Genomic DNA, 57,671 nt, shown 5'->3' with positions numbered 1-57,671 from the left:
CCGGCATGCCGCACACCATAAACAGCTTCTCCATTGATTTTGATCCAGTCGCCAATTTCTTTCGCCAGTTTGTCCTCGCCCGGATGCATACGCCCATTTCCATCGGGGCCAAAATTCAACACGAAATTCCCGTTCATCGATACACAATTCATCAACATATCGATCAAATCGTCAGATGTCTTCGTATAAATGCCAGACCAGTCCTTCATATAGCCCCAGCCATTAGGTGGAATCGTCATGACACAATCCCAATCGCGTCCTTCCAACCATTCAAACTCCTTCGGCATTTTCCGTTCCCATCCCTGTTCATAATCCCCCAGCATATCACCATTCGAATCGAAATGTCTTTTTCCAAATTCATCATTGCGGAAACGGCTACCGATGATTAATCCGGGATGTTTCTCGCGAAGTTCCTTTTCCAGTTTATAGGTAAATTCATAGGACTGAATCCAGGATTGATCCCAGGTACCGTCAAACCAAAATCCTTTTATCTGTGGATAGTTCTGAAGAAGCTCCAATAATTGATTACGTGTATATTCCAAAAACTTATTGAATTTAGCTTTCTCCTCCGGTGTGGATGGCACCTTGGACATATAGTTGGAATTATTCCATTCCATGATTGAAAAATACAAAAATACATCGATGCCCTCAGCTGTATATGCATCCACAACCGCTTTGACAACGTCTTTTTTATAAGGGCTCTTCTTGATAGTATAATCCGTGTATTTTGAAGGCCATAAGGCGAACCCATCGTGATGTTTAGTAGTAAAAATCAAATACTTAGCCCCCATATCTTTGGCTTGCTTAGCCCACTGCTTCGCATCAAATTCTTTGGGATTAAATTGCTTGTATAAATTATCATAGGTGTTTTTCCAGTCCTTTGGAGCCGTAGTACCGCTCCAAGTACGAATCCATTCCGAAGCAGCGGCCCCCTTCCGAGCACTTACCCCCTCCCACTCATTTCCGGGGATCGCATAAAGACCCCAGTGGATAAACTGGCCTAAACCATAGCTACGAAAACGTTCCATCGCTTCATCTGTCCGATGCGCAGGCGTTAAAGGCCCGTATTTTACCTCAATTCTTTGTTCGACTTTTTTACGCGGCCCTGTCCATTGCGCAGAAGCAGTTTTCCCAGCCAATAGCGTACTACCGAGCAGCAAGGTCGCCATCAATCTATTATAGCTTATCATATTTTTCTAATTGTTTATTTCAACGATTCTTATATATTTCTAACTTATTCAGGAGACAATATCCTCAAACAGCAACCCGTGAAAGTCTACATTATGCGCTAAGTTAGTCAGCATTATCGATATACTGTTTCTGTGTTTTCTTCATAACAACCGGTTCAGGATGACTGTCCTGAAATGGATCAAAGTAATAAATCCCCTGTTCCCGGTACAAGGCTAGATGTTTCTTTAACAGCGTGGCGAATTGTTCAAAATTACGCTGCTTTCCCGATGTCCAGGCCGCCTCCGCCAATGCCGCAATTCTTGGAAAGACGAGATAATCTAATCGGTTTATATCCGTCACTGTTTCTGTCCAAAGATTACCTTGGATACCAAGTATCTGTTTTCTTCGGTCACCTAGGCTGTCTAATTGTTCTCCCGCAAAATTATAAACGTCTTGAATGTGATTAAACCCTTTGCCCCACTTTCTTCCGTAGCGATGATTTTCCTGCTGCACAAAATCAAAATATAAAGGCAGGCGGGGTGTAAGAATAGCCTGATAACCCTTTTCCAAAATTTTGTTGAGCTGCGCTGGCTTGTCGTGACGCCACCACATCATAACAGTCCTGTCTTTGGCCAGCTTTGCTTCTACCATCTCATCCCAAACAATAACTTTTCCATTTATCCGAGCGACAGAATCTGCCATCCGCCGAATAAAATATTCCTCGACCTCCTTATTGGATTTTAACCCTTCAGTCTTTTTTAAATCCTGAACCTGGCGATCGTTATTCCAGGCATCACTGCCGAAAGCGACCTCGTCACCTCCCAAATGCACATAAGTCGATGGAAAAAGTACTTTTACTTCGCGCAAGACATGAGTTAGAAATGAATATGTTGTATTTTTTGCTGGGTGAAAAGTAAAATCAGGATGTTTCTCATTTCCCCCGCCGGATAAAAACGGGTAGGCACGATTTGCTGCAGTCGCATGTCCCGGCATGTCAATCTCGGGGATAACCTCAATATTACGTTCGTCAGCGTAAGCTATAATCTCACTGATATCATTTTGTGTATAGTATTGTACGCTGGCATAAGGATCAAGGTAATTACCGATACCACCAATTTGAGTCAGCCAAGGATAACGTTGTATGCTTAAACGCCAAGCAGGCTCGTCCGTCAGATGCCAATGAAATTTGTTCAGTTTATAAAATGCCATCCAATCTAACAATGACTTTACTTTTTCCTTCCCAAAAAAGTGTCTCGACTCGTCTAACATAAAACCACGCCATGCAAACTGTGCTTTATCTTTAATATCAACAGCATCTAGCTCACGCTGATCTCCTCTTTGTACTGCAACAGACAACAATTGATCTAAACTTGCAATTCCATTAACAAGTCCCGATTTACCTGATGCATATATTCGAATTCGCATAGGGTCTATCTGCAGGCGGTAAGCTTCTCGTTCAAGTGTTTCATCCAAGGCGATCACAATTTGGGCATCTTCGTCTCTTGTCGCAACATAGGCCGAAATTCCAAAATGCCCAAGCAGAAGCTTCTTTAAATACAATAATGTGGGGTCAAAAAGAGGATCAGCGACAATCCCTATATTTCGGCCGAGGTTAAGTTTACCCGTTCGTACCTCGTAGTGCTGCGGACGAGGGATAATAGCTACCTGTGCCTCCGCAAACTGTATCAGCAAGAATAACAAAAGAAATATCCCTGTTAATCTACCTTTCATACGTTCTATAGTTGTCTTTCTATTCATTAGATAAATCTATTCTTGTAAAGTACTTGTCTCTGAATACGTTCAATCGCACATTTTTCAGTCCCGGTTTATGCTATAATTGGTCTACAATAGCAAGTGCAAGCTGTAAAATGAAAACGAAAACCCATGCAATGAACTATTTATATCCGTTTTGTCTGCATTTTTCCTGCAATACAATGGTAAAGAATTTATTATTTATTACTGTAGTCCAGGTATAGTCAATCGTTTGCGCAAATCTCGAAAACGTTGTAGTGAATAGACACAACAAATCTAATAACGAAACAATCATATTTAAAATAGATATTTTTATCACTTATAATTAAAAAAAGGATATAGTATTCGTTCTCCCGAAGATCGTCCAATTAGCCATTGTCGTTTTGTTAGCTATATTTGAAGACATAAATACAATATCCTAAGTTAAAACCGTATGATAAAAAAGATATTTTATCCCCTGATCTTGATTGGAATACTACTATTGAACGTACAAGCGCGAACCGTAGTTCCATTTAATACCAGCTGGACTTTCAAAAAAGGCCCCTTTTCTACATCATCATTAGATTATAACCAACTGTTTGAAGGGAAATGGCAGCTAGTCAATTTACCCCACACCTGGAATGCTAACGATATGCAGACCAAAGAGATTAAGCCCGGAAGTTTAGGAAAAAATGAGCGCTTTTATACTGGCGATGCTTATTATCGTAAATCATTTGTACCCGAAACAGCTTGGAAAGGAAAACGCATTTTTATTCGATTTGAAGGTGTCAATACCAATACCGAAGTTTATGTAAATAATCAGCCTTTATCAGCCAAAGAAGGGAAAAATGACCTTACCTACGATAATACCCAGCGCAATGGAAGCTATAATTTCGTAGGCCGGCACCAGGGAGGCTACTCAGCCTTTGTTTTTGAATTGACCAGTATGCTCCAATTCGGAAAAGAAAACGAAATTTTAGTCAAGGTAAACAATGAGGCCACCCCGCAAGTCATTCCTGTTAACCATACTCTTTTTCCCATGTATGGCGGCATTTATAGACCCGTGGAGCTTATTGTAACAGATGACATCAATATTGCGGTGAATGATTTTGCATCCAAAGGAATCTATATCACGCAAAAAAATGTATCCAAGAAAACAGCCGACGTCGCTGTAAAAATAAAAATAGACAACAAGTCCGGAAAGAAACAACCAATCGAAGTGCTGACAACGGTTTTCGAAAAAGACGGATCGATTAAAGCCAAGCAAAGCACACAGTACACATTGCTACCTCAGGGCCGTCAGATCGTTACCCAACAGATCTCAGTCAAAAATCCACATTTATGGCAGGGTTTAGATGATCCATATCTCTATAGAGTGGTTACACAGATCAAAAAGAACAACCAGCTAGTTGATGAGGTGACAGCACCGCTTGGTCTCCGAAAATTTGAGCTGCGCACAGGAGAAGGTTTCTTTCTGAATGATATCAAATACCCCTTACACGGTGTCTGCCGCCATCAGGACCGCCTCGGAAAAGGATCCGCACTGAGCTATGCAGACCACGACGAGGATCTCGCCATTATCAAAGAAATGGGCGCAACATCGATCCGATTGGCACACTATCAGCAATCGGAATACTTCTATTCAAAATGCGATAGTATGGGATTAGTGATCTGGGCCGAAATTCCATTTGTTAATCGCGTAACGACATTCGAAGAGAATAATGCGCAACAGCAATTGAAAGAATTGATCCGACAAAACTTTAATCATCCTTCAATTTATATTTGGGGGATGCACAATGAGGTATATACACCTTCAGCCTATACGATTGATCTGACAACCAAATTAAATGATCTTGCCAAATCTGAAGACCCCGATCGCTATACCGTTTCTGTCAGCGGTTATAATGTCATCGACCATCCGGTCAACAACAATGCAGACGTACAAGGCATTAACCATTACTTCGGCTGGTATAATGGTGAACTGGAAGACAAATCAACCAAAGAGGATGATGTCGCCTCTTGGGCAAAACGTATCAGTGAAGAATTCAAAGATTACCGGATTATCTTTTCGGAATATGGTGCTGAAGCTATTCCCGAAGACCAAGCAGAAGAAGTTGGTAATTTTGGCAATCAATGGAGCAACCCTGCGTTTTTCCCCGAAGAATATGCTACCAAATTTCATGAGGTCCATTGGGGTGTAATCGCTAAAAATCCGATTTTCTTGGGTTCCTATGTATGGAATACCTTTGATTTTGCCACGCCAATTACCGGTCTAAATGTCAATCCTAGAAATTATAAAGGCCTGGTTTCCTTTGACCGTAAATTGAAAAAAGATGGTTTTTATTGGTATAAAGCTAACTGGAGCAAAGAGCCTGTATTGTATATTACACAACGACGTATGGTCAATAGAGGGAATGAAATCACTGCTGTTACAGTTTATTCCAATAGAGGTGAACCAACATTGACGGTTAACGGTCAACTCATCAAAGGTGCAAAAATTGGTCAGACCAATGTACATTACATCTTTGAAAACGTGAAGCTAAAACTGGGTAAAAATACGGTGGAGGCGAAAATCAGCCAAAAAGAGGGCAAAGTATTAAGCGACACTATTGAATGGAACTATGATCCCACATATAAACAGGGGCCATCAGGACCAACAAAATCGAAAACAGAGCATGTAGGTCTGTAGTTGACCGACAAAAGCCAGGTGTTTACCGAGATTGTTTCGAGATTGGCCTAATGAGCGTCGCCAGTGCGCTATTTCCGGCCTATCTTTGAATCATCAAATAAGAAATAAAAAATTTAAAAAAATAAACATCATGGCAACTAAAACAACTTTCAGCATCAACAGTAAAACAATTACTAAAGTTTTTCAAGATCTTTTCGATTCTTTCAAAAGCTCCCGTTTAAAAGTTTCATCCAAGAATGGACAAGAATACTTAAATATCTCTTTGTTATTAGCTGTAATCATCGGAATTGTTTTTCCGGTAGCTTTCATTGCACTGATTATAGTAAGCCTGGTTGCACCTATTGAAATTGCAATCCTTCAAGAAGTGAAAGAAGAGGATACAAATCCAAAGATGATTGAGCTCAAATAAGCAAAAAATAAAAGACAATAAAATGTATAACAAGGGGGATGGTCCACATGGACCATCCCCCTTTTATGTATAGGCCAAAAGAAATACCTTATTTCGTTTCTATCTTATCAAATGGTCTAATAGGAGACAAATTAAAGGTAAAATTCCCTTTTGAATCCACGCCACCTGCACCTCTGACACGGGCTTTGATCTCGTATTTCGATTTCGGATTATAATTTGTTATTGTAAAATTGTAATAAAAGGGTTTAATCTTATTAGTACCTCTAAATTTATCCGCTAGCGCATGGTGTCCATCCTCCGCAATGACATGTCCATCCTGCAGTAATTGTACAGCATCAATCTCCAGAAAATTCTTACCTTCTACAAAGAAAAATCCAGCTTGTGCCCTTCCGTTATCGTAAATCTTCTTCGTCACATCAAAACTCAACAAACTATACTCTTCCTTGATATCCTGGGGTCCCCAGGATCCCGATATATATCCTCCCGGACGGTAATAATCAATACGCATGGAATCCAGTCTTGGAAGATTCGCCTCCAGCCGATGACTGAATGCTGTATAATCTTTCGCTGATTTGGACGACCATCCAATTTCGGCTACGGCAAGTAATCTCGGAAAATTCTGTACGTTCAGATCTTTAATATCCTGCGCCAAAGCAGTCCACATATTTCCCTGTACACCGAGAACAAGCTGCTCCTCGGCCGGACTAAGTCCCGCAGAAGGGTCAAATTCATACACTCTTTTCAGCGAATTTATTTGAGGATAGGCCAGATCAGTCATTGTCCCATCGTTACGATCAGCCTGGGTAATATCAAAATAGAGATGAGAGGCAGGGGTAGCTACCGCTTTAAACCCATCTTTAGTTGCCTCCTTGATCGCTTCCTCACCTAGCCAACTCATAATCGCTGTACTTTTTGGCAAATTTTCAGCATCGGCTAAGATATCGTTCCATCCTATCGGCTTCTTACCTTTCTGAACAATGATTGCAGAAACACGCTGTACAAAATAGCTTTGCAGCGCTTTGACATCCTTGATATGATGCTGTGTCATAAAATCTTGCACATGGGCTTCTTTTTCCCATAGGTCATGACGCACCTCGTCCCCTCCAAAATGGATGTAACTACCCGGGAAGAGATTGGCAATTTCGGTGAATACGTTATCCAAGAATTCATAGGTAAACTCTTTTGTTGGATCCAATGTATTGGGCGTAAATTGATTTCCCCAATACCCCCAAGATGACACAAAAGGAAAAATATGATTGGGATATGAATTTTTGTTGACCCCCAGTTCAGGATAGGCCAATATAGTTGGCCAGGAGTGTCCCGGAACATCGATCTCCGGTACGATGGTAATATTACGTTCCCGCGCATACTGAACGACCTCCTTGATCTGCTCCTGTGTATAAAATCCACTGCGTTCTGTTGGTTGCTTTTCTGTCCGGTGAAAGACTGTCGCATTTTCCAGTGTCAATTTCGGATACTTCTTTATTTCAATACGCCAGCCCTGGTCATCCGTTAAATGCCAGTGGAAAGTATTCATTTTGTATAATGCCATAACATCCAAATACTTTTTTACCGTATTGACATCAAAGAATGTCCGGCTTACATCTTTCATATAACCTCGCCAATGGTAGCGGGGATAATCTTTAATTTTTACTGCTGGAATATTCCAGTTTATATCTTTTGTTGGATTACTAGCCTCAAAAGCCGTAGGCAGAAGTTGCCGCAGTGATTGTGCCGCATTGAAAAGTCCCTGTGGAGTTTTCGCTGTCATCACCACTCCTCGATTGGAAACTTCAAGCTGATAGCCTTCATCATTGGGGATGAGCAGTTTATGGTCCAATCTAAATTCAATGCTATTACTCGCCTGCTTCTTCACTTCCAGGGGATAATGCGTTGCCTTTCTCAACTGATCAACAAACAAAGACACATCTTTCAGATCGCAATTTTTAAAGCTTAATGCCGTACGTCCATTTAATTGGAACTGCCCTGTTCCCAAACTGACTTCCTGAGGTTTCGGGATAATATCAATGCCGGACTGTGCCTGGAGTCCCTGTGCAAAGAGAAGAGACAAAGCTGCCGAAAAAAAGATTTTTTTCATTAAAATTTAAGTTTTTATTTCTAAATAAATGGACCTAAAAAAGACCATTAAAGGTTTATCTATGCAAAATAAAAAATAAAATAGGATCCTTCGATAGCAACTTTCAATCAAACGATTGTGTAAGATTTTCAAAAAGTAGCTCATTGTCTACATGACAACCAAGCGGATATCGTTTTTTAGTCTTAAATTTGATTTCTAGACAAAACAAATTGGCTACAGTTAACTTATTGGGGTGAAAGAGCAATAACGTGAAAAACAGTAAAAAACTATTTATTATCAGGACAGTTTTAATTGCATTCCTGATTCTTTCCTTGGTTTATATCGGTTCGATATTTACCTATCAATATATTGAATATCAAAAGACTGAAGCCCGTTTAAATAAAGCGTACAATTCTAAGAACCAATTAACTAATCTTTTTTACGAACTTTTCTCGTCCTACAATGCTGCTGGAAATGCTTTCCGATCCTATACAGTTGACTTCAGTGCAGAAAACCTAAAAAATTATAGCAATAGTTTAGATACCTTAAGGTTTTATATTGACTCATTATCCACGTTATCTTCCCAAAAAGGACTTACTTTCTCTACAAATACTTCCTTAGAACAAAATATCTCTCTTTCAGACGAGTTTGCCCACATTAAACAATCTGTTGACAACATGATTTTTCTGGCCAAAGACTCGCTTTCACTCTTAACCAAAACGAATAGAAGCATTCGCCCAGGGATTAATCGGATATTGGCAGATTCTGTTGTCAATAAAATATTACGAGATACAGCACTCAATGTAAGTAAGAAGGATACCATTGTCCGAAAAAAAGAAAAACTCTTCACCCGCATTTTCAAAGCCAAGAACGATACCTTGGTCGCAGATAAGCTGGAACAGAATTTCAACGTGAATCAGATTAAGGCTATACATAGCCAGATCCAAAGTTTGATCGAACAGAACGAAGTATTTCACCAACAAGATTTTAGTAAGATCCGTCGTTCATTTGCTGAGCTCCAAAAAAAGGAAAGACAGCTTCTACAGTCTAACTATACCCTATTCAGTACAATCAGTACATCCTTGCTTCGTATTAAGAGCCATGAAGATGAGACACTGCGAGCAGCTGAAATACAAGACTTTAAACTCTACAGGGAAAACTCTTCTATTTTCGGAAAACAGGTTATCGCCTCGATTATTCTCATGATTATTATGGTGACACTCCTGTTGTCTTATCATTACAATACGCTCGTATATGAGCGCAAACTTACAGCTGTCAGGGATTATGCATTGCAAACAGCGAAGGAGAAGGCCAGCATATTAGCCAATGTGAGCCATGATGTACGCACACCCGTCAATTCTTTGGTCAGTGTTATCGACATGCTGAAGAACAATGCAGCAAATAATCGCATCAACCCCGCACTATTAGACTCCATTACACAAGATATTCATGTGATCAATGATACGGTCGAAGATATTCTGAATCTCGGTAAGCTAGAGTCAGGTACGCTAGAAATTAAGGCTGAGTATTTTTCGCCAACCCAATTGTTCTTGAACATCATTAAAATGCAACAGGCTCATGCAGACAAAAAAGGGTTAAAACTCATCAGTTCCATTGACATCGATGCAGACATCTTAATTAAAAGTGGAACGTATCGTATACGCCAGATTGTTTCTAATCTCCTGAGCAATGCGATTAAATATACAGATAAAGGACAAATAGAGGTAAAGGCCTTTATCAGCAGAGATCAGGGATCCCAGTTACATGTATTGGTCAACGATACAGGAAAAGGTATTTCGGCAAAAGACCAAGAACATATTTTCGAACAGTATTATATGACCGATCAGAAATCCAAGAATAGTTTTGGATTGGGATTGCATATTTCAAAGCTCATGGCTGAACAACTAAATGGAACGTTAAGCGTTCGCAGTCAGCAAGGCAATGGATCAACATTTACATTAATTGTTCCATTCAACGAAGAAAAGAAAAACAAGAAACAGATCACAAGCCTGGGCCAACTTTCAAAAGAGCTACGCATTGTCGTTATTGATGATAATCCAATCAATAATCTATTCGTTAAACAAGCATTGCAACATTTCGAAGATGTGAAAATCTATCAGGATTCATCAGCAGCGATCGCTTATCTAAAAGAAAATAGAACGGATATTATTATCACCGATCTAAAAATGTATGGTCCTACAGGCTGGGATATTCTGAATACGGTTAAAGACAACAATATGGTACAACGATGGAATAGTAAAGTCATTGCACTGACGTCGGACGAATCCCAAGTAACAATGCAAGCTCCGGAAGGGCAGTTACATCGCTTTGATGGGGTTATGGTTAAACCATTTAATTTAAATACATTCCTACAGATTGTCTAACAAAAGTATTGAGTAGGCAATAGACAGTTCATTATCTAGGAGTTGCGAAGTAGTTTTGATTTATAATAATCAAATTCTGCTTGTGTAATAGCTCCATTATCCAACAACTGTTTAAATTTGGTCAATTCATCGGCAATATTTGATCCTGTGTTACTTTTATCAATTTGATTTGTACGACTATTGGTTTGGTTTATATAATTTTGTCGAAACTGTGCTTCTTGATATTCGATAACACGTTGCATTGAATATTTCTTTTTCGAGAAAAGAGCTACAAAAAAACCTATAATCGGGCTTCCTACCAATGAAATTGCAAAAACTGGCCAAAAGCCTATTTCCCTATTCTTTCCAATTAAGCCAATTAAAGCAGAGCCCCCAACCCAAAATAATATCATTAATTCCATTTTCTAAGTTTCAATTTCACAAAATAATTTCCTTAAAAATAATAAATAATTACTAAGTCACTTCATCAGGTCCACAAAACTATTTAATTTAAGATTATACAACACACTGATATACCTATAAAGAGAGGCTTTCTCCCATCTTTAAGCTACTGTTATAGAAATCTGGGTAGGTATAACCTAGAAATTACGATTAACGACTGCAAGGCTTATTGATATCCAGCTATACGATACTGGTAAAAGGCTATTTGGTTTACAATAAACGGTGGCTATTTAAGGTTTGCCGCCATACTGGTTAATATTCCGGATAGGCCACCGAGCGCGATCCGTTTAACAAGGACTCATCCTGCAGCTTGCGGCTATAAATAAGGGAGCATTTGGGTTAAGGGCTAATGGTGATGCACCATACCACTGTGGGACAGTGACAGCTGCAGGGTAGCGACGGTTGCGGAACAGCTGCCGATGGACCGGGCTCACCGAAGGCCATGTGCTGTGATAACCAATAGGCGGAGGATATACAATAGCTTGTACATGGAATTACGGAAGTACTTAAACGAAAGAAGCCCTTGACTGTTTCCAGCAAGGGCTTCCGTGTAAAAAAAGGCACCGACCTACTCTCCCACCTGTTACGGCAATACCATCGGCTCTGGCGGGCTTGACTGCTCTGTTCGGAATGGGAAGAGGTAGACACCGCCGATATAGGCACCTAAAAATCTTTATTGGCTGTTTTTTGATCTTTTCTGATCTTATACCTGCCAAATGACATATATACTGAAAGAGTTACGTTTCTTTTTGTTATTCTTGTTCGTTTCTTAAAAATTAAAGAGGAAGACAACAGTGTCTGTCTGCTTGAGAAAGCTTCGGGCTATTAGTACCACTTGGCTTTGGTCTCTCAACCTTTACACCTATGGCCTATCAACGTAGTCATCTTCTACGACCCTATAAGGAAGTCTCATCTCGTGGCTAGTTTCGCACTTAGATGCTTTCAGCGCTTATCTATTCCAGACGTAGCTACCCTGCCGTACACCTGGCGGCATAACAGGTTCACCAGAGGTCTGTCCAACCCGGTCCTCTCGTACTAAGGTCAGATCCACTCAAACTTCCAACGCCCACAACAGATAGGGACCGAACTGTCTCGCGACGTTCTGAACCCAGCTCGCGTGCCACTTTAATGGGCGAACAGCCCAACCCTTGGGACCTTCTCCAGCCCCAGGATGTGACGAGCCGACATCGAGGTGCCAAACCTCCCCGTCGATATGAGCTCTTGGGGGAGATCAGCCTGTTATCCCCAGCGTACCTTTTATCCTTTGAGCGATGGCCCTTCCATACAGAACCACCGGATCACTATGTCCGTCTTTCGACCCTGTTCGACTTGTCGGTCTCACAGTCAAGCAAGCTTATGCCATTGCACTCCACGTACGGTTACCAAGCGTACTGAGCTTACCTTTGAAAGCCTCCGTTACCTTTTTGGAGGCGACCACCCCAGTCAAACTACCCACCAAACAATGTCCTCCCCATAAGGGAGTTAGAAACCGAATACAGAAAGGGCGGTATTTCAAGGTTGATTCCATGACTCCTGGCGAAGCCACTTCAACATCTCCCGCCTATCCTACACATCCTGTACCCAATCTCAATGTTAAGCTATAGTGAAGGTGCATGGGGTCTTTCCGTCCCGTTGCGGGTAATCGGCGTCTTCACCGATACCACAATTTCACCGAGCTCATGGCTGAGACAGCGCCCAGATCGTTACACCATTCGTGCAGGTCGGAACTTACCCGACAAGGAATTTCGCTACCTTAGGACCGTTATAGTTACGGCCGCCGTTTACTGGGGCTTCGATTCAATGCTTCTCTTGCGATGACATCCCCTCTTAACCTTCCAGCACCGGGCAGGTGTCAGGCCTTATACTTCATCTTGCGATTTTGCAAAGCCATATGTTTTTGTTAAACAGTCGCCTGGGCCTTTTCACTGCGGCTGCTCTTCTCAGAGACAGCGCCCCTTCTCCCGAAGTTACAGGGCCATTTTGCCGAGTTCCTTAGCCATGACTCACTCGAGCACCTTAGGATTCTCTCCTCGACCACCTGTGTCGGTTTGCGGTACGGGTCTTCATAACCTGAAGCTTAGCGGGTTTTCTTGGAAGTCTGTTTACCTGCTCTATCAGCGCCACCGAAGCTTTGCTGTACTATTGGGGTTCAGCTAGAGTTGCGGATTTGCCTACAACTCCAATACCTACGCCTTTCAACGAACTATTCCGTCAGTTCGCGGCAGTGTCACTACTCCGTCACCACATCGCAGTTATGAAGAGTACTGGAATATTAACCAGTTGTCCATCGGCTTGCCCCCTTCGGGTGCGCCTTAGGTCCCGACTGACCCTGATCCGATTAACGTTGATCAGGAAACCTTGGTCTTTCGGTGGGCGGGTTTCTCACCCGCCTTATCGTTACTTATGCCTACATTTGCTTTTCCATAACCTCCACAGTTCATTGCCAAACTGCTTCCCCGGCGATGGAATGCTCCCCTACCAGATGCATATATTTCAATGCAAATCCATAGCTTCGGTACCGTTCTTGATGCCCGTTTATTATCCACGCCCGGCCGCTCGACTAGTGAGCTGTTACGCACTCTTTAAATGAATGGCTGCTTCCAAGCCAACATCCTAGCTGTCTGGGCAACCGGACCTCGTTAGTTCAACTTAGAACGAATTTGGGGACCTTAGCTGATGGTCTGGGTTCTTTCCCTCTCGGCCTTGGACCTTAGCACCCAAAGCCTCACTGCCGGCTATATTTGATAGCATTCGGAGTTCGTCTGGATTTGGTAGGATTTGACTCCCCCGCACCCAATCGGTAGCTCTACCTCTATCAAACTCTACGCCGACGCTGTTCCTAAAAACATTTCGGGGAGTACGAGCTATTTCCCAGTTTGATTGGCCTTTCACCCCTACCCTCAGGTCATCCGGAAACTTTTCAACGTTTATCGGTTCGGTCCTCCATTACATGTTACTGCAACTTCAACCTGCCCAAGGGTAGATCACAAGGTTTCGCGTCTACCTCATCTGACTATGCGCCCTATTAAGACTCGCTTTCGCTTCGGCTGCGTCCCTGAAGGACTTAACCTTGCCAGACAAGAGTAACTCGTAGGCTCATTATGCAAAAGGCACGCTGTCACAGAATCTCTCTGCTCCAACCGCTTGTAAGCACACGGTTTCAGGTTCTTTTCACTCCCCTGTTCGGGGTTCTTTTCACCTTTCCCTCACGGTACTGGTTCACTATCGGTCTCTCAGGAGTATTTAGCCTTACCAGATGGTGCTGGTGGATTCCCACAGGATTTCTCCGGTCCCGCGGTACTCAGGATACCACTATGTCAACATTCTTTACCTGTACGGGGCTCTCACCCTTATCGCGCAGTTTCCCACCTGCTTCCAGTTCATAGCGCTGTACAATCTCGTGGTCCTACAACCCCGGCCATGCCGTAACATGATCGGTTTGGGCTCTTTCCCGTTCGCTCGCCACTACTTGGGAAATCATTGTTATTTTCTTCTCCTACGCCTACTTAGATGTTTCAGTTCAGCGCGTTCGCGTTTTATACGACTATTCTTCAAATAGTCAGGTTGCCCCATTCGGAAATCTCTGGATCAAGTCGCATTTGCCAATCCCCAAAGCTTATCGCAGCTTATCACGTCCTTCTTCGCCTCTGAGAGCCTAGGCATCCCCCGTGTGCCCTTATTTACTTTCTTCACCGGCATAGCCTTTTGCTACTATGCGGCTGCTTTTGATATATATACCCGTATGCTACGCAAAGATTCGTTCGGCCTTGACCGAGGGTCTCCTCTTTACATCAAACACATACACGTATTGTCTCTACTGTTGTCTTCTCTTGTAATTTTTTTTCTCTTTCAATATGTCAAAGAACTCTTTTTCCGGTTTTTATTCTGGAGCATCTGTCGATGTTCCTTCCGGAGATGTGGAGAATAACGGATTCGAACCGTTGACCCCCTGCGTGCAAGGCAGGTGCTCTAGCCAGCTGAGCTAATTCCCCGTACTTTTCGTAGTCCCGAGCAGATTTGAACTGCTGACCCCTACATTATCAGTGTAGTGCTCTAACCAACTGAGCTACGGGACTAGCTTATCTTGTTCATCTCTTTCTCTCGGTCCTGCTCCTTTCGGGGCGGGCACTTTCTTCTGATGTTTTCTTCTTGTCAATCATATGTAACGTGACGAGCACCGATCTTCGATACTCTAGAAAGGAGGTATTCCAGCCGCACCTTCCGGTACGGCTACCTTGTTACGACTTAGCCCCAATTATCGGTTTTACCCTAACACGCTCCTCGCGGTAACATGCTTTAGGTACCCCCAACTTTCATGGCTTGACGGGCGGTGTGTACAAGGCCCGGGAACGTATTCACCGCGTCATTGCTGATACGCGATTACTAGCGAATCCAACTTCATGGGGTCGAGTTGCAGACCCCAATCCGAACTGTGAATGGCTTTTAGAGATTAGCATCATATTGCTATGTAGCTGCCCGCTGTACCATCCATTGTAGCACGTGTGTAGCCCCGGACGTAAGGGCCATGATGACTTGACGTCGTCCCCACCTTCCTCTCTGTTTGCACAGGCAGTCTGTTTAGAGTCCCCACCTTAAATGCTGGCAACTAAACATAGGGGTTGCGCTCGTTGCGGGACTTAACCCAACACCTCACGGCACGAGCTGACGACAGCCATGCAGCACCTAGTTTCGTGTCCCGAAGGACGAGTGCGTCTCTGCACTCTTCACTAACTTTCAAGCCCGGGTAAGGTTCCTCGCGTATCATCGAATTAAACCACATGCTCCTCCGCTTGTGCGGGCCCCCGTCAATTCCTTTGAGTTTCACCCTTGCGGGCGTACTCCCCAGGTGGATAACTTAACGCTTTCGCTGGGACGCTGGCTGTCTATCGCCAACATCGAGTTATCATCGTTTAGGGCGTGGACTACCAGGGTATCTAATCCTGTTCGATCCCCACGCTTTCGTGCATCAGCGTCAATACCAGCTTAGTGAGCTGCCTTCGCAATCGGAGTTCTAAGACATATCTATGCATTTCACCGCTACTTGTCTTATTCCGCCCACTTCAAATGGATTCAAGCCCATCAGTATCAAAGGCACTGCGATGGTTGAGCCACCGTATTTCACCCCTGACTTAATAGGCCGCCTACGCACCCTTTAAACCCAATAAATCCGGATAACGCTCGGATCCTCCGTATTACCGCGGCTGCTGGCACGGAGTTAGCCGATCCTTATTCTTCCAGTACATTCAGCTATCTACACGTAGATAGGTTTATTCCTGGACAAAAGCAGTTTACAACCCATAGGGCAGTCATCCTGCACGCGGCATGGCTGGTTCAGGCTTCCGCCCATTGACCAATATTCCTTACTGCTGCCTCCCGTAGGAGTCTGGTCCGTGTCTCAGTACCAGTGTGGGGGATTCTCCTCTCAGAGCCCCTAGACATCGTCGCCTTGGTAAGCCGTTACCCTACCAACTAGCTAATGTCACGCGAGCCCATCTCTATCCTATAAATATTTAATCAACTGAACATGCGAACTGTTGATGTTATGCGGTGTTAATCTCTCTTTCGAGAGGCTATCCCCCTGATAGAGGTAGGTTGCTCACGCGTTACGCACCCGTGCGCCACTCTCACCAATGGTAGCAAGCTACCACCGGATCCCGTCCGACTTGCATGTATTAGGCCTGCCGCTAGCGTTCATCCTGAGCCAGGATCAAACTCTCCATTGTAAAATGAAGTTTTTGATTCCAACTATTTACATAATCAGAATTCTTTTTTTATATCTCTGATCTTGGATCGAATTGAACTAATTCTTGAATTTGTTCATGACTTTCGACTTTCGTCTGTCTACTCGTCACGCTTACATGATTGTGTTTTCTTAAAGAACTTTTGCCGCTTCAACTTCCGTATCCGCTATATTCCGATAGGCATTGCGCCTCTCTTTATCTTTTTTTGTTTCCCCTCCGTTTCCGTTGGGACTGCAAAGGTAGAAATCTTTTCTGAACTTCCAAAAACTTTTTCAAGTTTTTTTTTCTTTTCTCTTTTTCGATTTCCGCGCTCAACTCTCGTTAAACCCTTCTTTTTTCATGATTCCTTCTTTCGAAGTAACCGTGCCTCCCTTGCGGAGTGGTGCAAAGATAGGGAGTTTAAATACAAACTTCCAAGCCTTTTGTTCTTATTATTTTCATTTTCCCCTTAACTGCCTGTAACGGTGCGAGATTCTTTTTGGTTTTTGGTAGCGGCAGGTGCAGCAGCTGGCAAATAACGGCTGATCCTGCACCACAAATGGAAACAGAGAAGCTCCAGGCACCGGGAAAGGAGCTCACCGGGGATTTCAGCACCGGCTGCAGGGGCAAACATAAGCAGCAGAGACTGGGAACGAGCGGATATTGGTAGGACCATAAAATTATGCCGCCGGAAAGATGGTCACGGAAAGACACCGCAACGCTGGATATAACAAGCGGACGGGATAGCGGGAACGAAACCAATAATAGGTAGACGAGAACGGCAGCACAATGCACACCGGATAAATTGCGCAGCCCATGGACAAGAGCGAATATTGGTAGCGCCGGAATACCTCCTTTTATAGCTACACTTTCTTACCTTTTTACTTAGGTTTAGTTTAGGTTTTAGCTAGGTTTTGTTTAGGTTTAGTATAGGTCAAAGCTAAACTAAACCTAGCTTAATACTAAGCTAACTATAGACAAAAGCTAAACTAAGGAATAAGAAGCCCTCAACTCTTCTTTATTTACTGGGGAAGGGTTCCACTCGGGGATAACGCTCTTGCTGCTGCGCAGGGCCTGCGGGAACCTCTGGTTCCCCTCCCCGCCGGCTTCGTGCTATGCTCGGAGCAGATTTACACCGTGACCGTGCTGAGCCCGTGTTGCGTCCGACCCGGACATGGAATCAGGATACGCTCAAGATGGGCACACCCTGCCCGTAGGGCAAACCTAAGACCCAGCTAGGCCCTATGTAAACCCAATCCGGACCTTTTCAGAGTCGATTCAAAGTAGATTCAGGATTGAATCAAGGTCGGACACCAGCCCTAGAAATACCAAAAATCAGCCGAAAAAAGCCGAACACTCGGACTCGCATAAGTTAAGTGAGCCGAAAAGTGACACTCTCTTCATTCAAGAAGAATATGATCTCTTTTTATTTTTACACAATCGATTGATTTCTCCAACACTATTTTTTATAATCAATTAATTACTTATTTTAACCTAACCAATTAACTTAAAGAAATATGAGGGCCATCATTCTCTTATTAGCCATGCTGTCGATTTTGAGCAAAATAGACGTTAAAGGCCAAAATCTAATTTATGCAAAAGGTATTCCAACTGAAAAAATCAGGATAATTCCCGAAACAACACAAGGCGGAACTGTTTCTGAATTATTAAGTGATTTAGAATACATTCCACTAAAAGGAACCAAGAATCAGCTTTTAAGCGATGTTGTTGAAATGAACTGCAACGCAGAGCGTATAGGAGTAGTAAATTTAAAAGGTGAATTTTACCTCTATGATATCCGCGGCAATCTGTTGAAAATTATAAATAGTGTAATCGGTCAAAAAGAAGAAAAAGAAAAATGGGCTATGCTCTTCCGCAATATTCAATTTAATGAGCATGGATTCGAGCTATCACATGGGTACATCAAGGCTCGCTATGACCTCAATGGGAATTTTATTGACACTATCAGTAACCGAAATAATAAATGGGATTATGCGACGCCAATTGGCACTAAAAAGTGGACATATTATTCTCCTCGTTTAAATGACCCTAAAATTAAAATAATCGATGCCTTAAAACTCGGAGATAGCGTTATTGTAAAATATGAAAAACTAGATTCTGTATTGATTTCTTATGGTGTACATCAAGCATTAAGTCCAAACATCAACAATAAAGCCTATGCAAGCTTTGATTATACAACCAAATTATTCGAATTGGATAGCAGCGGAGTTTCAAAAATCTATCAATTTGTCTTTCCATTAAAGAATACAGTCAACCTAGATGAACTCCGAAAGGTAAAAGATTTTACAAATTACATGCATTATTACAATACTCATCGGGAGGAAATCCGGACATTGGACAAAGTGATCGATTATAAAAATTATCTTATTATGGAGCTTAAAAAATCTGATAGTTTTTGGATAGCCCTAAATATGTCCAATAAAAGTATAATCGGACTAACAAATATTCTCCCTGACAAAAGTAACGACTATCTCAAATTTATGAGTGGCGATCTTTTACACAGCAATGGCGAATACCTCTTCTCATTCCTTTCACCAAGTGATATCCGTATTGCCATTAGTAAATCAAAAGAAGAATTCCATCCCATCAGCGAACAGCTCAAAGCCTTAGAGAAATCCAACAACCCTGTACTTGTCCGATTCAAACTTAAATGAGATCCATGACCAAAGCCTATTTTCACACCTTATTATTACTTCCCTTTCTCATCGTATTAAACATATCAAGTTTTGCTCAAACCAAAATCGAAGGGATTGCTATTGATACAGCACATAACAATGTCCTACGGTCAGCTACCGTATCCGTTTATGAGAAAGGCAACAAATCCGTCGACAAGGTTACACTGACCGATACCTATGGAAAATTTACAATTAACGATCTAGGCATCAATAAAACCTACTTATTGGAATTACGCTATCAGGGTTTTAAGAAAGCGTTGCGAGAATTTATTCTAAAGAAAGATGAATCCAAAAATTTCGGAAAAATCCACATGGATTTTGTGGAGAACGAACTGGAGGAAGTAGAAGTACTCCCCCCTGTCCGAATGAACGGAGATACCTTGGAATTTAATGCCGATGCATTTAAACTAGATAGCAATGCCGTGGTAGAAGATCTACTGCGTAAACTCCCTGGCATTGTGGTGTGGGGAGACGGCAGTTTGACCTACAATGGAAAAGAGATTCCAAATATACTGGTCAATGGTAAGGAATTTTTCGGATCCAGCAAAGCGATCGTATTACAGAATCTAGCCAAAGATGCCGTCCAGAAGCTACAGATCTACGATAAGCGTGATGAAAAGGAAAAGAAAGAAAACCCGCTTAATGTAGCGCTTGAGATGAATGTGACATTAAAAAAGGGCAAAGAAAAAATGTACTTCGGTAGCTTGGCCTACGGCATCGGTACCACCAAACGTTACCAACAACATGCGAACTTTAACTTATCAACCGATAAATCACAATATACACTCGCCTATTCTGGTAATAACAGCAATAAATACCTTCAAAGCTCGGATCAATTATTAAAAAATACCAGTTTTAAAGGTGTCGGTATCAACGCAGATTTCGATTCAGATTTTTTAAGTGTAGGAATCAATAATCAGCATGTACTTAGTGGCCGGTATCAGTATGATATTGTGGGAACCAACCAAGTCAGCCGAAAACACGTGCTGACAAGCAATGTACTGAGCCGTTGGGACAATATTGTCAATAAAGACCATTCAACGACTTCTTTTCTTTCAGATGAAAGTGGTATTAATAATCAGCGTACGAATGATAACGAAAGCCACAACAAAAGGAGAACCCTCTTAGCCGGCCTAAATTATACCAATACCGGTGGAAAAGTCGGCAATCGAGTGACGAATCTAACAGCAAATGCAGATTTTGAACACAGCTCCAACTTAGATAATTCGGTCATCTTCAATGAATATAATTACACCAACGAACAGGCACAAAATACAGTTCGAAATAATGGCGAATACCGCAAAAATAAATTATCCTATAATACCAATATAGATCTATATGATGTCAATTCAAGTCCTACGATGAGTGTGCGTACCACGAACAAAAATTCATTTGGCGAGCTCCTGACCTATACATTGAAATGGAGCGGATCAGCCTCCGAAACACAACAATTCAATGAAATGCGGAGTACCTATACAAATGCTGATAAACAGGAACTAAATAGACGAGATCATCGGACCTACGACAAATTTCTCAAAGAATTTAGCCAAAACATAAACCTCAGTGTCCGATATCTTGACTGGACCCTTGCAAATAATCTCAGTTTCTATCATACAACTACCAATGACAATGTGGTAAATTTAGTATCCGACCAACCACAGGTCAACCTTGATCTAAGCCACTTGAGCAGGTTTAACCGACTTCAATACGAGCCAAACATCGAAAAATCCTTTCGTCTAAAAAATCACTATCTACAAGGAAGAAGTAGCTCCTTTATGAGTCTGACATTAGGAGCCGGGCTACGTCTCTATAAAGCAGAGAATCGCTCAACATTGGACTATCGAAACCTGGAACAAACTTTCACGACATTTTTGCCGCAGGTTCGGCTAAACCGATATTATAATAAAAGCGGCCAATACTACACAAACAACTCCCTAACTGCAAGTTATGACGAAGAATATCCCAGCCTGGACCAGCTTAGACCTATTTATGATAACAGCAATGTCGCTTACCGCTTTTTTGGCGCAACACAGCTTAAAAAGACAAAGCGTGCCAGAGTAGCCTTTATGACCAGCTTTAACGAACAACGTCAAAATGGCTATTCGGGTAATATCAGCCTGAGTTATACGCAATATAGACAAGGATTGACAGACAGTATTTTATTTAAAGATGGGCAACAACAAAGATATCTTGTTCAAATTGCCACTCCCATGCCCCTATTGGCTGTTAATGGCTATTTAAATAAAAATTATCCGCTCAACAAAACACAAACATTGAATTTTCAATTCGATGTTGGCCTCAACTGGGGAAATAAAATTCAATTTATCGATGCAATAAAACAAGAAATGGGTACAAATAGCCAAAATATCAGCTTAAAAAGCTATTACACCATTCTGGATCGTTATCAAATTGGCTGGATCAATGGCTGGAACCGTTATGCGCGGCACAATAAACTATCCGAAAAAAACAATGACTATATATCCAATTATTGGACTTCGGGAATAAGTATGAGTTATTCATTGTCAAAACGCTGGCAGCTAAATAGCAACGGTACAAGCCGGCTATCGTCCGCTACCAATTATAAAGATCATGCATTCATTTGGAACATGAATACGACCTATCGTTTATTGCCGGGAAATAATCTAGAACTAAAATTATCCGCCTATGATTTACTCAAAGAAAATAAAGGATTGTATATCAATAACGGACTGACCGAATTTACACAGGGCTATCGCAATAATTTAACACAATACTTTATGTTGTCTTTACCTTATTTCCCTCGAAAATTTGGCTTCAAATAAAATGTAATAGGAATATTAAGTAGACTAAGCATTTTAAGCTAAAAATAGCGCTGCGAGATCATGAGCGCTATTTCTAAAACAATAAGTTGATGAAGAAACTGTTTATTGGTTTTATTTAAGGTGGGATCAAGTCAATCGTCATAAATTCCCTCATGGAAACTCAACGACATAAGTCCGATTATCACGCCAGGTATTGTAGGTACTTTTCCCTACTTGATTAATCAGGTAGCCAAATCCGCGATTAGGACCGTTGGATAAGCTGTTGTTGCAAATATGTTTGAGTCTTACTCCGGGTTTTACCGGGACTTCTACAGCACTTTCGATCCGGATCGGATTGACTAGAACATCATATATTCCAAATGCATAGGCCTCATGCTGCTGTACCGCATCGGCGACCTTGTAAGCCGCAAATCCATCGCGTGTCCCATTTTCGCTCCGATATGCGGCCTGATTCGGCGCATCATAGGGACTTTCGCATTGAAAAAAATAGGTGCGTCCATAATTACCTGTCCAATAGGTTTGATATTCTTGAAAATGTTCATTGAACAAGGCATACATAGTCATATAGTCTCCATTGACCACCAACCCATTGCGTGTCGTATTAATATCCCAGCCAACACTGCCCTTTACACCGTGATCGGCACGCCATATCCAAAAGTGGTCGCCGATCACATCATTGCTATTGATAATAACCGATTGGTCTACATGAACTTTGTCGGCCCGAAACCCGCCAATGCGTAAAAATAGATCCGCCAACAGGGTTGGGTTTCGGTCATGTCTTAGGGTACTCTTTTCCGGACCGACCTGAATCAAACTATGCGAACTATAATGTGCATCAAACATCAACGAGGCAACCGTAACACCTGCGACATCATCTACGGCTATTGCGGTATGCGGATTGGCTGAACCAGGGATCAAGGTCGCTAGCCCCAGTCCGAGTATGATTGTATTCGCTTTGCTGACACGCAGCGGTTCAGACAACGTATACATGCCGGGTGTAATCAACAGATGCTTTCCCGCTCGCAGCTGCCGGTTCATTTCCGCCGCTGACACACCTGGTTTTGCGACATAGAATTCTTTTTCTATGTCAATGATATCACCCGCCCCCATATTATCCCGCGTATAGGATACGCCTGTATGATTATGTTTCAATGCGGGACGGAAAACCTTGTAGCGCCCATCCTGATCAAAAAATACAAAGGGCTTCTCCCGGATAACCGGTGTCGCCGGAATGATGGTTACATTTCCCCCTTTTGCCCAATTATTTTGATAGGTACTTTTATCGACAGTGGGGCCAAAGTCTACCCCCTGAAAACAGTAGTTGTATTTAATTTCTTCAAACTTCCCTCTTCCTTTATTCAAAAATGAGTTACGTGTATACCATTGCTGCTGATTTTTGGAACCTGCGGCCGCTTCAAAATAACAATCTGCCGTATAGCCACCACTGACCCATCCATTTGCCCATTGATTGCGGACAACACGTGTGGAATAAATACGTCGCAGGGGAGCCGCCTGTGACACCGCCCATTTGAATGTTTCTTCTTCCGCATAGCTTTCAGGACCAATGACAGACAGATTCTCGGCAGACCGCCAGAATGTACAGGTTCCATTGCCGTCGGCGAGATGAGGCGGTGTATGTATATTGGAAATAGCAACATCATAGGGCACCTTACCCAATCCAGCGATCTGTACATAAAAGGGGATTTTCAATAGTCCGGCATCCTTATAGTCGCCCGACTTAAAAAGCAGCGCATAGCGGTTGGGGCTAAATTCTTTACCGAACATCTGCTCATGGAGCTGATTGACCTCCATCCCTACACGCACTTTATTGTCGGCTGGGCTGTAAATAAAGGTATTTTCACCAAAGAGCTGAAGTTCCATACTCAGACGTGCAACAAACTCTCCTTTTGCGGTCTGGATCTCATAATAGTAATCATAGGGACTTCCTGCTAAAACTTGATCGATAAATTGAGGTCGTGTGACTTTGGCAATGGTTTGATAATCGCCCAGTCTGCCCTGGCTTCGCCGGATAAGAAAGGGCCCTTTCGACTTTTTATCGATCAGCCGCTGACTGAAGTCGAGGCATATCTGCCGCTTCCGAACAAAGACTTCCGGATTTTCAACTTGGGGCTTCCCATTTCCAGCAACGGCTTGCGGCCTAGCTTTCACCCCAGATGTTTCCCTTAGGCCATTTGGCCCTTTCGCGAGCTCATTTGAATCAGTTTGATGTGCCACGACGGCGGCTACTGTATGTTGATGGGTCTTAGCAGATATTGCTTTCTGAAGATTATGTATTGTTTTTGCATGAGCAGGTTGTATCAACAATAAGGATACAACAGGCATAATATAGGTTCTCAATGGCTGCATAAGTTTACTTTTTTAAGGCTTATTGATTTGGAGTTTTTTTAGTCGGATGGCATTCAGCATCGGCTCCCCTTTCTTAGCGATAAAGGAAATCGTCAGGTTGCTGTCACCTTGCACTTGCAGCGGAAATTTTCGGTGGAGCACCTTAAATGCCCCTACTTCACTAAGCGCATTTACATCCGCAGCAAGAATTTGCTCTCCGATCCGGATATCAAAAATTCGATCGATGGACTGCTGTCCCTTTTTTTTCCCTTGCTGTTCGAGATCATACAGGAGATTTTCCTTGTGATTAGGGCCATCCAATTCGGCAAAGAACAGTTCAATCTCATAATCGCCGTTCGGCAAATCAAATCGGTAAGATTCCAATCCCTGCAGCTGTGTCTGGAAGAGCGGATCCTCTCCTGTACCGCGAATATTGACGTCGGTCCCTAGATTTTCCCGACCAGTATTCTTCATACGATATTTCTCGCCCTTTATATATCCCCAGCTCCCCGTTTCATAGGGCTGGTCTGGGAACCATCGATTTCCCATGGAGTCAATATACTCCCTGTTGTCTCCAGCATTAATACGGAGTTCTTTCCAATCCTTATCCTTCTTTAGATCATAGGGCAACACCTCGCAGTCCATTACCGATTCGTCAACGCAGCTCAATTTCCCCTCATAGAAAGCCACCGCTTTTACCCGATGCGATCCGCGGCTTAAGTTTACAGCCCACACCATCATCTTATCCACAGGCTTGTTTACACCCAACGATACACCGTCAAGCAATAGTTCTACAGAATCCGCATTACTGAATATCGGCAACTGCAACCATCCTGAACCTGTCAATGCCCGGCCAGGATCAGTTCGTACGCCCCATTTTCCCCCATGGGTGATACCTATTTTTACAAAAGGCTCCGTTTTTAAATAAGCCTGATAGAGGAAATAGGTGTTTTTTGCTTTTCTATCCCAGGTCAGTAGGCCTTTGGTATTGATATGCGGCATACTTTCTTCCCGGGTTTCTGAATTGAAGTCCGAGAGATTCCATGCGGCACCACCGGAGACAAAGGGCTTCTGTAAGATTTCGTTGAGATATCCCTGGTGATACATGACAGCATACTCGACACTTTTGTCGAAACGGATCGGTTTACTGGCCTGTATTCTATAATCGGCATCTGCCCCATATTCGGTCACCAAGAGAGGTTTGTCGGGCAACTGCTGATGAATATGCTCCAGCTGTTTGCCAAAATCAGCAATCTTGCCACCATACCAGCCTGGATAAAGGTTCCAGCCTACAAGCATGGGAATTTTGGTCAGACCTGTCCGATGATAAAGATCAAAATTGCCATGGTTGGCAATCATGGTATAACGGCTTGAATCTTCGCTGCGTGTGAGGGCTTCCAGTTTTTGGGCCAGTGATACCACCGATTTAAAGTATTTTTCCTGACGATCCTTGTCTTTTGGGAAATGGGGACGAAGAAATATTTCGTTCATATACCCCCAGATAACAATGCTTGGATGGTTAAAATATTGCCGGATCATTTCTTTCTGCATCTGAAAACTATGATTAGCAAAAGCAGGGCTTTCTGTAATCTCATTCACCAGCGGGATTTCTACCGATGCTAGGATCCCAAGACTGTCGCAGGCTTTCAGTATCGCGGGATCTTGCGGATAATGGGCAACACGTAAGAAGTTGCCCCCCATCGCTTTTAACTTCACAAGATCCTGTATCTGCAGCTCTTCGGGTACAGCATTACCCATTCCCTGAAAATCCTGATGCCGGCTCGCACCGATTAATTTCAGTGCTTTGCCATTTAAGAAAAAGCCCTTTTCGGCATCAAATGAAAACCAGCGAAAACCAACGGGATTATCCAGCCGATCCAGGAGACTCCCCTTTGAATCATAAATGCGGGTAATTAGATGATAGAGATAAGGCAAGTCTGGCGACCACAATCTTGGCTGCACAATATCAGTCAGGTCCAAGCGGAAATTGCTGTAAGCATGGGGTTTCAGGCTTTCCTTTTTCCGTACCGTTTTTATTGTCACCCCATCGGAGTCGACAAGCGTAGTTTCAATCACAACAGCTTGTCGTGATGCTGAAGTATTCTGAATATCACCATCCAGATTGATCGTCGCATTTGCCTGTGCATCAACCTTTGCATTTACGCGCAAACCACTACTTCCGTACATGGGATCCGCAAAATGAATCTGATCCAGCAGCAGCAAAAACACTTTCCTATAGATACCTCCAAAAAAAGTGAAATCACCGCTTAATGGTGCAATATCTTGGTTGTATCGGTTGGTGACTTGAATAACCACGGTATTTTTTACATTTTCCTTCCGGACCAGATTATTCGTAATATCTATATTAAAAGCGGTATAACCGCCTCGGTGTGCTTTGATCTCTTTTCCATTGACAATAATTGCCGCTTCCTGATTAGCTGCACCGACATGCAGCACTATCCGCTTATTTTTCCAGGAAGTCTTCCAGTAAATGGTGTTTTGATACTGTGTAGCACCGCGAAAATACCCCGGAGTATCGTCCATCACATCATCTACATTCCAGCTATGTGGTAAGTCAACTGTTTGTACCTTTTGCTTAACTACATGGTCTATGGAAGCTTCATCCTTTCTGAATTTCCAGTTTGACGAGAAATCAACCGAAACTCTTCCGTCCAGTATAGTTTGTGCATGCAAGTTCCAAGAGAAAAATAGACAGCCTATATAGCATAGGCTGATGACTTGTTTAAATATAATATTCATGTATCGCATTTATGTTGGTCGATCCAGTGTATGTAGCACTAATTTCGTCCAACCTGATTTTTCATTTTTTTTATGTTTTTTACTACTTGTTGTCAATACATCCTTCACCTTGCTTGCGTAATTCCAGCAGGTGCTCTGCCGGATACCCAATTTCTGCGAAAGCTTATAGGAGGAAATCTCACCCTGATGGAAATGCACCAGATAAACCAGGTAAAAAGCTTTGTTAATCGGAATACGAACATTTTCAAAAATCGTATTGTTCAACACAGATTCTTCATAGGTACATTTGGTACACCTTCGGCTATAGGGTGTTTTACCAGCACAATAATTAGCATACCCACATTTTAGACAACGGTATTCTTTTTTCCATTTCAAATCGGACAAGATCTTATAACAGGTCTCCTTGTCCGGGTATTTGACCCCAAACTCTTCAAAATTCATTTCCTTAGAAAGCACACGATCATCGGTTATCCGTTCAATGCTGTGCTGCAAGTTTTTATTATCCTTTGCCAGCAGCTGATTCATGCGGTTAATCTCTTCTGACTGCGCCCAAAGGAGGCTATTCATTTCTTTCAGCTCGCGATTTTGGTCGTTAATAATTTCGGATTTTTCGACAAGCTCTTTCGATTTCTGCATCACTTCCAATGTGCGTTCCTGCACTTTCCTTTCCAGATCCCTGTTATGCATCTCCTGAAGTTTCTCATTGATCTGCATCTGTTCAATAACTCTTTTTTGTGCCCGTTCTTTTTTATTTTTCAATAGCCGGACCTTATCATGAATGGCGAATGAGAGGAAAGTCATCTCCAGCACAAAACCAAATGTGATGCTATAATGTCCGATAGAGCTGGGCAGAAAGCGTGCATAGCCCAGCACATAGATTACTTTTAACACAAAACCCAGGAAAAGAAAGGTATAGGCAAGCACGAAATATCGGGCTGGGCGATAGTTTTTTTTCCAAAGCCATATCCCCGAGAAAAAGGCTACTGACAATGGAACGATCTCAACAAATTTGTAGATAAACCAATTCTGGTTAAAACCCAGGCAATACACAAAAAACAGGATTCTCAGGATAATGATTATGTTTAGCAACTGGTTCAATCGAGGTTCTGTTTGTTTTACATGCAACAGGGATTTTGTAAACAGTAAGGCAAAAACGCTGACACAGCAAACAAAAACTGCTGTTGCATATTGATTGAACCAAGGATTCCCGGGCCATAAATACTGAAAAGCAACACCGTCAGAAGACATTTCATATAATCCTACACACACGATATAGAGTACGTAATACAGATATTGGCGTCCTCTCACGGCAAAATACATCAGTAAGTTATTGAAACTAAACAGAATAATCATCCCATAAAACAGGCCAAAAGTAAAGTATTCGGTCAAGGTATATTGAACAAAACGGTCTAGGGTACGATAGACCAAAATTACGTTGACCATCTGTCTTGAACGTACTTTAAAATACGCTTCGTAGGTTCCTTTCTCTAGTCTAGGAATTAAAAACTCAAAATTCTTATGCATAAATTGCCTGTTCTCGAAATCAATCGAGGCCCCGGTCTGATAGTGAGCAAATCCACCCGCCCCATTGGGAATATATGCCTCCACCATATCCGCAGTCTGATCGAAGAGCTCCATCACCCGGTCGCGAGATATCTGTTGGTCAAAATGCATTCTCACTCTAAACCAATAGGTGGAGGAGCGATTGAAGTTTTTGGGATAATACCGCTCGTTAGGTCTAAAGTGCTGGACACGTTCCGGCGATCGTATTTCTTCAAATGACAGCACATTGCTGCTGTCTTCGACATAGTATACTTCGGCAGTCTTAAAGATATGCTCGGCAGTACCGGGCGATAAGGTTATAGGCTTTTGGCCAAATAACAAACCCACCTGAAGCAACAATAGCAAAATCGCAAATCCGCGTATTTTCATCCTTTTTACAGTACACATAACTCGTCTCACCCCTTTATTTTGGTTATTTATGACCGAATAGGCAACAGTATTCGGGTACGCAGCCTATCCGGTTTTAGCAGATCAAAATAACAAAATTATCAGAAAGCACCTAGTTCCACCTCATGCCTGACCATCATACTTATTCAACAATCTTATCGAGTGGTGGTACATTGTTTTCTGCTCCTGCGTAGCCTTGATTCTGATTGATCATCCCATTGGTATTAAATCGCTGTGCCGACGCGGGAACAGGCCATAGCACATGGTACGGTGCAATCTCATAATGCACGCCTTGTACCGTTGGGACTTTATTACGATAGAATGAATTTTTTTCCATAATGCGGTCGTAGAAGAAATTATTTTGCGAAAAGTTGGCCATACTATATGTTTTACCATTATACGCCGGTATACCAGTTTGCGCAAATATATAGGCAATACGTGTCAACTCAGATTTACGAGCTTCCTCCCAAAATAATTCTCTTGCCCGTTCATCCAGTACGGTACCGATATTGACTTTTGCCGGATTCTGCAGCAACGCGGCATTTGCCCGTCCGCGAACGGCATTGATATCTGCCATGGCTTGTGCCTGTTGCCCCTTCCACAGGTAAGCTTCTGCCCGCAACAAATAGGTTTCTGCCAGCCGGAATACATACCAGTCTGTATTGGTTCCACGCGGCGGATTCCAATTTGGATCCTCGGCATATTGATTGGTCGAGTTGATAAAGACTTTATAATGCGGCCAGCCAAACCAGTGACGGATGGTATCCAGGGAGCCGTTGGTAAATACCTTATTAATATTTTCGTTTGTAAATTGCTGGATCGGTTTTCCATAAAGACTGCTGATTGCAGGATCTTTTGAAGATTTAATGGCCGGATTGTTATACACGAGATCCGTCATATCCATCCACATACCCTTCGCATGACGATAGTCCGTATCATCTGTCCATATTTCCTTGGTGCTGTAGTAAGTACCCCGATAACGGCCGATGCCACGGCCGTACATCCGTGTAAGCGGTATCTCTGCATTCACCGCATCCACAATCGCCTGAAGTCCGCCTTGTGGAATATTCAGATTGTTAAAGTGCCAGGCCGGAACTGTATTTCGCATCAGCTGAGACCCCAGATCGGTACGTCCTTGCAATGTCTGGCGGTCAATCACCAAAAACAGGGCTTCTTTATTGGCCGGAATGGCTTTATTATCCATGCGATGTAAGTCCCAGACGACATTCTTTGACAGATCCGCAGCGGTGCTGCCAAAACGGCTTTTCATCAGGGCATATTTACCGCCGTCAATTACTTTACTGGCTGCGGCGATAGCACCATCAAAGTCCCCCAATGCCAAATCTATCTTTGTCAGCAAATGGTTGACGGCTCCATTGGTGACATCGCCTTTATTGACTCCATCTTTAACCCATAATTGCGCAAATTCAAGATCTTCTTTCATCTTTTTCAGGATGACCTCTCTTTTGGTCGAATAGAAATCGTATTTCGGTGCCGAAAGATCCTTCAGCTGCAGAGGAACATCACCAAATTCGTGCACTAATCTGTAATAAAAATAAGCGCGATAAAAATAGGCTGCTCCGAGGATTTCATTTTTCTGTGCTTCTGAACTATATGTTGGGCGGTCAATATTGCTAATAATGGTATTTGCAGAACGGACTGCAGCGAAAAAGTTGGTCCAATACCAGCCTATTTTGTTGAAATCGTCGCTATTGAGATTTGCATCTGGAGTGATCAGCGAGACAAGATTCTGTGCTGGTGTTGCTTTGTCGGTGGTTCCTTCCACAGCAACATCCGAAAAGATGGATTCAGACAACAATGGTGCGGAATCGCCAAAGAATTCACCCCGCGCAGCTTTTCCCAAGGCATTCAATACACCTTTAAGCGCATCGACATTATTTAGATTATCTGGAGAATATTGTGATAGCTGATCGGAGTCCAGAAAGCTCTTCTTACATCCATTTGCCGCCAACAACGATATTGATGCTACAACGGCCGCTATTTTTATATTTATTTTCTTCATGTTCTTGATTTGTTTAAAGGGATACATTCAAGCCTAAGGTATAATATCGAGGTGTAGGACCGTCATTCTGCGGATCCCAATAATTCCAGACTGGTGCATACACCGCTGCATTGTTCACATTGGCATACACTTTAAGATTTCTCACTTTCATGCGTTCGGATAAGGTCTTTGGTAGGGAATAGGCTAAAGACACATTATTCAAACGAATAAAACTGTTTTTCCAATAGACGTTGAAGCTGGTTCCGTTGGCACCGCTTCCCAGCCGTGCATAGTCGTTTGTTGGATTTTCCGGTGTCCAGTAGGGTTGGATGTAGGATGTGGAACGCATAAAGCCAACACTTCCAGGGTTGTTCTTTGCTTGATTGAATTGTTTCTGCTGCCCCCAATTGGAAATCAGCTGAAAAGAGAAGTCTATATTTTTGAATAGATTGAACTCATTACGAAGCGACCAGGTAAAGCGGGGCGAGCGATAACCAATAAATTGTTTATCATCGTCATTGTACACATAATCACCATTGACATCCTCAAGCTTGAAATCTCCAGGACGAATGCTCGCCTTAGTGTACTTTTTAGCCTCTTCAACCTCATTTTCTTGCCATACACCCAATACCTTATAATCCCAGATCACATCGATATCCTGTCCAATAAACCAACCGTTTCCAGGGTCATCATTCGGAGTTGCCAGACGTGAAATCTTATTCCGGTTTAAGGAAAGAATAAAATTAGAGTTCCATTTGACATTCCCATCGACTATATTGCGACTAGTCAAACTGAGTTCGAGTCCTTTATTTTTCACCTCTGCCAAGTTGGAATAAACAAATTGGTAACCCGATACACTGGAAAGCGACTGTTTGACCAAAAGATCATTTGTCTTTTTGCTATATACATCGACCGATCCACTGATCCGGTCTTTCAAGATCGAGAAATCCAATCCTGCATTGAGTGAAGTGGTTTGCTCCCATTTGAGGTTTTCATTACCCATGCGCGAACCGATTACAACCGTATTGACTTCTGCCGGCGTGCCATTGGCATCAACTGTCTGATATTTGTTGACCGTCAACTGAGATAACGCGGCATAAGGATCTACAGTTCCATTATCTGGATTACGCAGATCGCGATTACCATTGATTCCATAGGAAAGCCGCAGTTTACCGTAGTTGAGCCAGGAGATATTTTTCATGAAAGATTCTTCTGTAAAGGTCCATGCTCCTGCCACTGCTGGGAATGTCGCTCTTTTACTGTTTACCCCAAATACCGAGTAGCCGTCTCTACGCACCGATAGCGTTAAATTATAGCGATCCATGAGGCTATAATTAACGCGAGCCATCAATGCATCGCCGGTATAGACCTTGTCTTCACTATTGACTGTCGGCAGATTTCCACTCGCCAAGTTATGGTACCCTAAATAGTCTCCCGGCACAAATCCTTGATTGGCAGCCTGTGTCCACCAGGTCTGGTATTTTTCCGAGTTTGCCAAAAGGGTTACATCTACTTTATGGATTTCAGCAAATTTGCGATTCCAGGTCAAGAGATTGTCGATCTGCCAATTGTAGCGTGTTTCCTGATCGCGACTTGCCGAACCACCCGCAATGGTCACATTCGGATTTGCGGAGGAGTTATGGTTGAAGGTGCGATACATATCTACCCCAGGACTAAAATTAAATTGATAGCTAATGCCAAAGGGCAGATTCACTTTTGCAAAGAGACTTGCAAACAGTGTATTCTGTTTATTCATCCGGTCATTATAGGTCATATTCAAGAAGGGATTGCGCGCATTCAAGCCACTATCATCGGTAGGTATTCTTCTCAATGTGCCGTCGGCGTTATATTTATCACCATAAGGAGACAGATTTGTCAACTGTGCCCAATCGGCTTCAATTGCCCCCTCGTCACGATCAGCATACTGTACATTGGCCCCCATGCGCAAAAAGTTCGTCACTTTTCCCTCCAGATTTAATCTAGCCCGGAATGTACTGAACTCACCGCCTTCAATCAGGTTCTGATTTTTATTATATCCGACGGACATGTAATAATTGACATCTTCTTTTCTCCCACTCATGCTAACGGTATGGTCTTGACGAATCCCGGTCCTAAAAATATCGTCGTACCAATCAACAGTTTTCCCCTCTTTATAATTAGCGATTTCATTTCCGACCAATCCCAATCTAGCTAACCAAAGATCCACAGGATCTGCGGTATTACTTCCTCCCGACAGCCATTGATCATAGGTTACATCAGCAGGAAGATTGCGCGGATCGTCATAAAAATAAGAAGGTTTAGTTCCTCCAGCACGACCAACATCTGCCCGCCATTTGAGAAAATCAGGTCCATTGTATACACGCTGATTCTGCGCCAGTGTTGCTAAACCCCAATTGGTATTGGCGGTTAGCACAGGCTTATCGCTCGTTCCTTTTTTGGTGGTGATAGCAACAACACCTGTCGCAGCTTTCGCTCCATAAACGGCCAATGAACTTGCATCCTTCAATACATCTATGGTCTGTATATCATTGGGATTAATATCAGAAAGCTGTCCGTTATAAATAATTCCATCCAATACGATCAAGGGAGACGTCGAAGCACTAAGTGTCGTTTTACCACGTACCAAAAGGTCTCCGCCGCCCTTTGCTGAGGTGTTTTGCGAAACACTTAAACCCGCAATATTACCTTTGAGTAGGTCGGAAACGCTCTGTGGATTTTCATTTTCCAGCTGCTCGGCTTTTACGCTGGCAATTGATCCAGTGACATCCTTTCGGGAGGCTGTTCCATAACCGATGACAACAACTTCGGTCAATTCGGTATTGCCCGAGTCCATGGTTATATTCAACGTTGTCTGTCCATCGACATCCTGCTCCTTATTCAGAAAGCCTACACTTGACAATACAATCGTAGACTTAGGGAAGACCGAAATTGAGAATCTCCCTTGGTCATCTGTTATCGTTCCACCAGAACGATTTTTTAATTTGATAGACACTTGTGGAATTGGCTTCCCTTGGCTATCCACCACAGTGCCGCTGACTGTCCGATTTTGTGCATTTGCCATATAAGTACAAGCAAGTACACTTGAAATCAAGAGCGTTAATTTTTTGGCCATAATTTATGGGAATTTAGCGTTGAAATAATTGTTAATTGGTTTATTATGGAGGCTAAATTAATTCGATCAAATCAAAAAAACAACTAAAATAACACATAAACAACTGTAAATTAATTAGTTGTAAAAAATTATAATACACTTAAATCTCAAGTACGCCAATAAGTAACTGACTGAATCACAAAGTTTATCCTATATAATGGTCTAAAGCTGTAATACGGTTAATAAGCAATAAACTTTTTAGCATTTTTTTCTCTTTGGAAAAAGAATCATAGTGCAAACTGGAGCCCGCTGGATCTTAACCAATCAATAGTTTGCCAAAACAGCAGTCCGAGAGACCATCCTGAAAGCGATCTATTTTTGCCCATACATGTATATGGCAAAATATATTCGACTTTTAAGTTAACGTTTGAAATACTATATTCGCCATTTAAAATAATTAACCAATGAAAAGAATATTTTTAATGGCACTTACCTGTTTAGGTATGCAAGCGTTATTTGCGCAAGAAACTCCCTCAGCAGTCTCAAAAGGAAAATGGATGGTCGAGACAAACCTTTCTCCACTGACAGGCCTCTCTACCTCTGGCTTTAGTTTTTACTCCAACAATGGCGCCCGAGTTTGGTCTGTAGGAGGTGAGGCAGGCTATTTTGTACAAGATAGACTTGCAATAAAAGCAGGACTAGGTTTTTCTGGCCAAAAGTATACATTCGATATCGATGGCCAAAATATCGAATTAAATGCTACACATTCGTTTATTTATAAAGGTGGGTTGAAATATTATATCATCAATCAGTTGCCGGTACAGGTAGATCTGGGCGGGATTAATAGCGGTGGCGAGAATGCTTTTATTTTTGGTGGACAATTGGGGTATGCATTATTTGTTAAAGAAAATATTGCCATAGAACCAGCAGTACGTTATGATCATGGCTTGAATGACAATGCGGATGGCATCAATGCTTTTAGTGCACGGATAGGTTTTTCATTGCATTTCTAAGTTTTCTGTATTACTAAGGCTAGTTAAAAAAACAAAAAAGGGGAAATGATTATTCTCATCATTTCCCCTTTTTTGTTTTAGTATCCTTTGGCTGTTAATGGATCCCTTTGAAAATCCTATTCCAACGTATTTTGGAAAGTCCATTGCCGTCCGCATTCCAGCTCATCCAGGTAAATAATGCTTTTCCGACGATATGGTCCTCAGGAACGAATCCCCAGTCCCTGGCATCGAGCGAATTGTGTCTATTATCTCCCATCATCCAATAATAATCCATTTTAAAGGTGTAAGAATCCGCTTTGCTGCCATTTAGATATAATCCGTCAGCTTTCTTCTCGAGGCTGTTATGCTCATAGACCTGAATCGCACGGCCATAAAGTGGTAAAGTCTGTGCGTTTAATGGCACAGTCATCCCCTTCTTTGGAATAACAAAGGGACCAAAATTATCATAATTCCATTTGTACTGGGGATCATTTGGAAAAGTATTTTCTTGGGCCACTCCCGGTTTTTCCAAATTCATTTGCATGGATTTGATATTAGACCAAGATTTCACCATTTCAAACTGTTTTTCCGTCAAAAAGATCTTATACAGTCCTGGCTGAATTGCGGAGACTTCTATCCCCATATCTTTCAGGCGTTGTTCGTCGAGACCAGTTTCATCTGTTATTACAGTATAATCCATCTGGCTTTCCGGAGCTACAAAACCTGGTTGATCATTCACAAACAATACCCCCGCATTCATACTGATTTTATCTCCGGGCATTCCCACACATCGCTTAATTAAATGTTCCCTCTTGTCCACTGGGCGTGTCTGGATCGTAAATTGTTGATGAACGGCTTCGCGGCCCATCATTCGGACCAGATCATAATAGGGCATATCTTGATTTTCCACAGCGACAGTATCCCCTGCCGGTGCATTAAAGACAATAACATCGTTTCTTTTAATCTCCTGAAAGCCCGGCAATCGTTTATAGGGAATTTTAATCAGTTCAGAAAATGCCTTTCCACCGATCAATGGCATCGTGTGGTGCGCAAAAGGAAATGCAATAGGTGTATTTGGGATACGTGGGCCGTAATTCAGTTTACTGACAAAAAGATAATCCCCAATGAGGAGAGACTGTTGCATAGACCCCGAAGGAATCATAAATGCCTCCAATAAAAAACCGCGAATCAGGGTCGCTGCAACAGTTGCAAAAACGATCGCATCGGCCCATTCACGTACCATCGATTTTTTATAGGGGTATTTAATTTTATATTCGGTGTAGGATTCTCTTAAAACCTTTAATTTCGTCTCTTCGTTCAGCTGAGTTTCCCCAGCCATAGCTGTTTTTAAATTTTTCGTATACAGCCCATTCAAAAATTTAACGTTTTTATCTTTACCCCAAAGTGGCAAAACAATAAACGGAACCAATACAGCAGCACAGTTCTCCCAGAATTCTTCTTTTTCCAAAACAATGAATAAAATCAAGATAAAGGTTATAAAAGACAAAAACATTGACAATCGGCACAATCAATAGAATGAGATGCCAGGTCTTCTTGCCCAATATTTTCGATTGAACCCATTGACTATAAATAGGGACAACTCCCTCCCAGCCTTTACGTCCTGCTTTTTCAAATAACATCCAGAAGCCGTAGGCGGCGACAATGGTCAATACAATAAAGATGATAAGTATCATAAATTCGTTTTAACTGCAGCTCAGTGGTTAAATTATTAATAAATAAACAATCGCTCTTTTGATTCCGGAGCGCTCTTCGCCTTTTGTAATTCGTTATATCGCATGATGTATCTAATAAAAAGATCATAATCATACTTTTTTTCATTTTCAAACTCAGCAAATAATTCCGGTTCGTCATTAATCAACTTACCAAACGTAATTGGTCTTTTCTTTTTCACATCGCTAAATAACCCGTTATGATTGCTATTTATTTCAATGACTTCTCCGGTCGTTTTTTTCAATGCATAGGCATGTTTATACTTATTGACCATAATGCTACCCATTGTACCTCCGCCACCACCGATAGCTATACCAGCCCCCCCACTGACTTTTGTTTCTGAAACATAATACGCAATAATCTCCCCATCAGCCAGCACTTCTGCAAAAGTGGGTTCCTCACTGAGCCCTTTCTGAATTCTATACATCTTTGGAGAAGTTCCTGGCACAACTTCTAATCCGTCTTCCACGTAAGAGGGTGCATACACCTTCTTTTTGGATTGCCAATATGCCCGATATACATCGCCGGGCTCAAAAATTACCTTTTCTTTCTGTTGATTCTCAAATTTCAGTTTGCGATCCTTAATAGAAGAGATCTTTCCATAAAGGGTATCTGCGTTCATAAGAACTACGTAATCCAATTTTTTTGCGACTTCCTGTGCTTTGGCTCTGATCGATATGCCTACGCAGGAAGAAAAAATTAGAACAGCTAAAATTGATATGGCTTTCATTTGAACATGTATTTGTCAATAACTTTCGTATGAACCTAAGTTGACTGTATTCATTATCTACTTGGCATTCCCCATCCAAGCTTCGTGTAAAACTACATAAAAATATGAAATTCAAACCGCAACCATCGAGTTTTAACGTTTGTTAGCATTTTGGCCTAAAAACGTGGTTTCTTACCATGTTTAGCACATCTACCTAAATTCCTCCTGATCCGCAAGCACCAGTAGCGCCCCATATAAAAGTAAAAAATAAAGCCACATCACCTAAAAGTGATGTGGCTTACCAGATTGCTCAAGCAATAACTTTAACTTTTATATTTACTTTCAAATGCTGACGATGCTTTATTGACACCATTGCTCATATTTTCAAATGCTTTGTTGATATTATCAAGCAGAGTCGATTCTGCCGCTGCATCAGGTGTTTTATTTTTACGGATCTCAATCAATTTCGGATAATCTTCCGTAACAATCTTTTTATACCCTTTCAGACCATCGAGCACTGCTTTTTGGAATGTCGCATCGCCTTTAAAATCACCCAGATCTTCTACTTTTTTAATATCCTCATCTAAGGACTTATCCCAAGCTGTCCGAACCTCTTCCGCTTTCGCATAATCGGAACTACTCATCGCCGCATTCATATCCGTAATATGTTGCTCACTTCCATTAATTACCGTAATAATCGAGTTGTTGTATGTTGCTGGATCTTTTTCTCCCGAACCACAACTTGAGATAGTCAGAACCGCTGCGGTCAACATACCTGTAATCATTTGTTTAATCATTGTTAATCTATTTTATCGTTATGTATTATTGTTTACCACTCATTTACACAAAGATAGCCTACAAAACAACGAGATTTCATCACGGAAATCAGGGATTTCCGTGACTTATTGTAACCTATGCGAAGTTTACTTGTTTACGGAAGTTACTGTTGCCATTGCGTAGATCAAAACGATCTGCAAGTTGATCCGCTAATTTCCCATAATGTACAGCCAGTTCACTTGCTGTATAGCTGTTTTTCCCTTGAAAAAGGTTATGCTGATTACCGAGTTCAAGCACAAAAGATTCATGCGGAGCAAAATTTTTCATCGCTTCACATATGTAGCATGCCAATTGAAACATGGACCTATTTTCGGGACCATCAGCCCAAGGTAAAAACCGTTCGATCCATTCTTTGGCCTTACCTAGATCGGTATAGGAGAAATAAGTCGCCAATTTAATAACCGATATTAGGATCGCAGAATCCTTTTCTTTTTTAAACACCTCCTTTTCTGCCAGCTCCGCCATGCTATTTGCCTGTTCAACATCGCCATGCTTGTAACCTTCATAAGCAAGATTTACGGCCGTACGCAAAGGCACATGTGCACAGGTGAATTGCCCTTCAATTAGCGGCAATGCTTTCTCAACTGCAGGGGCATATCCTTGCTTCAATAAAATTGCAGCAACTTCTGCGTCCATTTCACAGGCTTCACAGTCGCTCATATCATCTCTTTGCAAAGCATTTACATTTTTCAGTGCCTGCTCGATAGCCGCAAGATCTTTTTGTGCCAGGGCATCGCTTAGCTCCTCATTGTATATGGCCCGCTTACCGTAACCATTACGGATCAAGCGTTGTTCAAAATCACGCAAAGCGGCTTGGATCTGTTCACGGCTGACAGCAGGATTATCATATAATTCGGACATCATCCATTTGTATTGCCACAAGAAATCTTCTTCGTTAAAGAGCTCCGGGTTTTCGTCATAAGCCTGCAATATCCAAGCAAAAGCTGGTAAAGATTCCGTTGAAAAAGCGAGATCAATCTCTTCGCTGATTAAATCTAAACGAAGGTCATATCCCCATTCAATATCTTGATTTTCATCTGCAATCCGAATAGCCTGTGTCAATAGATTGACTTTCTCCAACGTATTGTCTACTCGCGCGACCTGATTGCGAAGTTTCTGAATTTTAAGTGTATACATCTATTTACTCTCTACTTTTAATGAATTATATTTCCTTTATAAATAAGCTCCTCCATCGACGGAGGAGAAAATCTTCAACGATCTTAAAGATTCACAAAATTATCCAGTCCCATTACAATAAGGTTTTTCAGGGCATCATTCATGACCTTCATTTCACGCTCCTGTATAGGGTATTTGCCCAAAATAAGCGCTTGCACATAAAGCACTTCCATGACTGAACGAAGCATGTAGGCATCTTTAATATCCATCAGCGTGATGATAAGTGCATTGTCTGCATTTAAGCATAAAGTATTCTGGATCTTATTCGGCCTAGCTGTCTTGAGTACCTGTGCAAAAGGATTTGCATTTTCCTTCAATTGGCTAATTGTATTCTGCACATTATTTTGATCCATTTTAGTAAAAATAGCCGGCGTATCGACTGGTTTAAACCGTCGGATTTCCAACTGGCAGTTGTAGTCGTCCAAAATGCGCTGCACATCTTGCTTAAAAGAAACAAATTGATCATGCTCGTTTTCATGTACAGGCTGAAATGTTCCCAGAAGCTGATTTGGCGACATCTCTGCAATGTTATATTCGGAATATCGCTGTTTGATCTTACGGAGCAATTCCGTATCAAAGGTATAGGAAGCATTAATAAGAAGCATGTCCTGCGTATCAGCCATGCGGTCAATCTGTTTGAAGTCCTCAAAATCCGCACAATAATAGAGCTGTTGTTGATGATCGATGATATTTTGAAAGCTGCGTTGTCCACGGTTGGTTTCAAAAGGGATATCTGCCAAAAAGATGTCCAGGAAGTCCGGATCTTCCAACGCGAAAGCTTTTAGATGCAGATAATGTGTCTGAATAATGCGCAAATAAATATCAAAATCAATCTTCTTCACTTGTTGCAGGTAAGTTTTCAGCACAGCTGCAATTTCTTTTCGCGCCAGTCGAAGTACATCATTTTTCATGAGAGACTCACGTGATGCTGTGGCACTAAGCTCCTCCGTATTAACAAGCATCCGCACAAAAAACGCCCAATTAGGTAAGATAGACTGATCTTCTTCAGCGAGGAACATCCGTTTCAGGTAAATGCGGTGACGCTGTTTATTGCTAAATTGCGTGCGGAAAGGTAAAATATACAACACGCCTTTTGCCTTACCCGCAGTAGTCTCAAATGGAATTGCATCCAAAAAGCTGACATGGAAAAGTTCTTTTCCTATAGCTAGCAGATCTGTTTTTGAAACTGATGACGAAAGCCATTTGGGCTCTTCTTTATGAACGATCTTTTCGGTATCTCCTACTACTATTGCAATGGACTCTCTCAGTGCGTCTCCATAAAATTTTATTTTTTTCTCAAAATAGTCCGCTTCAAAAATATAGTTATATTGTTTTTTGGGCGTAAGGATAACCCGTGTTCCGACAGGAATATCTTCGTTCAGGCGCTCAATTTTATAGTCCCCTTCAGCTCTTGCCGTCCAGCGCAAGGGTAGCTGTTCAAGTGCCGATTTTGTTTCCACGATAATCTCATCGCTTACCACAAAACAAGAGAGCAGCCCAATGCCGAACTTACCAATAAAGTCCTTCGCATCCTTAATATCCTTGCTTTTCGAACTCTCCCCAATAACCGACAGAAATTGGTGGATGTCGGCTTCCTTAAGTCCTATTCCATTATCTTTGAATATAAACTTCGACTGCTCAGCGCTTGGTAACTCTATCGTTATTTTGCCTTGATGCTGTTCATCCAGATGTTTTAAGGCTGTAATTGCATCCACCCCGTTTTGAAGAAGCTCGCGCACAAATGTATTGGGATCGCTATAAAGGTGCTCCGAGAGCAGTGCGATCATTCCTTTCAGATTTACCTGAAATGAATAAGATTTTTCTTCTTGCATGTTATTCTTACGTTCTCGTTTTCTTTGTCAATCGGATAGCTTCTTCATGTCCATTATCGGCCGCCCTTTCAAACCATTCCAGGGCCAGATCTTCATTTTCCTCTACCCCATCCCCCATGAGATAACAGTTGGCCAGCTTAAATTGTGCCTCAGCATGATCGGCATCAGCGGCCTTCATCATCCATTCTACACCGTCCTGAAGATCCATCGGTATACCTTCTCCGTCCAGCAATTGCACACCAACAAAGTAACAGGCATAAGGATTTCCTTGTTGTGCGATTTCAATAAAGTGCTCATAAGCAACCGTTTTATCGATCTCTGTTCCTATTCCAAAATAATAACATCTGCCCAATCGGTAGATTGCTTGCTGATTTCCTTGCGCTGCGGCTTGTTGATAATACCCGAATGCTTTGGCTGGCTGTACCTCCACTCCGATACCAAACTCATAACACATGCCCAAGCCCTCTGACAGCGATCCCAGTTTTTCGGCACGCGTGTAGTAATCAAAGCCTTTGTCATATTCTTCCCGCTGATCATAGTCGAAGAAAAAATAGTCTCCAAGCAGTAACAGCGCTTCACCAATGTTTTTTTCCGCTGCCTGCTCCAACAACTGGAGCCCCAGGGGCACATCCTTTTGCACCAGCCCGTTCAGATAATATCTCCCCAATACGCAAATCGCATAAGGAAAACCGAGGTCAGCGGCTTTTTTGATATAATCCTGTGCTTTAAAAGTATCGATGTTTAGTCCATAGCCATATTCATAACAGAGCGCAAGATCCGTCAAAGCCTGCACATGGTTTCGATCGGCAGCCTGCTGATATAAAGCCACCATTTTGTCCAGATTTATGTCCGTGCCGATTCCGCCACGATAACATCGCGCCAGTTCATACATACAATTTACCTCCTGCATTCCCGCCCCGGTTTCAAACGCCGTAAACGCGGCCAATGGTTCAGGAGTACCAGACTGGTGATAGTCATTTGCCAAATAAATACCTTTCAGATAATAGGCATAAGGATAGCCAAGATCTGCCGCACGCGAGAAATAATCGAACGCTGATTTATAATCCGGTTCAGCTTTTAATTCACTGGCCAAGCCCATTTCCGTAAGCGCAGTCGCATTGTTATAAGACGCCGCTTCTTCAAAATAGGGCAATGCAGCTGCCAGATCAGGTTCTTCACCATGGATTCCATATTTTAGGTATCGCCCAACTTGATATAAAGCTTGTGGCAATTTATCCTTTGCAGCATCTTGATAATAGGCAAATGCGGCTTTATAATCAGGACCTATTCCATCGTAGCCAGATTCAATCAGATTACCTAAACGCAATTTGGCGTACGCTATATTTTTTTCTGCCATTACCGTGAATCTCTGGAAGGCCGATTTTTCATCTCTTGGCACAAATCGGCCTTCCAGTAGGATTTCAGCAAGTTCAACCTGTGCTTCCACATAATCATATTTTTCGTCGAGCAAGTACAACAGCGACAGTCCCCGTTCGATATCCTGCAGCGTATCATGATAGAGATACAGACAGGCAAGACGATAGCCCGCATAATTGTTATTATAATCATAGGCTTTCTGGAAATACTTCAGGGGTTCCTCATAATCCTGTTTTTCCAGTTTATCGCTACCCAATGTCTGAAGTTTGATTAGTGCAATCTGCACCGCAGCGTCCATCATGCCATATTCAAATAATTCTTGATATTCCGGTATGAGCAGTTCCAGTTCGCCCAAGGAAGTTGCCTCCGCACGTTTTATTTCATTGAGGACAAATCTGCAATAGCGGGAGTCTGCCACAGCGATTCCCTCTTCCAGCATGTCCAGACGTTTGTCCTTATTATCTTTACGTGAATAGTAAAACTGCAGTGCTTCATAGTAATGGCGTAGTAATTTTCTATCCGACGAATGCTTAAGTACTTGAATACGGTCAAAGACTTCTTCAAACTTATCCGTCCAGACATCCAGATGGGCATCATAAGCGATTGCCCAGAGATCTCCGCCGAGGGCGAGCGCATCCAGCTCAGCTTTCGCCGTATCCCGGTCTATATCTGCCAATGCACCTAGATAGTTGTAATATAAATAAAGAGGTCTTGCCAATTTAACGCCTGCATCCGTTCCTTTCTTTAAGTAAAAGGACGTCTTTTCTTTATCGACAACATCTCGACGACATAAAATATGCTGCAAACCCAACTCCACCCATGCATCAGAATTTATAGTCGCATAGCGCTCCAGTATTGTTCGGACTTTATCAATAAAAAAAGTATAATCAACATCATTCAAGTATACATTTGCGGCAAAATCAGTTCCTTTTTCAAATAATGCATCGTAGAGCTCAGCCGCAGCCGGCTGATGCATATTGCATTCAAAATAAGCCAGAGCATCAAACCACACTTCGGGTGTAAGACGTTGAGAAAGATCAACTGTCAATTGATATTCAGCGGATTGCAATTCAGCAACTTTATTGGAATATTCTTCACTTAACTTCATATATAATCGTTTGTAATACTTGGTAAAATACGTTTTATATCGCCTTTAAGGCGCAAAAAAACAACAAAAACTCTGCCACTGTATGAGGTGATGCAAGTCAATTTCATTAAAACAAACGCAACCTTATTGCTTTTAAGATCTTTTTACCTATATTTGTTGCAACTAAATTGCAACAATAACATTAAACGAATCGAATCCGCAGCAGATGAATAGGTATATCATGTTTTCACTTATCGCAGCACAATACATGTTTTTCCCTTGTTTCGGCCAGGAAAAGAGCATCCAGCTCAAGGAAGTAAAAGTCGGCGGGAGACGCTATCAGCGCGCGGCGGAAGGAATTTTATCCATTGACATCTTAAATGCCGATTCCATACAAAAATATCAGGCCGGAAGTTTAATGCAGACCTTGAGTCGACTTCCTGGTGTAAATGCCATTGGCATCGGTCCCAATCAGTCCAAACCGCAGATCAGAGGTCTTGGATTTAACCGTGTAGCTACGGTAGAAAATGGCATTAAACATGAAGGCCAACAATGGGGATTGGATCATGGATTGGAAATCGATCAATTCAGCGTCAGCAGTGCCGAGGTACTCAAGGGCTCAAGTTCATTTCTGTATGGATCAGATGCGATAGGTGGTGTCATCCGCCTATTACCGCCTACTGAACTCCCGGGAGATGGCTTTAAAGGCAATCTTTATGTACTGACAAAATCCAACAATGCCACCTATGGCGGATCTTTTCACGCACAGGGCAGAAAAGGACACTGGGTCTTTGGCGGGGGCTTCACACATTTAGATTACGCAGATTACAAAGTACCCACAGACACTGTCTATGTTTACAATTATGCCGTACGTCTAAAAGATCGTCATGTACGCAATACCGCGGGACGAGAAACGCATTTTCAACTGCGGAGTGGCTATATTTCTGATCGTTTTTCTTCCATTCTATACCTGAGCAATTATCACACAAAACTTGGTTTTTTTGCCAATGCGCATGGTCTGGAACCTCGAGGTGTTGACACCGCTTTGTATGACAAATCTAGCCGCGACATCGGTTTTCCGAGCCAGACCGTCAATCATCTGAAGTTGATTAACCGCAGCTTTATCGACTGGGATAAACATAAGCTATGGATTGACCTCGGATATCAAAAAAACTACCGGCAAGAATATAACAATTACACCGCACATGGCTATATGCCCCCCGTCTATCCACAAGATATGACCGTGCCGATCTATTTGGAACGACTGTACAACAAGCAGATCTACAGTATGACCCTTAAAGACCAATTTTCATTAGCGAAACACCGCCTGACCATTGGTGCAAATGGGGATTACCAAGACAACCGGATTGACGGATGGAGCTTCCTGATCCCATCCTATAGACAAAAAGCAATGGGCCTATTCGCTTATGATCAATATTTACTAGATGATCGTACAACGCTATATGGCGCATTGCGGTACGATTACAGCCATATTCATACTTCATCGTATCAAGATTGGTTCGATTCGCAACTGGAAGGCAACCAGACAGCAAGAATTGTCAGGGCATCCGAGCTCAGCCGCAGTTTCAACAGCCTCGTCTGGTCTATCGGGGCAGGACGTCAATTTGGTTCTGTAGAAACAAAAATCAACCTAGGCAAGAGCTTCCGCGCTCCTATCGCACAGGAGCTTGGCGCCAATGGTGTTAATTATCATTATTTCAGTTATGAAAAAGGGAATGGATCATTATCACCCGAACAGTCCTATCAGCTGGATTTATCATTGACATGGAGTGCTAAAAAAGCCTCTGCGGCCTTGACGCCATTCTTTAATTACTTTTCCAACTATATCTATCTCAATCCCACATCGCGCTACGATCAGTACTATGGGGCCGGCAATCAAATATTTGAATATACAGAAAGCCGGGTACGCCGCTATGGGGCTGAACTCAAGGTAAGCTACCAGCCTTTGAAACAATGGAAAGTAGAGTTATTGGGTGAATATCTCCGTTCAGAGCAGCTCTCCGGCGCAAAGAAAGGCTACACACTTCCTTTTTCTCCGGCGCCATCCATTTTAATGGATCTCAGCTGGGCGGCAAAAAATAGCAAGCATTTTAAGGATACCTATCTGTCCATCGACTGTAAATGGACGGCAGCACAGTATCATGTCGTTCCTCCAGAGGAATTCACGCCTGCTTATCAAGTCTTTAACTTTCGAACCGGAACACAGGTCAACTTTGCGAAATCTGCCATTCAACTGCGCTTGCAGATTCAGAATCTCTTTGACAAGAAATATATGGATCATACCAGCTTTTATCGTCTGATCGCATTGCCTGAACAAGGGCGCAACTTTATCCTATCGATCGGCGTGCCTTTTGGCTAGAATAACCGAGCACGGCGAGCTCATGAATACCGATTAAACATACACAAATGAATAACTATTTAAAAATGAAACTATTTAATATGAAAGTACTTCAAAAATATACCCTCATTGCGGTGTTATTTGTCATGGCTGCCGCCTGTAAAAAAGATAAGGAAAGCATTGATACTGAAAAACCGACCATTGTCATCGATTCCGACACTGCTTTCCCCAAACAATGCAGCACAATTAAACGGGGCACAAGCTTTACCTTCCGCAGCACACTGGCCGACAATGTAGCCCTGGGAAGCTATAGCATCGATGTCCACCATAATTTTGACCATCATTCGCATAGTACGGAAATTGGCGAGTGCACGGTAGAGGCGATCAAAACACCCATCAAACCCTTTGTATTGGTTAAAACAGTCAATATCCCGGGGCAGCCGCAGCAATATAATGCCGAATTACAGATCGATGTACCGGCCGATATCGACCCGGGTAACTATCATTTTATGATCCAGGTAACCGATCTAGCTGGCTGGAGCACTCAAAAGGGAATCAGCATCCGTATACTCGAGTAATACCATACATATTTATCAACTAAATTTTTAAATCCATTTTACATGAAAACTAGAAACATTCGCTTCTTCTTCCTGTTAAGTACTATTCTTTTAGGTTTCCTATCCTCCTGTAAGAAAGACAACGAAGAAATTCCAGCACTTGCAAAACCCCAGATAGGCACACTTGAAATCGGCAGTGGGAACAATAAAACAGTCAAAGCGGGATCTGATCTTCATCTTGAAGGTGACCTTGTCGCCGAAGCACTGATTGCTAAAATAGAAATTGAGATTCATCAAGAAGGTGGTGGTCAGTACAAGTTTACAAAAGCCTATACCGAAGGGAAATATATCGGCGTAAAAAATGCGACATTCCATGAACACATTGATGTTCCTGCAGACGCACCAGCTGGAGCGTATCATTTTCATTTTACAGTCACCGACAAAGCAGGAAATGCAACGACCGTTGAATCACCATTGACCATAGAAGGTTCAGATGCCAAAGTTGCTTACAAACTTGTTTTTACGGAAGTAGCCGGAGAAGCTCATGGAGACCATTTCCATGATCTGGCTGATAAAGACAAGGTCGAACCCATCTCGATCAGCTTTGACGAAAAGGGAACGGCATTGGCCGGAGGACATGCCCATATCAACCCAGAAAGTATCTATAAAATTGAATTCAAACAATTTGATGCTTCTTCTAAAGAGATACAGGGCCAGTACATTAGCAATAAAGCAACGGCGGATTATTACAAAGCATTCCTTACCGGGGGTTCGTTTGTTTTAAATCCCAATAGCAGTACAGGAACTGGTGCCATCTTTCAAACGAAAGAAACTACCTACGGCGATGGTTCTGCAGTCAATGGAGCAATAGAGACAACAGGAATCATCACTTATTTTACTGCTGGAAAAGACAATGAGGGGGAGAAGAATGTCAGCTATATCCTTCGTAAATTTAATGATGCAACAACTAAGGCTAAAGTTACCCGTGCAGACTGGAATCTGTCGGATTACGCGACTAAGTTTGCTGGACAGGATCAGATTAAGCTATCTTTCGAACTCCACGCCGAAATGGGCGAAGACTAGTTAACGCACTTTGCTGGGTATATCGGCAAAAAAAACCTTCATGATTTCACCAGCTCCAGTAGCGATGAAATCATGAAGGTTTATCAATATTCAGGTATTTCAGTCTAATCCCTTACTTTCTCTAGAACATTTCCCTGCGAATCGACGACAAGCTTCCACTCCTCTTTTTGGCTTTTCACTTCAAACGCATAACTCACTTTTTGTTCGGTTGTAATCTTTTTTGCGTCTTCAATGCGATAGCCGGGAAAATCCTTTGTTGCCCGCTCCACTACCCGCTTTGGTAATTCCTTTTTACTGATATCCGTCTTATGTCGCAGTAATTTTCCGTTATGTTGAAACCAAGCTTCTTGGTCTGTACCAAACAAGCCCGTTTCAAACTCAGCCTCATACGTGTCACCCTTCACTTCCCACTCTACTTTTTTGGCTTTGGGAAATTTTTGCTGAAAACTATTCACCACGACTGCGGGAACTTGACTTTGTGGTATATCTTGAGCAACAGCTCCTGTTGTTGTGAGCGCTAGCATAAAAGCACTCCAGATCAATTTACAGTTCATGATTCTTTTCTTTAGTGTACTACAAAGTAACCAAGCGAATCTGTAAAGATTTGGGAATACTAGCCTGCTACTGGGAAGCATTTTTTAAGGATGCATATTTACCTGGAAACTATGCTGATTATTTTCGTAACGGTAGATGATCACAAAACCATAAAGATGACAGATGGCCTGCACAATGGCCAGTCCCAAGCCTGTACCTTTAGATGCTGTATCTGACTTATAAAAACGTGAGAATACCAGACCGGCATCCAACGCGGTATGCGCACTTGTATTGGAGACCGTCAGTATTTTGTCCGTGATACCGATATTCACTTCGCCACCTTCTCTATTATGAAATAAAGCATTCCGGAGAAGGTTCGACACGACGATGTTGGCCAAAGCACTATCCATGTGCACATGAAGCTGATCCTTCTGGACAACGTTCATTTTTATTTGTTTAAAGTTGGCAATATCCTCAAACTCCACCATCATATTCAGGACAAGCGCATTAAGAGAAAGATCTTCATTCTGTAAGAATTGTTTATTCTCGATTTTACTCAACAGCAACAAGGATTTATTGAGGCGCACAAGCCTTTCGGCAGTGTTTAAGACCTCAGCGATCGTTTCCGACTGTTCTTTTTTCAGTTCTTCAGACTCGGCCATCATTTCCAATTTGTTGATCATAATGGCTAAAGGTGTCTGCAATTCATGCGAAGCATTGCCAATAAACTGTTTTTGCTGCTCATAGGTTTCTTCATTATGGTGGATGAGCGTTGTTACAGCAAGCTGCAGATCTTTAAATTCCTGAATCTTCGTATCCATAGCAGGCTTCTCTTGGGTTTTCCCCAGACGGAATCGTGTCAGTTGATCAAGGAAAGAATATAAAGGTCGCCATAAACGTTCGATCACGATCTTATTGATGGAAACAATACTGACGACCAGTAGCACAAACAAGATGACAACAGAATAAAACAGATTCTTGATCAGATCGCTTTCTTCAATCATTGAATTAATAATGGCCAGTTCATAATAATGGCCCTGATGTTCAAATGCTGTCGTCAGCATTCGAACGGGTTCCAGTTCCGGTTCAGGATCATCATCGTCCTGCATATACAGCATGGTGTCCTTATACACATTTCGCATTTTAAGGGCCTGCTGTTCGGAAATCTCCCGCACTTTATAGTTATTGATTCCAAACTCCAGATCTGGAGCGACGGTGGGATGGGTAGACAGCTCCTGAATAATTAGCCGTTTTTGGTTTTCGAGTTCCTCGTCTATATTATCGTGGATCACCTCCAGCATAAATAAATAGAATACCGTTGACCATAGCGCGATTACGACCAGCACGGAGATGGAGAGGTACTTGAGCGTTTGATTGGCTAATCTCATTTTTCGACAAGTTTATAACCAATTCCATAGACCGCTTCAAAATCAACATCCGCATAGCTAGCCAGGAATTTTTTTCTTAAATTTTTAATCTGTGAATAGATAAAATCGAGGTTATCGGCCTGATCTGTATGATCACCCCATACATGTTCTGCCAATGCACTTTTGCTGACCAGTCTATTTTTGTTCAATAAAAAGTAATTGAGCATATCAAATTCCTTCCTATTTAGTAGCACAAGTTCTTGCGCAATAAACAAGCAGCGTTCGTTGAGGTCCAGGACAACGTTCCCCATCGTCAATGTATTCTTACCGTCGCGTTGTTTCCTGCGCAATACCGCTTTGATCCGAGCATTCAGCTCCGCTATATGAAAAGGTTTGGTCAAATAATCATCAGCTCCAAGTTCGAGTCCCTTTAGCTTATCGTCTAAAGAATCCTTTGCAGATATAATGATCACATTATCGGATTTGCCTTCACTCTTGAGCTGATCCAGGATCTGTAAACCGTTACCACCCGGCAGCATAATGTCCAGCAGGATACAATCATAATCATATAGCGATACTTTTTCTAGAGCCGCTCCATAATCACTAGCAGTCTCCACGGTATATTCTTCCTTAATCAAAGAGGCTTTTACGATTCCCCTTAAATCTTCCTCGTCTTCAATTACCAGTACTTTCATCTTAATTTCCTATTCATAAGAATTCATCCACATCCTTTGCGGTCAATTTTAAATGTAGACAATTCATACATACAATTGTTTATGACAAAGGTAATCTGAATTTAGGAAAGAATTAGGAATGCTTGTCGACATCCTATTTTAAGCTGACATCCAGATAGACGGAATGGCGTCCATAGGTATCATAAAAGGGTTTAAAGAGCACATCATCGATAGAAAATTCCAACGTCCCCGGGTTCCCCTTGATCGTTTTACCAATATCCTTTGCATCTAAAGTGACTTTACGCCAGTCTTTTCTTGCTGTATGCTCCTGGGCAGCCAATAAAATCGGTCCGTAAAATAGACTTGCAATATTAGGCTGGTCCATGACCGGATCCAGATGAAATTGGAAGGGCATTTTTAAATTGATCACGTCACCGTTTTTCCAGTCGCGGCTTAAAGTCAGGTAAGTTCCCGGCTTAGTCGTAATTTTTTGCGCTATGCCATTTATCGTCACAAAAAAACCTTTTGTTGCCCAGCTCGGTACCCGAACATGGAGATCAAACTTGCCATTCCCTTGTATTGTGAGCGATGTATGATCCGCTTTAGGAAAACTTGTTTTTTGCTCGACGCTGATTCCCCGCTCCGTCCAGTGCAAGGTTGAAGGAATATACAAATTGACATACAGCGACTGATCATCCTTACTTTTAAAGTAGATGGTATTCTGCAATTTCGTACTGCTTTCGATCGCCGTACCGTTACAGCAGGTAAAACCTTTCATATCCGCATTTCCAAACTGTTTCATGGACCCGGCGCGTAAAGGCACATGATAAGTGTTTGCTGGACTATTTTCTGCCACAGAAGCTAAGATATGATTGTATAATCCACGTTCATAGTAATCCATCAACTCCGCACGCTGATCGAACATAAATAAATCACTCGTCAATTTGAGCATGTTATAAGTCGCACAAGTTTCATTCTGTCCACCTGCAGAAAATCCATTTTCATATAAGGTCGCCGGCTGACTAATAAAACATTCGGCATTGGCGGGATTTCTCGCTCCGGCAACACCGCCAATGCTATACATGTAGTCGTTGGTGGCCTTATACCAAAAGTTGTCCGCTACTTTATAATATTGCGGTTCATTGGACACGCGATATAGCTCCATGCTTCCTACAATTTGAGGAATATGCTGATTGGCATGCAGTCCTCTAAAAGTATCCACATTTTTGGCCAGTCCATGTGCATGCGCGGCATTACCGTAGAACATATCAATATTGTCAAATAAACGAGCAGTTTTTAAATAGTTTTGATCAGCAGTCGTCCTGTATAACCTTGCCATCACTTCGTTCATCCCGCCAAATTCACCGGCGATATACGTATTCCACATTTTGATCCGTGTCTCTGTCGGAACTTTATTTAATCGTTCATATACCCAATTGCCCATTCCCTGTGCGATCTCCAATGCCTTTTTATTTCCGCTTACTTCATAAACATCCATAAGGCCAGCTAATATCTTGTGCAGGGTATAATAAGGGGCCCAGATCTGATTCTTCTGGCCGCCATATTTTGCCCCATTTTCAAGCATGATAAATTGATCCGGCGGGTAGGCACTGATAAATCCGGCCCCCCAGTTCCAATAATCTGTACGGATTCCTTCATCGCTCAGGTCAGAATCGTAGGCTGATTTTCCGGGACCAAAGGGTACGGCAGTAGGATCAGCGATAAACGCTTCCCCTGCATGTCTCGGACTGCCTGATAGCTTCGACAAGTCATAAAGTACGTTGACCATGGTATCCATTTTGCCTAAAAATTTTGCCTGAAGAGCTTTGTTATATCCTGTGCTGGCATAAGCCTGTGCGATGGCCGTCAAATAATGTCCCGTCGCATGCCCCCTAAGCTTGATATCCTGGCTATCCCACACGTCCAATGGCTGAGCCCCTTGCGGTTGCTTCTGTCCAAAAGCATGACGGAACATATAGAGAAATGAATTGGGATCCGATTTGGCCAATGTATCGATGAATTTATTGCGGTTTTCAATAAATTTGGTCTGCTGATGCTTTACGTCCGTATTCAGAGAAACTTGATCCAGGTGAAAGGGTTCCAGCTGCAGGCTAGGCATGTTAACGTTGGCCTTTCCTTTTACAGTAATGATTGCTTTGGGTTTCAGATCAGTCCCGGGAACACGTCCAGTAATGGTGTAGGCTGTTTGCTGCAGGACTGTACTATTGTCTGTAGGTGCAGGCCATAGCACACGTACTTTTGGGCCTACCATGCCATCTTTGTAAGTCCCGACGACATAACTGGGCAATCGTGGCAATTCTCCAACTTCCGTTTCTACGTTGACATCACTGACACTGGTCAGATACGCATTATAAAGCTGCGCTTTATTCATTGGAAATTTAGGCAGATCGCCCTCGGCTTTACCTTTGGCGCTAAGATCTTCGTGTACACCTTTCAGCGCATTTCCGTATATCGTACTGATCTGACTTCTATTCAGCGGCACACGGTAGATCCTAAAATCGTGGAGCAAGGCGTTTAGGCTCGAATTGTTCCCTACTAAGGATTTTCCAATATACAAAGTCCTTTTGCTTGCCGTCTGCCCGAAAACTGCACTCAGTTCTTGCGGAATACCCTTAGTTTCTCCAGCTGGCACCGCATCTAAATACGTCTGCATAGAACCCGCCGCTATATCAAGCACAATAGCCAGATGCACCCACCTATTTAAAGGCGCCGACGACGAAACTGCATTTTTCGTTTCGCCCTTTTTCTGGGAAATTATCCCCTGATATCCCTTTTTTAGATCCGTTCCTGTCGGTGTTACGGCAAAATGCCTGGCAACATCCTGTCCGAAATCGAAGAGATACTGCTCTGGCTGGGCTGCACGCAAACATAGCCAGCCCGTTATGCTGATAGATTCTAAATCGGAGAGCGCCTGTGGTGGCAATACGATAAAATCGTCCTTTCCGCCAGCAAGAGACAATACCTTGGTGAATTGCTTATCTACAACAAACGAAGCTTTTTGTCCCTGGGACTTGCCATGCAGTCCATTCCGTGACCAGTCCTTTAAATCACCATTAAAGATATAACGTGCCACCATACCTGTTTCACCAATGCCATCCAATATTTGGTCTCCCCCTTGTGCCACGGCCACATCTATCGTTTTGATAAAAAGTGTAAAAAATGCTGCAACATATATTTTGTATCTTTTCATATCACTATCTTTTATTCGCTCTGATTTTGTGTTCAGATCATCTCCTCTTTATTCTTGTTAAATTGACATTTATAAAATTAATGACATTAGCTCATTATACATAGGTTTATTTTAGCAGATACTCTCCAGATTTTAACTAACGGTCCTTTCTGCAACTTCAGGAGATCTAATCCTTCGTGTGGATAGACCTATGGGAATACCAGTGAACTTGGCTATAGATTACCGAATACTCAGGGGTATTTTGTATTTTAGATTTGATATGATCTACTATGGATAAACGAAATTCAAAAATTTGGGCACCAGTTATTGGTCTGGATGGATTCCGCAAAGAACAGACGGCTGGACGTGAAGAACTGCTATTTAACGAACTTCATGGGGAACGGCTCATCAAAAAACCACATAAGCATGATTTTTTTATCATTAATCTCTTTGATAAAGCCTCTGGTGTCCATACTATTGATTCAATTGACCATATCATCAAAGACCATCAGGTTCATGTCCTCTTTCCGGGCCAGATGCACAAATGGCATGTTTATGCAGGTACAATAGGCTACCAGCTTATGATCGAACGGTCTTTTTTTGAACATTTTGCGCCGTTTTTCCGTTTTTCCTTTACCAATTATCAAAACCACCCCGTCATTGACCTTACTGCTGATGCTTTCGCACAATTGCATTATGAATTTGAATCTGTCAAGCAAGAGTTAAAAAGAGAAAGTTCACTTATTCCATTGATAACCGCCCGAGCTGGTGTCATCGCTGCAATTGTAAGCCGCGAAGCGGAGTCTGCATTCACCGAATTCAAAGTCTATCAATCGGTTCCACGGCTTGCAAAGTTCAATATGCTCATTGATGAATTTTTTAGAGAGCAAAAACTAGTGGCCTTTTATGCTGAAAAGCTGCATATTTCGCCCAACTACCTCAATATTCTGTGCAAAAAACATCTAAAGATATCGGCTACACAACTTATTCACCAACGGATCAGCACGGAAGCCAAACGTCTTTTACAGAGTACCGAGCGATCCATCAAGGAAATAGCCTTTGAGCTGGGTTTCACAGATCAGGCTTATTTCTCGAATTTCTTCAAACTGCAAACCGGCACAAGTCCAAGTGACTTTAGAGAAGACCTTCATGTGGGAGAGACACCAAGTTCGGTAAAAGAATAAAAAAAGATAAATCACACAAAGAATGGCAGAAATCTCCCAGCAGGAATGGGGCAGCAGCTATGTAACTTTGTAAAAGACTGGTAGGCTTTTTATTCCGGTCACAAAATAACATAATTGGAAATCAAATGAAATCAACGGCCCTTTCCCGCAAGGAATTTATCAGGAACTCTGCTTTAGCACTTGCCGGAGCAACATTCCTCCCAGAAATGCTATTTGCAAAAAACCACCATGGAGCAGTTCATCAAGACCTTTTGAGTGGCTACCAAGGAAAGAAAAGCTACACGTTAAAAAATGTGTTACTAGAAACGGGTTTTGAGTACGATGGAGATGGCAATGTAACCGCAACAAAAACAGGCCTCTTTTCCATTCAGATCGCAAACGGAAAAATCAAAAATATCAATGCCAATACCAACAGTGCTGATGCGGTCGATGCAAAAGGACTTTTGATGCTACCTTCTTTTAGAGATATGCATATCCATTTGGATAAGACCTATTATGGCGACAAATGGCAGGCAGTAAGACGCGGCCCCGGAGGTGTAAAAGGTATGATTGCTCTTGAACAGAAAATTTTGCCGGAGTTGCTAAAAAATTCGACCTACAAGGCAGAAAAACTGATCGAACTTTTACAATCAAAAGGAACTGCTTTTGCGCGCAGTCATGTCAATATTGAACCGACATCCAAACTAGACTCTTTGCGTCATCTACAACTGGCATTGGAAAACAAGAAAAATGGATTTGGGGCTGAGTTGGTTGCTTTTCCGCAACATGGTGTCTTCTATACTGACTCTATTCCCTACCTCAAGGAAGCGGCTAAAACCAATATCGATTTTATTGGCGGAGTTGACCCCTTTTCCATTGACGGAGCCATTGAAAAAACAATGGATTTTACAGTTCAACTGGCGCTAGATCATAACAAGGGAATTGATATTCATTTACATGAATCGGGCGAATCAGGTTTGAAAACCGTAGAATACCTCATAAATAAGGTAAACGAGAACCCTGTTCTCAAAGGCAAGACCTACCTCAGCCATTGTTTTGTATTGGGTCGATTGGAAAAAGCCAAACAACAAGAAATGGCCGAGAAACTAGGCGCCGCACAAATCGGTATTGTTTCCACGATCCCATTTGGCGGATTGATTATGCCGATTCCGACCTTAATGGAAAACAATGTTAAAGTCATGACGGGAAATGACAGTATTGTGGACCATTGGAATACATTTGGAACAGGCAGCGTGCTGCAAAAAGCCAATCTCGCAGCCCAGGTATATGGCCAAGCCACCGAATATGCGCTATCCCGTATGCTTAGACTTGCCACTGCTGGTCCCATCCCATTGGATGACAAAGGAAATATGCAATGGCCTAAGATTGGAGATAGTGCAGATATTGCATTTATTGACGCTAGCTGTTCAGCGGAAGCTATTTCAAGAATATCGCCCGTAAAATCACTGATCTATCAAGGAAATCTTGTCTTCTAGCAGGAAGACAAAGCAATGGCCGACTGAAGCAAAAAACATCTCCTATGAAAACCAGAAAGGTTCGGAGTAATCATTACCTTCGGACCTTTTATTATTTAAAATGCTTCATGATGCGTGGTTCAATCCGATCGCTCAGGATGTAAGCTATTGCGAGCATAAAGATGATCACAGCAGAGAGAATCAGATATTTGTTCAGATACGGGTACAAATGATTAAAAATAATAAAACCTACATGCTGGTGAATCAAGTACAGTGGGTAGGTCAACATGCCAATTTTTACCAATCTGGGCGAATTGATTGCCTGGAGTTTTTTACAGGAAACCAGCAACATAAGCAAGTAAAATACAACGATGGCAGCTCCGATAATATAAGGAGAAAAGTCACTGTGAAAAGTACGCTCCAGCCAATGAATACGGCCGACTGCACCATCGATAGAAATGTACAGGCACCAAGGTAAGGCGACAAAATGCTGTATTTTCGGTCCATGCAAAAAAATCTGGCAAAATACAATTCCCGCAATAAAGTAGGCACTCCAATCGAGTAAGAAGAACTCGTGAAGTGCATCATAAATTTCCGATGGACCAACAAAAAAACGTAGACTGGACAATAGCAGCCAAAAATAAACGAGGTAATCCAAGCTTATTTTTTTAAAGCGGTTCAGAATCAAGAACAAAGCTATAATCAGGTAGAATTTCAGCTCCACATAGAGCGACCAATAGGCGCCGTCAACATCCCCTTGTCCCCATAGTTTTTGCACCATCGTCAGATTGGCCAATAGCTGTACAAATGTAACATGATAACGCGGTGCGCCCCAGAAATAGGTAACCACAAAAGTCAACAGCAAACAAATCCAATACATGGGATATAGACGCTTAAAGCGGGAATAGCAGAACTTGCGCAACGAAAGATGTTTGATGGAAAAAGCAATCACAAAACCACTGATGATAAAAAATAGATCAACACCTAGATAGCCGTATTTAACATATTCACCAACTCCATCAAAACGCAGAAGAGACATATTCCCAGCAGTATATCCCCGATACAGATAATGATATAATACGACTGCAGTTGCTGCGATAAAGCGAAACAGATCAATTTGATAGATTCTTTTGGACTCAGACATTTGGCTGTAAATATACGCTGTTTTTCGAAAATTCTCAGGAGCAATGCACTTGCTATATAACAGATGCCATATAACAGCTATTATTAAAAGACACCGACAAAAAGTGGCCGCTCTCAT

32 protein-coding genes, 2 tRNA genes and 3 rRNA genes (1 of these 37 cut by a window edge) are annotated in these 57,671 nt (G+C 42.3%); 11 read left to right on the top strand and 26 right to left on the bottom strand.

Annotated features, from left to right (window positions below):
* Together AB1Z56_RS22210 and AB1Z56_RS22205 are read right to left on the bottom strand one after the other, a co-directional pair.
* Nucleotides 1-1,190, bottom strand: partial view of an alpha-L-fucosidase gene (locus AB1Z56_RS22210; protein ID WP_309359648.1) — the 5' portion only. 319 nt of this gene lie to the left of the window's left edge; the window shows 1,190 of its 1,509 coding nt (coding positions 1-1,190); it begins with the start codon at nucleotides 1,188-1,190; its stop codon lies beyond the left edge, outside the window.
* A gap of 103 nt (nucleotides 1,191-1,293) precedes the next feature.
* A complete protein-coding gene (locus AB1Z56_RS22205; protein ID WP_426790208.1) occupies nucleotides 1,294-2,928 on the bottom strand; it encodes a beta-N-acetylhexosaminidase in 1,635 nt (544 codons plus the stop codon).
* A gap of 427 nt (nucleotides 2,929-3,355) precedes the next feature.
* Between AB1Z56_RS22205 and AB1Z56_RS22200 the strand changes: the two genes are divergently transcribed.
* Together AB1Z56_RS22200 and AB1Z56_RS22195 are read left to right on the top strand one after the other, a co-directional pair.
* On the top strand, nucleotides 3,356-5,590 hold the full coding sequence (locus AB1Z56_RS22200; RefSeq protein ID WP_426790207.1) for a glycoside hydrolase family 2 protein: 2,235 nt from the start codon (nucleotides 3,356-3,358) through the stop codon (nucleotides 5,588-5,590).
* A 130-nt stretch (nucleotides 5,591-5,720) separates the two neighbouring features.
* The gene (locus tag AB1Z56_RS22195; RefSeq protein WP_313266342.1) at nucleotides 5,721-5,999 is read left to right on the top strand and encodes a DUF4342 domain-containing protein; all 279 of its coding nucleotides are present in this window, start codon (nucleotides 5,721-5,723) and stop codon (nucleotides 5,997-5,999) included.
* An 88-nt stretch (nucleotides 6,000-6,087) separates the two neighbouring features.
* Here AB1Z56_RS22195 and AB1Z56_RS22190 read toward each other — a convergent pair whose 3' ends face one another.
* Entirely contained in the window at nucleotides 6,088-8,097 is a 2,010-nt protein-coding gene (locus tag AB1Z56_RS22190) for a beta-N-acetylhexosaminidase (RefSeq protein WP_309359640.1), read from the bottom strand.
* A 248-nt stretch (nucleotides 8,098-8,345) separates the two neighbouring features.
* Here AB1Z56_RS22190 and AB1Z56_RS22185 point away from each other — a divergent pair, with 248 nt between their 5' ends.
* Nucleotides 8,346-10,460: an ATP-binding response regulator gene (locus AB1Z56_RS22185; protein ID WP_426790206.1), complete on the top strand. Its 2,115-nt coding sequence runs from the start codon at nucleotides 8,346-8,348 to the stop codon at nucleotides 10,458-10,460.
* Nucleotides 10,461-10,495: 35 nt separating this feature from the next.
* Here the strand turns inward: AB1Z56_RS22185 and AB1Z56_RS22180 are convergent, their stop codons facing one another.
* The 6 genes from AB1Z56_RS22180 to AB1Z56_RS22155 form a co-directional block, all read right to left on the bottom strand.
* The gene (locus AB1Z56_RS22180) at nucleotides 10,496-10,861 is read right to left on the bottom strand and encodes an SHOCT domain-containing protein (protein ID WP_426790205.1); all 366 of its coding nucleotides are present in this window, start codon (nucleotides 10,859-10,861) and stop codon (nucleotides 10,496-10,498) included.
* A gap of 595 nt (nucleotides 10,862-11,456) precedes the next feature.
* A 5S ribosomal RNA gene (gene rrf / locus AB1Z56_RS22175) occupies nucleotides 11,457-11,568 on the bottom strand.
* Between the two features lie 139 nt (nucleotides 11,569-11,707).
* Nucleotides 11,708-14,591 (bottom strand): 23S ribosomal RNA (locus tag AB1Z56_RS22170).
* Nucleotides 14,592-14,819: 228 nt separating this feature from the next.
* Nucleotides 14,820-14,893: transfer RNA gene (locus AB1Z56_RS22165), tRNA-Ala, on the bottom strand.
* Nucleotides 14,894-14,903: 10 nt separating this feature from the next.
* A tRNA-Ile gene (locus AB1Z56_RS22160) sits at nucleotides 14,904-14,977 on the bottom strand.
* 120 nt (nucleotides 14,978-15,097) lie between these two features.
* Nucleotides 15,098-16,624 (bottom strand): 16S ribosomal RNA (locus AB1Z56_RS22155).
* Together the 16S, 23S and 5S rRNA genes with 2 tRNA genes alongside form the textbook arrangement of a ribosomal RNA operon.
* A 1,514-nt stretch (nucleotides 16,625-18,138) precedes the next feature.
* Between AB1Z56_RS22155 and AB1Z56_RS22150 the strand changes: the two genes are divergently transcribed.
* Both AB1Z56_RS22150 and AB1Z56_RS22145 read left to right on the top strand, forming a co-directional pair.
* Nucleotides 18,139-19,296 carry a hypothetical protein gene (locus tag AB1Z56_RS22150; RefSeq protein ID WP_426790204.1) on the top strand — a complete coding sequence of 386 codons (1,158 nt, stop codon included), beginning with the start codon at nucleotides 18,139-18,141 and terminating at the stop codon, nucleotides 19,294-19,296.
* A gap of 5 nt (nucleotides 19,297-19,301) precedes the next feature.
* On the top strand, nucleotides 19,302-22,118 hold the full coding sequence (locus AB1Z56_RS22145) for a hypothetical protein (RefSeq protein WP_426790203.1): 2,817 nt from the start codon (nucleotides 19,302-19,304) through the stop codon (nucleotides 22,116-22,118).
* A gap of 150 nt (nucleotides 22,119-22,268) precedes the next feature.
* Here AB1Z56_RS22145 and AB1Z56_RS22140 read toward each other — a convergent pair whose 3' ends face one another.
* From AB1Z56_RS22140 to AB1Z56_RS22120, 5 genes are all read right to left on the bottom strand, one after another.
* On the bottom strand, nucleotides 22,269-24,485 hold the full coding sequence (locus AB1Z56_RS22140; RefSeq protein ID WP_426790202.1) for a hypothetical protein: 2,217 nt from the start codon (nucleotides 24,483-24,485) through the stop codon (nucleotides 22,269-22,271).
* A gap of 12 nt (nucleotides 24,486-24,497) precedes the next feature.
* On the bottom strand, nucleotides 24,498-27,224 hold the full coding sequence (locus AB1Z56_RS22135) for a glycoside hydrolase family 2 TIM barrel-domain containing protein (protein WP_426790201.1): 2,727 nt from the start codon (nucleotides 27,222-27,224) through the stop codon (nucleotides 24,498-24,500).
* Nucleotides 27,225-27,233: 9 nt separating this feature from the next.
* On the bottom strand, nucleotides 27,234-29,156 hold the full coding sequence (locus tag AB1Z56_RS22130; protein WP_426790200.1) for a 7TM diverse intracellular signaling domain-containing protein: 1,923 nt from the start codon (nucleotides 29,154-29,156) through the stop codon (nucleotides 27,234-27,236).
* Nucleotides 29,157-29,316: 160 nt separating this feature from the next.
* Nucleotides 29,317-31,197 (bottom strand): RagB/SusD family nutrient uptake outer membrane protein, encoded by a 1,881-nt coding sequence (locus AB1Z56_RS22125; protein ID WP_426790199.1) that lies wholly within the window; start codon nucleotides 31,195-31,197, stop codon nucleotides 29,317-29,319.
* Between the two features lie 13 nt (nucleotides 31,198-31,210).
* Complete coding sequence (locus AB1Z56_RS22120) at nucleotides 31,211-34,288, bottom strand: SusC/RagA family TonB-linked outer membrane protein (protein WP_426790198.1); 3,078 nt, start codon at nucleotides 34,286-34,288, stop codon at nucleotides 31,211-31,213.
* Nucleotides 34,289-34,731: 443 nt separating this feature from the next.
* On the opposite strand from AB1Z56_RS22120, the gene AB1Z56_RS22115 reads away from it, so the two are divergent.
* Complete coding sequence (locus AB1Z56_RS22115) at nucleotides 34,732-35,280, top strand: hypothetical protein (protein ID WP_426790197.1); 549 nt, start codon at nucleotides 34,732-34,734, stop codon at nucleotides 35,278-35,280.
* Nucleotides 35,281-35,374: 94 nt separating this feature from the next.
* On the opposite strand, the gene lepB is transcribed toward AB1Z56_RS22115, so the two are convergent.
* The 7 genes from lepB to AB1Z56_RS22080 form a co-directional block, all read right to left on the bottom strand.
* Nucleotides 35,375-36,727, bottom strand: coding sequence for a signal peptidase I (gene lepB, locus AB1Z56_RS22110; RefSeq protein ID WP_426790196.1), 1,353 nt, complete (start codon nucleotides 36,725-36,727; stop codon nucleotides 35,375-35,377).
* A complete protein-coding gene (locus AB1Z56_RS22105; protein WP_426790195.1) occupies nucleotides 36,654-36,953 on the bottom strand; it encodes a DUF5684 domain-containing protein in 300 nt (99 codons plus the stop codon). The genes lepB and AB1Z56_RS22105 overlap by 74 nt, the downstream gene beginning before the upstream one ends.
* Before the next feature lie 35 nt (nucleotides 36,954-36,988).
* A complete protein-coding gene (locus tag AB1Z56_RS22100) occupies nucleotides 36,989-37,720 on the bottom strand; it encodes a hypothetical protein (RefSeq protein ID WP_426790194.1) in 732 nt (243 codons plus the stop codon).
* A 302-nt stretch (nucleotides 37,721-38,022) separates the two neighbouring features.
* Complete coding sequence (locus AB1Z56_RS22095) at nucleotides 38,023-38,496, bottom strand: LIC11966 family surface protein (RefSeq protein ID WP_426790193.1); 474 nt, start codon at nucleotides 38,494-38,496, stop codon at nucleotides 38,023-38,025.
* A 115-nt stretch (nucleotides 38,497-38,611) separates the two neighbouring features.
* The gene (locus AB1Z56_RS22090; protein WP_426790192.1) at nucleotides 38,612-39,673 is read right to left on the bottom strand and encodes a hypothetical protein; all 1,062 of its coding nucleotides are present in this window, start codon (nucleotides 39,671-39,673) and stop codon (nucleotides 38,612-38,614) included.
* A gap of 83 nt (nucleotides 39,674-39,756) precedes the next feature.
* Nucleotides 39,757-41,544, bottom strand: a complete 1,788-nt coding sequence (locus tag AB1Z56_RS22085; RefSeq protein ID WP_426790191.1) for an HSP90 family protein — start codon at nucleotides 41,542-41,544, stop codon at nucleotides 39,757-39,759.
* Between the two features lie 7 nt (nucleotides 41,545-41,551).
* Complete coding sequence (locus tag AB1Z56_RS22080) at nucleotides 41,552-44,029, bottom strand: tetratricopeptide repeat protein (RefSeq protein WP_426790190.1); 2,478 nt, start codon at nucleotides 44,027-44,029, stop codon at nucleotides 41,552-41,554.
* Between the two features lie 205 nt (nucleotides 44,030-44,234).
* Between AB1Z56_RS22080 and AB1Z56_RS22075 the strand changes: the two genes are divergently transcribed.
* The 3 genes from AB1Z56_RS22075 to AB1Z56_RS22065 are packed head-to-tail and all read left to right on the top strand — an operon-like array spanning nucleotide 44,235 to nucleotide 48,007.
* Nucleotides 44,235-46,388 carry a TonB-dependent receptor gene (locus tag AB1Z56_RS22075; protein ID WP_426790189.1) on the top strand — a complete coding sequence of 718 codons (2,154 nt, stop codon included), beginning with the start codon at nucleotides 44,235-44,237 and terminating at the stop codon, nucleotides 46,386-46,388.
* A 47-nt stretch (nucleotides 46,389-46,435) separates the two neighbouring features.
* Nucleotides 46,436-46,945 (top strand): DUF4625 domain-containing protein, encoded by a 510-nt coding sequence (locus tag AB1Z56_RS22070; protein WP_426790188.1) that lies wholly within the window; start codon nucleotides 46,436-46,438, stop codon nucleotides 46,943-46,945.
* Between the two features lie 42 nt (nucleotides 46,946-46,987).
* The gene (locus AB1Z56_RS22065) at nucleotides 46,988-48,007 is read left to right on the top strand and encodes a DUF4625 domain-containing protein (RefSeq protein ID WP_426790187.1); all 1,020 of its coding nucleotides are present in this window, start codon (nucleotides 46,988-46,990) and stop codon (nucleotides 48,005-48,007) included.
* A 104-nt stretch (nucleotides 48,008-48,111) separates the two neighbouring features.
* Here the strand turns inward: AB1Z56_RS22065 and AB1Z56_RS22060 are convergent, their stop codons facing one another.
* The 4 genes from AB1Z56_RS22060 to AB1Z56_RS22045 form a co-directional block, all read right to left on the bottom strand.
* A complete protein-coding gene (locus tag AB1Z56_RS22060; RefSeq protein ID WP_426790186.1) occupies nucleotides 48,112-48,561 on the bottom strand; it encodes a PepSY-like domain-containing protein in 450 nt (149 codons plus the stop codon).
* Between the two features lie 84 nt (nucleotides 48,562-48,645).
* Entirely contained in the window at nucleotides 48,646-49,929 is a 1,284-nt protein-coding gene (locus tag AB1Z56_RS22055) for a sensor histidine kinase (RefSeq protein ID WP_426790185.1), read from the bottom strand.
* Nucleotides 49,926-50,603 (bottom strand): response regulator transcription factor, encoded by a 678-nt coding sequence (locus tag AB1Z56_RS22050; protein WP_426790184.1) that lies wholly within the window; start codon nucleotides 50,601-50,603, stop codon nucleotides 49,926-49,928. Before AB1Z56_RS22050 ends, AB1Z56_RS22055 begins: the two co-directional genes overlap by 4 nt.
* Before the next feature lie 133 nt (nucleotides 50,604-50,736).
* A complete protein-coding gene (locus AB1Z56_RS22045; RefSeq protein WP_426790183.1) occupies nucleotides 50,737-53,793 on the bottom strand; it encodes a beta-L-arabinofuranosidase domain-containing protein in 3,057 nt (1,018 codons plus the stop codon).
* Nucleotides 53,794-54,062: 269 nt separating this feature from the next.
* Between AB1Z56_RS22045 and AB1Z56_RS22040 the strand changes: the two genes are divergently transcribed.
* Together AB1Z56_RS22040 and AB1Z56_RS22035 are read left to right on the top strand one after the other, a co-directional pair.
* Nucleotides 54,063-54,956, top strand: coding sequence for a helix-turn-helix domain-containing protein (locus AB1Z56_RS22040; protein WP_309367494.1), 894 nt, complete (start codon nucleotides 54,063-54,065; stop codon nucleotides 54,954-54,956).
* Between the two features lie 125 nt (nucleotides 54,957-55,081).
* Nucleotides 55,082-56,431, top strand: a complete 1,350-nt coding sequence (locus AB1Z56_RS22035) for an amidohydrolase (protein WP_426790182.1) — start codon at nucleotides 55,082-55,084, stop codon at nucleotides 56,429-56,431.
* 91 nt (nucleotides 56,432-56,522) lie between these two features.
* Here the strand turns inward: AB1Z56_RS22035 and AB1Z56_RS22030 are convergent, their stop codons facing one another.
* Nucleotides 56,523-57,554 carry an acyltransferase family protein gene (locus AB1Z56_RS22030; protein WP_426790181.1) on the bottom strand — a complete coding sequence of 344 codons (1,032 nt, stop codon included), beginning with the start codon at nucleotides 57,552-57,554 and terminating at the stop codon, nucleotides 56,523-56,525.
* Nucleotides 57,555-57,671 lie beyond the last annotated feature (117 nt).

The sequence above is a fragment of the Sphingobacterium sp. WOUb80 genome (genome assembly GCF_050058145.1).
Lineage (GTDB): Bacteria > Bacteroidota > Bacteroidia > Sphingobacteriales > Sphingobacteriaceae > Sphingobacterium.
Note: the sequence above shows the minus strand (reverse complement) of the source record. Positions and strands in the feature narration are given on the sequence as shown.

What these genes read in the sequence shown, in the direction of transcription:
- AB1Z56_RS22205 (WP_426790208.1), bottom strand. Translation starts at nt 2,928, where the DNA reads ATGAATAGAAAGACAACTATAGAACGTATGAAAGGTAGATTAACAGGG.
- AB1Z56_RS22200 (WP_426790207.1), top strand. Translation starts at nt 3,356, where the DNA reads ATGATAAAAAAGATATTTTATCCCCTGATCTTGATTGGAATACTACTA.
- AB1Z56_RS22195 (WP_313266342.1), top strand. Translation starts at nt 5,721, where the DNA reads ATGGCAACTAAAACAACTTTCAGCATCAACAGTAAAACAATTACTAAA.
- AB1Z56_RS22190 (WP_309359640.1), bottom strand. Translation starts at nt 8,097, where the DNA reads ATGAAAAAAATCTTTTTTTCGGCAGCTTTGTCTCTTCTCTTTGCACAG.
- AB1Z56_RS22180 (WP_426790205.1), bottom strand. Translation starts at nt 10,861, where the DNA reads ATGGAATTAATGATATTATTTTGGGTTGGGGGCTCTGCTTTAATTGGC.
- AB1Z56_RS22150 (WP_426790204.1), top strand. Translation starts at nt 18,139, where the DNA reads ATGAGGGCCATCATTCTCTTATTAGCCATGCTGTCGATTTTGAGCAAA.
- AB1Z56_RS22145 (WP_426790203.1), top strand. Translation starts at nt 19,302, where the DNA reads ATGACCAAAGCCTATTTTCACACCTTATTATTACTTCCCTTTCTCATC.
- AB1Z56_RS22140 (WP_426790202.1), bottom strand. Translation starts at nt 24,485, where the DNA reads ATGCAGCCATTGAGAACCTATATTATGCCTGTTGTATCCTTATTGTTG.
- AB1Z56_RS22135 (WP_426790201.1), bottom strand. Translation starts at nt 27,224, where the DNA reads ATGAATATTATATTTAAACAAGTCATCAGCCTATGCTATATAGGCTGT.
- AB1Z56_RS22130 (WP_426790200.1), bottom strand. Translation starts at nt 29,156, where the DNA reads ATGAAAATACGCGGATTTGCGATTTTGCTATTGTTGCTTCAGGTGGGT.
- AB1Z56_RS22125 (WP_426790199.1), bottom strand. Translation starts at nt 31,197, where the DNA reads ATGAAGAAAATAAATATAAAAATAGCGGCCGTTGTAGCATCAATATCG.
- AB1Z56_RS22120 (WP_426790198.1), bottom strand. Translation starts at nt 34,288, where the DNA reads ATGGCCAAAAAATTAACGCTCTTGATTTCAAGTGTACTTGCTTGTACT.
- AB1Z56_RS22115 (WP_426790197.1), top strand. Translation starts at nt 34,732, where the DNA reads ATGAAAAGAATATTTTTAATGGCACTTACCTGTTTAGGTATGCAAGCG.
- AB1Z56_RS22105 (WP_426790195.1), bottom strand. Translation starts at nt 36,953, where the DNA reads ATGATACTTATCATCTTTATTGTATTGACCATTGTCGCCGCCTACGGC.
- AB1Z56_RS22100 (WP_426790194.1), bottom strand. Translation starts at nt 37,720, where the DNA reads ATGAAAGCCATATCAATTTTAGCTGTTCTAATTTTTTCTTCCTGCGTA.
- AB1Z56_RS22095 (WP_426790193.1), bottom strand. Translation starts at nt 38,496, where the DNA reads ATGATTAAACAAATGATTACAGGTATGTTGACCGCAGCGGTTCTGACT.
- AB1Z56_RS22090 (WP_426790192.1), bottom strand. Translation starts at nt 39,673, where the DNA reads ATGTATACACTTAAAATTCAGAAACTTCGCAATCAGGTCGCGCGAGTA.
- AB1Z56_RS22085 (WP_426790191.1), bottom strand. Translation starts at nt 41,544, where the DNA reads ATGCAAGAAGAAAAATCTTATTCATTTCAGGTAAATCTGAAAGGAATG.
- AB1Z56_RS22080 (WP_426790190.1), bottom strand. Translation starts at nt 44,029, where the DNA reads ATGAAGTTAAGTGAAGAATATTCCAATAAAGTTGCTGAATTGCAATCC.
- AB1Z56_RS22075 (WP_426790189.1), top strand. Translation starts at nt 44,235, where the DNA reads ATGAATAGGTATATCATGTTTTCACTTATCGCAGCACAATACATGTTT.
- AB1Z56_RS22070 (WP_426790188.1), top strand. Translation starts at nt 46,436, where the DNA reads ATGAATAACTATTTAAAAATGAAACTATTTAATATGAAAGTACTTCAA.
- AB1Z56_RS22065 (WP_426790187.1), top strand. Translation starts at nt 46,988, where the DNA reads ATGAAAACTAGAAACATTCGCTTCTTCTTCCTGTTAAGTACTATTCTT.
- AB1Z56_RS22060 (WP_426790186.1), bottom strand. Translation starts at nt 48,561, where the DNA reads ATGAACTGTAAATTGATCTGGAGTGCTTTTATGCTAGCGCTCACAACA.
- AB1Z56_RS22055 (WP_426790185.1), bottom strand. Translation starts at nt 49,929, where the DNA reads ATGAGATTAGCCAATCAAACGCTCAAGTACCTCTCCATCTCCGTGCTG.
- AB1Z56_RS22050 (WP_426790184.1), bottom strand. Translation starts at nt 50,603, where the DNA reads ATGAAAGTACTGGTAATTGAAGACGAGGAAGATTTAAGGGGAATCGTA.
- AB1Z56_RS22045 (WP_426790183.1), bottom strand. Translation starts at nt 53,793, where the DNA reads ATGAAAAGATACAAAATATATGTTGCAGCATTTTTTACACTTTTTATC.
- AB1Z56_RS22040 (WP_309367494.1), top strand. Translation starts at nt 54,063, where the DNA reads ATGGATAAACGAAATTCAAAAATTTGGGCACCAGTTATTGGTCTGGAT.
- AB1Z56_RS22035 (WP_426790182.1), top strand. Translation starts at nt 55,082, where the DNA reads ATGAAATCAACGGCCCTTTCCCGCAAGGAATTTATCAGGAACTCTGCT.
- AB1Z56_RS22030 (WP_426790181.1), bottom strand. Translation starts at nt 57,554, where the DNA reads ATGTCTGAGTCCAAAAGAATCTATCAAATTGATCTGTTTCGCTTTATC.